This is a genomic window from Leucobacter sp. G161, assembly GCF_001482305.1.
Taxonomy (GTDB): domain Bacteria; phylum Actinomycetota; class Actinomycetes; order Actinomycetales; family Microbacteriaceae; genus Leucobacter.
On the sequence record NZ_LOHP01000051.1, the window covers coordinates 1 to 51,064 of the forward strand.

Annotated in this window: 46 protein-coding genes and 1 pseudogene; 32 read left to right on the plus strand and 15 right to left on the minus strand. The window is 64.9% G+C overall.

Annotated elements, in window-relative coordinates:
- Together AUL38_RS05225 and uvrB are read left to right on the plus strand one after the other, a co-directional pair.
- Positions 1 to 1,105: alcohol dehydrogenase catalytic domain-containing protein (locus tag AUL38_RS05225; RefSeq protein ID WP_369795295.1), on the plus strand; the 1,105-nt coding region annotated here is incomplete at its 5' end.
- A 537-nt stretch (positions 1,106 to 1,642) separates the two neighbouring features.
- Positions 1,643 to 3,730, plus strand: a complete 2,088-nt coding sequence (uvrB, locus tag AUL38_RS05230) for an excinuclease ABC subunit UvrB (RefSeq protein ID WP_059059777.1) — start codon at positions 1,643 to 1,645, stop codon at positions 3,728 to 3,730.
- 32 nt (positions 3,731 to 3,762) lie between these two features.
- Here the strand turns inward: uvrB and AUL38_RS05235 are convergent, their stop codons facing one another.
- Complete coding sequence (locus AUL38_RS05235) at positions 3,763 to 4,599, minus strand: siderophore-interacting protein (RefSeq protein WP_059059779.1); 837 nt, start codon at positions 4,597 to 4,599, stop codon at positions 3,763 to 3,765.
- A gap of 146 nt (positions 4,600 to 4,745) precedes the next feature.
- Between AUL38_RS05235 and uvrA the strand changes: the two genes are divergently transcribed.
- The 9 genes from uvrA to AUL38_RS05280 all read left to right on the plus strand — a co-directional run bounded on the left by uvrA (position 4,746) and on the right by AUL38_RS05280 (position 15,301).
- Entirely contained in the window at positions 4,746 to 7,805 is a 3,060-nt protein-coding gene (gene uvrA, locus AUL38_RS05240) for an excinuclease ABC subunit UvrA (RefSeq protein WP_083506619.1), read from the plus strand.
- 133 nt (positions 7,806 to 7,938) lie between these two features.
- On the plus strand, positions 7,939 to 9,828 hold the full coding sequence (uvrC, locus tag AUL38_RS05245) for an excinuclease ABC subunit UvrC (protein WP_235590620.1): 1,890 nt from the start codon (positions 7,939 to 7,941) through the stop codon (positions 9,826 to 9,828).
- Positions 9,821 to 10,699, plus strand: a complete 879-nt coding sequence (gene rapZ / locus AUL38_RS05250; protein ID WP_059059781.1) for an RNase adapter RapZ — start codon at positions 9,821 to 9,823, stop codon at positions 10,697 to 10,699. Before uvrC ends, rapZ begins: the two co-directional genes overlap by 8 nt.
- Before the next feature lie 57 nt (positions 10,700 to 10,756).
- Positions 10,757 to 11,731, plus strand: coding sequence for a DNA-binding protein WhiA (gene whiA / locus AUL38_RS05255; RefSeq protein WP_153006480.1), 975 nt, complete (start codon positions 10,757 to 10,759; stop codon positions 11,729 to 11,731).
- Positions 11,732 to 11,863: 132 nt separating this feature from the next.
- Positions 11,864 to 12,481, plus strand: a complete 618-nt coding sequence (locus AUL38_RS05260; RefSeq protein WP_059059783.1) for a superoxide dismutase — start codon at positions 11,864 to 11,866, stop codon at positions 12,479 to 12,481.
- 39 nt (positions 12,482 to 12,520) lie between these two features.
- Entirely contained in the window at positions 12,521 to 13,738 is a 1,218-nt protein-coding gene (gene pgk, locus AUL38_RS05265) for a phosphoglycerate kinase (RefSeq protein WP_059059785.1), read from the plus strand.
- Positions 13,735 to 14,562, plus strand: a complete 828-nt coding sequence (tpiA, locus tag AUL38_RS05270; RefSeq protein WP_059059787.1) for a triose-phosphate isomerase — start codon at positions 13,735 to 13,737, stop codon at positions 14,560 to 14,562. Before pgk ends, tpiA begins: the two co-directional genes overlap by 4 nt.
- Before the next feature lie 101 nt (positions 14,563 to 14,663).
- On the plus strand, positions 14,664 to 14,912 hold the full coding sequence (gene secG, locus AUL38_RS05275; RefSeq protein WP_059059789.1) for a preprotein translocase subunit SecG: 249 nt from the start codon (positions 14,664 to 14,666) through the stop codon (positions 14,910 to 14,912).
- A 23-nt stretch (positions 14,913 to 14,935) separates the two neighbouring features.
- Complete coding sequence (locus AUL38_RS05280) at positions 14,936 to 15,301, plus strand: RNA polymerase-binding protein RbpA (RefSeq protein ID WP_083506620.1); 366 nt, start codon at positions 14,936 to 14,938, stop codon at positions 15,299 to 15,301.
- 58 nt (positions 15,302 to 15,359) lie between these two features.
- Here AUL38_RS05280 and AUL38_RS05285 read toward each other — a convergent pair whose 3' ends face one another.
- The gene (locus AUL38_RS05285) at positions 15,360 to 15,836 is read right to left on the minus strand and encodes a PaaI family thioesterase (protein WP_059059791.1); all 477 of its coding nucleotides are present in this window, start codon (positions 15,834 to 15,836) and stop codon (positions 15,360 to 15,362) included.
- Positions 15,837 to 16,053: 217 nt separating this feature from the next.
- Here AUL38_RS05285 and AUL38_RS05290 point away from each other — a divergent pair, with 217 nt between their 5' ends.
- Positions 16,054 to 18,012, plus strand: a complete 1,959-nt coding sequence (locus AUL38_RS05290) for an acetoacetate--CoA ligase (protein ID WP_059059793.1) — start codon at positions 16,054 to 16,056, stop codon at positions 18,010 to 18,012.
- 101 nt (positions 18,013 to 18,113) lie between these two features.
- Here the strand turns inward: AUL38_RS05290 and AUL38_RS05295 are convergent, their stop codons facing one another.
- The 4 genes from AUL38_RS05295 to AUL38_RS05310 form a co-directional block, all read right to left on the minus strand.
- The gene (locus AUL38_RS05295; protein ID WP_059059795.1) at positions 18,114 to 19,688 is read right to left on the minus strand and encodes a hypothetical protein; all 1,575 of its coding nucleotides are present in this window, start codon (positions 19,686 to 19,688) and stop codon (positions 18,114 to 18,116) included.
- Positions 19,685 to 20,794 (minus strand): transaldolase, encoded by a 1,110-nt coding sequence (tal, locus tag AUL38_RS05300; RefSeq protein WP_059059796.1) that lies wholly within the window; start codon positions 20,792 to 20,794, stop codon positions 19,685 to 19,687. Before tal ends, AUL38_RS05295 begins: the two co-directional genes overlap by 4 nt.
- 39 nt (positions 20,795 to 20,833) lie before the next feature.
- Positions 20,834 to 22,921 (minus strand): transketolase, encoded by a 2,088-nt coding sequence (gene tkt, locus AUL38_RS05305; RefSeq protein WP_059059798.1) that lies wholly within the window; start codon positions 22,919 to 22,921, stop codon positions 20,834 to 20,836.
- Between the two features lie 218 nt (positions 22,922 to 23,139).
- A complete protein-coding gene (locus tag AUL38_RS05310; RefSeq protein WP_059059800.1) occupies positions 23,140 to 24,060 on the minus strand; it encodes a heme A synthase in 921 nt (306 codons plus the stop codon).
- A gap of 230 nt (positions 24,061 to 24,290) precedes the next feature.
- On the opposite strand from AUL38_RS05310, the gene sufB reads away from it, so the two are divergent.
- The 6 genes from sufB to AUL38_RS05340 all read left to right on the plus strand — a co-directional run bounded on the left by sufB (position 24,291) and on the right by AUL38_RS05340 (position 30,157).
- Entirely contained in the window at positions 24,291 to 25,709 is a 1,419-nt protein-coding gene (gene sufB / locus AUL38_RS05315; protein WP_059059872.1) for a Fe-S cluster assembly protein SufB, read from the plus strand.
- Positions 25,710 to 25,711: 2 nt separating this feature from the next.
- Positions 25,712 to 26,890, plus strand: coding sequence for a Fe-S cluster assembly protein SufD (gene sufD, locus AUL38_RS05320; RefSeq protein WP_059059802.1), 1,179 nt, complete (start codon positions 25,712 to 25,714; stop codon positions 26,888 to 26,890).
- A complete protein-coding gene (locus AUL38_RS05325; protein ID WP_059059804.1) occupies positions 26,890 to 27,222 on the plus strand; it encodes a non-heme iron oxygenase ferredoxin subunit in 333 nt (110 codons plus the stop codon). The genes sufD and AUL38_RS05325 overlap by 1 nt, the downstream gene beginning before the upstream one ends.
- The gene (gene sufC, locus AUL38_RS05330; protein WP_059059810.1) at positions 27,219 to 27,977 is read left to right on the plus strand and encodes a Fe-S cluster assembly ATPase SufC; all 759 of its coding nucleotides are present in this window, start codon (positions 27,219 to 27,221) and stop codon (positions 27,975 to 27,977) included. The genes AUL38_RS05325 and sufC overlap by 4 nt, the downstream gene beginning before the upstream one ends.
- Positions 27,978 to 28,000: 23 nt before the next feature.
- Positions 28,001 to 28,372: a metal-sulfur cluster assembly factor gene (locus AUL38_RS05335; RefSeq protein ID WP_059059812.1), complete on the plus strand. Its 372-nt coding sequence runs from the start codon at positions 28,001 to 28,003 to the stop codon at positions 28,370 to 28,372.
- A gap of 186 nt (positions 28,373 to 28,558) precedes the next feature.
- The gene (locus AUL38_RS05340) at positions 28,559 to 30,157 is read left to right on the plus strand and encodes an ABC-F family ATP-binding cassette domain-containing protein (RefSeq protein WP_059059813.1); all 1,599 of its coding nucleotides are present in this window, start codon (positions 28,559 to 28,561) and stop codon (positions 30,155 to 30,157) included.
- A gap of 66 nt (positions 30,158 to 30,223) precedes the next feature.
- Here AUL38_RS05340 and AUL38_RS05345 read toward each other — a convergent pair whose 3' ends face one another.
- From AUL38_RS05345 to AUL38_RS05360, 4 genes are read right to left on the minus strand one after another with little or no spacing between them, the layout of a single operon-like run.
- The gene (locus AUL38_RS05345) at positions 30,224 to 31,117 is read right to left on the minus strand and encodes a cutinase family protein (RefSeq protein WP_059059815.1); all 894 of its coding nucleotides are present in this window, start codon (positions 31,115 to 31,117) and stop codon (positions 30,224 to 30,226) included.
- Positions 31,110 to 31,967, minus strand: coding sequence for an SURF1 family protein (locus AUL38_RS05350; RefSeq protein WP_059059817.1), 858 nt, complete (start codon positions 31,965 to 31,967; stop codon positions 31,110 to 31,112). Before AUL38_RS05350 ends, AUL38_RS05345 begins: the two co-directional genes overlap by 8 nt.
- Complete coding sequence (locus AUL38_RS05355) at positions 31,960 to 32,196, minus strand: hypothetical protein (protein ID WP_059059819.1); 237 nt, start codon at positions 32,194 to 32,196, stop codon at positions 31,960 to 31,962. Before AUL38_RS05355 ends, AUL38_RS05350 begins: the two co-directional genes overlap by 8 nt.
- Positions 32,193 to 32,615, minus strand: coding sequence for a DUF3099 domain-containing protein (locus AUL38_RS05360; protein ID WP_059059821.1), 423 nt, complete (start codon positions 32,613 to 32,615; stop codon positions 32,193 to 32,195). Before AUL38_RS05360 ends, AUL38_RS05355 begins: the two co-directional genes overlap by 4 nt.
- A 108-nt stretch (positions 32,616 to 32,723) precedes the next feature.
- Here AUL38_RS05360 and fabG point away from each other — a divergent pair, with 108 nt between their 5' ends.
- On the plus strand, positions 32,724 to 33,443 hold the full coding sequence (gene fabG / locus AUL38_RS05365; RefSeq protein WP_059059824.1) for a 3-oxoacyl-ACP reductase FabG: 720 nt from the start codon (positions 32,724 to 32,726) through the stop codon (positions 33,441 to 33,443).
- A gap of 218 nt (positions 33,444 to 33,661) precedes the next feature.
- Here the strand turns inward: fabG and serB are convergent, their stop codons facing one another.
- Positions 33,662 to 34,300 (minus strand): phosphoserine phosphatase SerB, encoded by a 639-nt coding sequence (serB, locus tag AUL38_RS05370; RefSeq protein WP_059059825.1) that lies wholly within the window; start codon positions 34,298 to 34,300, stop codon positions 33,662 to 33,664.
- A gap of 29 nt (positions 34,301 to 34,329) precedes the next feature.
- On the opposite strand from serB, the gene AUL38_RS05375 reads away from it, so the two are divergent.
- The gene (locus AUL38_RS05375; protein WP_059059827.1) at positions 34,330 to 35,124 is read left to right on the plus strand and encodes an ABC transporter ATP-binding protein; all 795 of its coding nucleotides are present in this window, start codon (positions 34,330 to 34,332) and stop codon (positions 35,122 to 35,124) included.
- Between the two features lie 159 nt (positions 35,125 to 35,283).
- Positions 35,284 to 35,532 (plus strand): type B 50S ribosomal protein L31, encoded by a 249-nt coding sequence (locus AUL38_RS05380; RefSeq protein ID WP_059059830.1) that lies wholly within the window; start codon positions 35,284 to 35,286, stop codon positions 35,530 to 35,532.
- A gap of 104 nt (positions 35,533 to 35,636) precedes the next feature.
- Here AUL38_RS05380 and AUL38_RS05385 read toward each other — a convergent pair whose 3' ends face one another.
- Positions 35,637 to 36,335 (minus strand): exonuclease domain-containing protein, encoded by a 699-nt coding sequence (locus AUL38_RS05385; RefSeq protein ID WP_059059834.1) that lies wholly within the window; start codon positions 36,333 to 36,335, stop codon positions 35,637 to 35,639.
- Between the two features lie 103 nt (positions 36,336 to 36,438).
- Here AUL38_RS05385 and AUL38_RS05390 point away from each other — a divergent pair, with 103 nt between their 5' ends.
- From AUL38_RS05390 to AUL38_RS05415, 6 genes are all read left to right on the plus strand, one after another.
- Complete coding sequence (locus AUL38_RS05390) at positions 36,439 to 37,338, plus strand: alpha/beta fold hydrolase (protein WP_059059835.1); 900 nt, start codon at positions 36,439 to 36,441, stop codon at positions 37,336 to 37,338.
- Positions 37,335 to 38,189 (plus strand): RNA methyltransferase, encoded by an 855-nt coding sequence (locus AUL38_RS05395; RefSeq protein WP_059059840.1) that lies wholly within the window; start codon positions 37,335 to 37,337, stop codon positions 38,187 to 38,189. Before AUL38_RS05390 ends, AUL38_RS05395 begins: the two co-directional genes overlap by 4 nt.
- Positions 38,186 to 39,004, plus strand: coding sequence for a phosphatase PAP2 family protein (locus AUL38_RS05400; protein WP_235590618.1), 819 nt, complete (start codon positions 38,186 to 38,188; stop codon positions 39,002 to 39,004). The genes AUL38_RS05395 and AUL38_RS05400 overlap by 4 nt, the downstream gene beginning before the upstream one ends.
- A 96-nt stretch (positions 39,005 to 39,100) precedes the next feature.
- On the plus strand, positions 39,101 to 39,655 hold the full coding sequence (locus AUL38_RS05405; protein WP_059059845.1) for a GNAT family N-acetyltransferase: 555 nt from the start codon (positions 39,101 to 39,103) through the stop codon (positions 39,653 to 39,655).
- Positions 39,656 to 39,865: 210 nt separating this feature from the next.
- Positions 39,866 to 40,267, plus strand: coding sequence for a hypothetical protein (locus AUL38_RS05410; protein ID WP_059059847.1), 402 nt, complete (start codon positions 39,866 to 39,868; stop codon positions 40,265 to 40,267).
- Between the two features lie 205 nt (positions 40,268 to 40,472).
- Positions 40,473 to 42,566, plus strand: a complete 2,094-nt coding sequence (locus tag AUL38_RS05415; protein ID WP_083506623.1) for a BCCT family transporter — start codon at positions 40,473 to 40,475, stop codon at positions 42,564 to 42,566.
- Positions 42,567 to 42,583: 17 nt separating this feature from the next.
- Here the strand turns inward: AUL38_RS05415 and AUL38_RS05420 are convergent, their stop codons facing one another.
- A complete protein-coding gene (locus AUL38_RS05420; RefSeq protein WP_059059849.1) occupies positions 42,584 to 44,125 on the minus strand; it encodes a hypothetical protein in 1,542 nt (513 codons plus the stop codon).
- Positions 44,122 to 44,778 (minus strand): ATP-binding cassette domain-containing protein, encoded by a 657-nt coding sequence (locus tag AUL38_RS05425; protein ID WP_059059851.1) that lies wholly within the window; start codon positions 44,776 to 44,778, stop codon positions 44,122 to 44,124. Before AUL38_RS05425 ends, AUL38_RS05420 begins: the two co-directional genes overlap by 4 nt.
- Positions 44,779 to 44,823: 45 nt before the next feature.
- Here AUL38_RS05425 and AUL38_RS05430 point away from each other — a divergent pair, with 45 nt between their 5' ends.
- Positions 44,824 to 45,435: a phosphoribosylanthranilate isomerase gene (locus tag AUL38_RS05430; protein WP_059059852.1), complete on the plus strand. Its 612-nt coding sequence runs from the start codon at positions 44,824 to 44,826 to the stop codon at positions 45,433 to 45,435.
- Between the two features lie 22 nt (positions 45,436 to 45,457).
- Here AUL38_RS05430 and trpD read toward each other — a convergent pair whose 3' ends face one another.
- Positions 45,458 to 46,525, minus strand: coding sequence for an anthranilate phosphoribosyltransferase (gene trpD / locus AUL38_RS05435; RefSeq protein WP_059059854.1), 1,068 nt, complete (start codon positions 46,523 to 46,525; stop codon positions 45,458 to 45,460).
- Positions 46,526 to 46,692: 167 nt separating this feature from the next.
- Between trpD and AUL38_RS05440 the strand changes: the two genes are divergently transcribed.
- The 4 genes and pseudogenes from AUL38_RS05440 (at position 46,693) to AUL38_RS05455 (ending at position 50,887) form a co-directional block, all read left to right on the plus strand.
- Complete coding sequence (locus AUL38_RS05440) at positions 46,693 to 47,307, plus strand: heme-copper oxidase subunit III (protein WP_059059857.1); 615 nt, start codon at positions 46,693 to 46,695, stop codon at positions 47,305 to 47,307.
- Positions 47,308 to 47,327: 20 nt separating this feature from the next.
- Positions 47,328 to 48,131, plus strand: coding sequence for a c-type cytochrome (locus tag AUL38_RS05445; protein WP_059059862.1), 804 nt, complete (start codon positions 47,328 to 47,330; stop codon positions 48,129 to 48,131).
- Positions 48,132 to 48,188: 57 nt separating this feature from the next.
- Positions 48,189 to 49,277 (plus strand): annotated as a pseudogene (locus tag AUL38_RS05450) (Rieske 2Fe-2S domain-containing protein).
- Positions 49,274 to 50,887, plus strand: a complete 1,614-nt coding sequence (locus AUL38_RS05455; RefSeq protein ID WP_059059864.1) for a ubiquinol-cytochrome c reductase cytochrome b subunit — start codon at positions 49,274 to 49,276, stop codon at positions 50,885 to 50,887. Before AUL38_RS05450 ends, AUL38_RS05455 begins: the two are co-directional and overlap by 4 nt.
- The last annotated feature ends 177 nt before the right edge of the window (positions 50,888 to 51,064 follow it).

A 51,064-nucleotide genomic window follows, 5' to 3' on the forward strand; every position in this document is an offset into this window, starting at 1 on the left:
TCGAATACGAGACCATCATGAACGAACAGGTCGCACTCGCGGCCTGACCAAACTGTCACCTAAACGTGCATCAGACCCCTATGTCAAGAACAACACCGTTGAGGTGCAGGACAAGCCCGTGCCCGAAATCGGCGCAGACGAGATTCTGGTGAAGGTTGGCGGGGCCGGGGTGTGCCACTCGGACATCTCAATCATCGCCATGGGTGATGAGACTCCACTCATCGGCTCGACGCTCGGACACGAGGTCGCCGGCACAGTAGCCGAGATCGGCGCGGGCGTCATCGGATGGAACGAGGGCGACCGCGCCATCGTCTCATTGATCCTGTCGTGCGGGCAGTGCCGCGAGTGCCTCTCCGGCCGCGATAACCAGTGCGAGGTCGTGGCGCCACGCGATGCCCTCGCACCGCTGTCTCCGGGCATCGGCAGCCCGGGCGGTATGGCCGACTACATCGCGGTCAAGGCGAGGCACCTCGATCCAATCGGGGATCTCGACCCCGTCGCTGCGGCACCCCTCGCGGACGCAGCGCTCACGCCGATGCACGCCATCAATTCGGTTCGCGACCGAATGACCGGCGATGCGACCGTGGTGACCATCGGGCTCGGCGGGCTCGGTCACATGGCGCTGCAGATTCTCGCGGCAACGACCGGGGCGCGGATCATCGCGCTCGACACGGACCCCGCGAAGCTCGCCTTCGCAGAAACCCACGGCGCGGATCTCGCGATCCCGAGCGACGGCGACGCGGCAGCACGGATTCTCGCGGAGACCCACGGGCGCGGTGCCGACGTCGTCTTCGACTTCGTCGGCGTGCAGCCGACCGTGGAGCTCGCGGTCGCCGTGGTGCGCGGTGGCGGCGCGATCCGCTTCGTCGGGCTGGGTGGCGGCAGGTTCCCCTACATCGCTGGCGGCGGGGCCGGGCTACCGTGGGGCGTGAACATCGAGCGGGCATACGGCGGCACGCGTGCAGACATGCGCCAGGTCATTGCGCTCGCACGGGCCGGCAAAATCTCGGTCGAGGTCGTTCGGTACGCGCTCGACGACGCACCGCAGGCCTTTGAGGACCTGCACAACGGCAAGATCGCCGGGCGGGCGGTGCTGGTACCGTAGGCCGTTCCCGGCCAGCGGGGAGCGGCACGGCGGGGTGGCAGCGGTGTCGTCACCCCGTCGCGGCGAGCACAGCGACCACCGGGCGGTGAGCACCGCAACCTGCCCCACCGCCACGGCGGCGAACAGCACAAGGAGCACGATGACGGCCGGGCACCCCCGGCCTCGGTCACGGCGTGCGATCGCAAGCAACGCGGCAGTCGAAGCACAGCCCGCAAACCCGATGCCGAGCACGGGGCGGAACGCGAGCAGTTGCGCGACACCAAATGCTCGCTGCGAGCCAAAGGCCTGCGGCCAGGTGAGGAACAGCGCGCACGCCGCGACGATCGCGCCCACGAGCAGCTTCCCGGCCAGGTGCACGCTCCTGCCCGTGGCAAGCAGCGGCTGACCTGGTGAACCCGAATCATGTGTTGGCACGTACCCAGCTTTCTCGAGAGTACAACGACGGTGCGGCACCGCCTATAGCGGTCCGGCTGGGGCATCCACGCCATAGGCGAACAAAGTTTCGAATACGAGGGCGAAAGGATTATCCTAGAAACCATGGAAGCAACCCGCAGCGTTCGACCATTCGAGGTCATCAGCGACTACGAGCCGAGCGGTGACCAACCGCAGGCGATTGAGGAGCTCTCGCGCCGCATCAACTCGGGCGACACCGACGTGGTGCTGCTCGGCGCGACAGGAACGGGTAAGTCGGCGACGACCGCCTGGCTCATCGAGGCCGTGCAGCGGCCGACGCTCGTGCTCGCGCACAACAAGACGCTCGCCGCGCAGCTCGCGACAGAGTTTCGTCAGCTGTTCCCGAACAACGCAGTCGAGTACTTCGTTAGTTACTACGACTACTACCAGCCAGAGGCCTACGTTCCGCAAACGGACACCTTCATTGAGAAGGACTCGTCGGTCAACGCTGAGGTCGAGCGGCTCAGGCACTCGACGACGAACTCGCTGCTGAGCCGGCGCGACGTCATCGTCGTATCGACGGTCTCCTGCATCTACGGCCTCGGCAAGCCCGAAGAGTACCACGAGGCCAAGGTGCCGCTCGTCGTGGGGGACCGGCTGGACCGCGACGTGCTGCTACGTCGCTTCGTCGAGATGCAGTACCAGCGCAACGACATCGAGTTCGTCCGCGGCAACTTCCGCGTGCGCGGAGACACCGTCGAGATCATCCCCATGTACGAGGAACTCGCGATCCGCATCGAGTTCTTCGGCGACGAAATCGAGGCCCTGTACTACCTGCACCCGGTCACGGGTGACGTCGTCAAGCAGGTCGACTCGGTGTCCGTGTTCCCGGGCTCCCACTACGTCGCGAGCCGCGAGGTCATGAACCGCGCGATGGGGCAAATCACCGACGAGCTCGATCAGCGCACGAGGGAGCTCAAGGAGCAGAACAAGCTCGTTGAGGAGCAGCGGCTGCGCATGCGCACGACCTTCGATCTCGAAATGATGGAGCAGATTGGCTTCTGCTCGGGCATCGAGAACTATTCGATGCACATGGACGGCCGCGTGCCGGGCGAGGCGCCCCATTGCCTGCTCGATTACTTCCCAGATGACTTCCTCGTCGTCATCGACGAGTCCCACGTGACGGTGCCACAGATTGGCGCGATGTACGAGGGGGACTCCTCGCGCAAGCGCACGCTGGTGGATCACGGCTTCAGACTCCCGAGCGCGCTCGATAACCGCCCGCTGAAGTTTGGGGAGTTCAAGGAGCGGGTCGGCCAGACCGTCTACCTCTCGGCCACCCCGGGTAAGTATGAGATGGGCATCGCTGACGGTGTCGTCGAGCAGATCATTCGCCCGACCGGCCTCATCGACCCCGAGATCGTCGTGAAGCCGTCCGAGGGGCAGATCGATGACCTGCTCGAGGAGGTGCGGCTGCGCGTCGAGCGCGACGAGCGCGTGCTCGTCACGACACTCACGAAGAAGATGGCGGAGCAGCTCACCACCTTCATGGAGGAGGCCGGGGTGCGCGTGCGCTACCTGCACTCCGACGTCGATACGCTCCGCCGCGTCGAGCTGCTCACCGAGCTGCGCGCCGGAATCTTCGACGTGCTCGTCGGCATCAACCTGCTGCGAGAGGGCCTCGACCTACCCGAGGTGTCACTCGTCGCGATCCTCGACGCCGACAAGGAGGGGTTCCTGCGATCCTCGACCTCGCTCATCCAGACGATCGGCCGTGCCGCGCGTAACGTCTCGGGCGAAGTCCACATGTACGCGGATCGCATCACCCCCTCGATGAAGCTCGCCATTGACGAGACCACGCGTCGCCGGGAGATGCAGGTCGAGTACAACACGAAGCACGGCATCGATCCGACACCGCTGCGCAAGCAGATCGGCGATATCACCGAGATGCTCAACCGCGAGGCCGCGGACACCGAAGACGTACTCGCTGGCCGCGTCGCTCGCCACGCCCAAAAGGGTTCGCCGCAGCGTTCAAAGGGCAAGGCCGCATCACGGGCCGGTGCAATCGGTGCCGAGGGTGCGGACAAGCTTGAGGAACTCATTGCGGATCTGACCTCTCAGATGCTGCTCGCTGCCGAGGAGCTCAAGTTCGAGCTCGCCGCGCGACTGCGCGACGAGGTCTCGGAACTGAAACGTGAGCTACGCAGCATGGATGCCGCAGGGCATATTTGAGCGCTCGGGGATCGCGGCGAAGCGCCGTTGGCCTAGATCTGCCCGATGGCCTCGCGCTTCTCGGCCTGGAAGGTGTCTTCGCGCCGACCGTACGCCCAGTAGGGCGACAGCGAGAGCTGTGCGCGTTCGATGCCGCGCTCGTCAGTGAAGTAGGGACGAAGCGCCTTCATTGCGCCGCGCTCGCCGTGCACGAACACCTGCACCCGACCAGGCTGCCACTCGGTGGCGCGGACCGCGTCAACCAACACGGTTGACGTACCGGCCTCGGCTTCGCCGCGGAAGAGCCAGGTGACGTCGACCCCTGCGGGGGCAGCGAGCTCGAGCACATCCGCCTCGCCAGCAACCTCAATGAGGGCCACGCCACGCGCGTCAGCAGGCATCGCCTCAAGGGCCGAGGCAATCGCGGGAATCGCTGACTCATCGCCAGCGAGGAAGTGCCAGTCCGCCGTGGGGTCGGGCGCGTAGCCTCCGCCAATTCCGCGGAGCACGACGGGGTCGCCTGGCTTCGCCCGATCCGCCCAGGGCCCGGCGTAGCCGTCGTCGCCGTGCGTGACGAAGTCGATCCAGACCTCGCCGGCCTCCTGGTCGATGCGGCGCACCGTGTAAGTCCGCGTCGAGGGCAGCTGCTCCGCGGGAAGCTGCTCGCGCAGTGCATCGAGGTCGTACGGGGGAGTGAGGTTGGTCTCGGGGTGCTGGAACAGCATCTTGCTGTAGGCATCGGTGAATCCGCTGGCCTCAATATCGGCCATACCGGGGCCGCCGGCAATGATGCGCACGAGGTGTGGGCTGAGCTGCACGCGTTCCTTCACCTCGAGCACAATCTGCGGCCGAGCTGGGCGCTGGGTGCGTGCGGAAGGCTGTGCAGTCATGGGGGTACCTCATTCATCTGATGATTTGTCGCAGCATCCAGCTTCCCACACCGGGCCGCGCAAAGCCAGGAGTCAGCGCGGGGCGAACACCCAGATTTCTAGTACACACGTTCGAATTTGGTTCCTGGAGACGCTAAGCTAGGGGAGTGACTTCACAGAGCAAAACACCGATCCGCTCCTCTGCAGCCCACGCCCACATCAGCGTGCAAGGCGCCAGAGTGCACAACCTCAAGAATGTCGACCTGTCGATTCCGCGCGACTCGCTCGTCGTATTCACGGGACTCTCTGGCAGCGGGAAGTCGAGCCTGGCCTTCGACACAATCTTCGCCGAGGGCCAGCGCCGCTACGTCGAGTCGCTGAGCGCGTACGCCCGCCAGTTCCTCGGCCAGGTGGACCGACCAGATGTCGAGTTCATCGAGGGCCTGAGCCCCGCTGTCTCGATCGACCAGAAGTCGACGAACCGCAACCCGCGCTCGACCGTGGGCACGATCACGGAGATCTACGACTACATGCGTCTGCTCTGGGCGCGCATCGGCATTCCACACTGCGCTGTCTGCGGCGAGCGGATCGAGTCGCAGACCGTGCAGCAGATCGCCGACCGCCTCATGCAGCTCGAGGAGCGCACCCGCTTCCAGGTGCTTGCGCCCGTCGTGAGCAAGAAGAAGGGCGAGTTCGTCGACCTCTTCCAGGAGCTCGCGGCCACCGGCTACTCGCGCGCCATCGTCGACGGTGAGCTCGTGCAGCTCAGCGATCCGCCCAAGCTGAAGAAGCAGATCAAGCACGACATCTCTGTGGTCATCGACCGGCTCGTCGCCTCACCCGAGGGCCTTGGCCGCCTCACCGACTCGTTGGAGACCGCGCTGCGCCTCGCTGACGGCACCGTCGAGATCGACTACGTCGACCGCGACGAGCAGGCCGACGACCGCACCCAGCTCTTCTCAGAACACCTCTCGTGCCCGAACCAGCACCCGGTGCAGCTCACCGAGATCGAGCCGCGCACATTCTCCTTCAACGCGCCCTTCGGTGCCTGCCCGACGTGTTCGGGCCTCGGCACGAGCATGTCGGTGGATGAGGATCTGGTGCTCGGCGACCCCGAACTCTCCATCAGCGAGGGCGTCATCATTCCCTGGACCAGCCAGGGCAAGAGCCTCTACCAGTACTACGAGAAGCTGCTTGTCGGCCTCTCGAATGACCTCGACTTCTCGCTGAAGACCCCGTGGGGCGAGCTCAGCGAAGACGTGCAGGAGGCGGTGCTCCGCGGCAACGACTTCAAGGTCAACGTGCGCTGGAAGAACCGCTTCGGCCGCGAGGTGAAGTACACGAGCGGCTTCGAGGGCGTCATACCGTTCATCGAGCGGCAGTACGAAGAAGCCGAGAGCGACAACCGGCGTGAGCGGTGGAGCGAGTTCCTTCGCGAGGTGCCCTGCCACGTTTGCCAGGGACAGCGGCTCAAGCCCGAGGTGCTCGCCGTCACCGTCGACAACGAGTCCATCGCGAGCGTCGGCGAGTTCAGCCTGCTCGATGCGAAGGGCTTCTTCGACGGCGTCGAACTCAGCGAGCGCGACGCGAAGATCGCGGCGCAGGTGCTCCGCGAGATCCGCCTCCGCTTCGACTTCCTCATCGAGGTCGGGCTCGGCTACCTCACGCTCGCGCGTGCCGCCGGGACACTCTCGGGCGGCGAGGCACAGCGTATCCGTCTCGCCACGCAGATCGGATCGGGCCTCACGGGCGTGCTCTATGTGCTCGACGAGCCGTCAATCGGGCTCCACCAGCGAGACAACCGCAGGCTCATTGAGACGCTCATCAAACTCCGCGACCTCGGCAACACCCTCATTGTGGTTGAGCATGACGAGGAGACGATCGAGGCGGCCGACTGGCTCGTCGATATTGGGCCGGGCGCAGGCATCGAGGGCGGTACAGTCGTGCACTCCGGGGTGCTGCCCGAGCTGCGCGAGAACACGAACTCGGTTACGGGGGACTATCTCGCTGGCCGCCGCGCCATCGAGACCCCCAAGGAGCGCCGCAAGCTCGACAAGAACCGTGAGCTGAAGGTCGTTGGTGCGCGCTCCAACAACCTCAAGAGCGTTGACGCGACCTTCCCGCTCGGCGTCATGACGGCGGTCACCGGTGTGTCGGGATCGGGTAAGTCCACGCTCGTCAATGATGTGCTGTACCGGGTGCTCGCAAACCAGCTCAACGGCGCCCGCATGGTGCCGGGCAAACACACCCGTGTCACTGGCCTCGAGCACCTCGATAAGGTCGTGCACGTCGACCAGGCGCCGATCGGGCGCACGCCGCGCTCGAACCCTGCGACCTACACGGGCGTGTTCGACAAGATCCGTAACCTGTTCGCTGACACGCAGGAGTCGAAGACTCGCGGCTACCTCGCGGGGCGCTTCAGCTTCAACGTCAAGGGTGGCCGGTGCGAGGCGTGCTCGGGCGATGGCACGCTGAAGATCGAGATGAACTTCCTGCCCGACGTGTACGTCGCGTGCGAGGTCTGCGACGGCAAGCGCTATAATCGCGAGACCCTGCAGGTCCGGTACAAGGGCAAGAACATCGCCGAGGTGCTCGAGATGCCGATCGCCGAGGCTGAGAAGTTCTTCGAGCCGATCTCCTCGATCCCCCGCTTCATGAAGACCCTCGTCGACGTCGGCCTCGGCTACGTCCGCCTCGGGCAGAGCGCGACGACGCTCTCCGGCGGCGAAGCGCAGCGCGTGAAGCTTGCGACCGAACTGCAGAAGCGCTCGAATGGCCGTAGCATCTACGTGCTCGACGAGCCGACCACCGGTCTCCACTTCGAGGATGTGCGCAAGCTCCTGCTCGTACTCAACGGCCTCGTCGACAAGGGCAACACGGTCATTACGATCGAGCACAACCTCGACGTCATCCGCAGCGCCGACTGGGTCATCGATCTCGGCCCGGAGGGCGGATCGGGCGGCGGCATGATCCTCACCACCGGCACACCCGAGCAGGTGGCGAAGCACGCTGAGAGCCACACCGGGCAGTTCCTCGCCGAGGCGCTCGCCAAGGCGCCGGTAGCGAAGACCGTGACCAGGATTACGGCGGCACCCGCCGTTGTCCAGCCCGCGACCGCGAAGAAGACAGCGGCAAAGAAGGCAGCCGCAAAGAAGCCCGCGACGAAGAAGGCGACCGCGAAGACACCCGCGGCCAAGAAGCCAGCGTCTGCGAAGAAGTCGGCCTAGTGGCAGCCAGGACTGCGAGAATGCGCTCGTGACAGACGACCCGCTTCGAGGAAGCCAAGGCGCCGGGGGCATCCCCGGCGCCTCCGGCGTTCCCGCTGACCCTCGTGACGCCTTCAAGCCTGCGCCCGGTGAAATCCCGACGAGCCCGGGCGTCTACCGGTTCTCCGATCGTCACGGCCGAGTGCTGTACATCGGGAAGGCCAAGAACCTCAGGGCGCGACTCTCGAACTACTTCCAGCCGATGCACTCCCTCATGCCCCGCACGAGACGCATGCTCTCGCTCGCGGCAAACGTTGACTGGACCGTGGTCGCGAGCGACACCGAATCGCTCGTCCTCGAGCACACCTGGATCACCGAGTACAAGCCGCCGTTCAACGTCCAGTTCAAGGACGATAAGACCTATCCCTATCTCGCGGTGACGCTCGCCGAGGAAGCACCCCGGCTCATCATCACCCGCAACGAGCGAATCAGGGGAGCGAAGTACTTCGGTCCCTACCCGAAGGTCTGGGCAATCCGCGAGACCGCGGAACTGTTGCAGCAGGCGTTTCCGATCCGCACCTGCAATGACGCCGACTACAAGCGAGCCATGACGAGTGGCAAGCCGTGCCTCGCGGGCCAGATCGGACGCTGTTCCGGCCCCTGCTCGCACAGGGTCACGGTCGAGGAGCACCGGGAACGCGTGAGCGAGCTCGTCGCCTTCTTGGGTGGGAACTACCAGGCGCAGTTCCGCCGGCTGCAGCGCGAAATGAAGGATGCGGCTGGGGAGCAGCGCTACGAAGATGCGGCACGACTCCGCGACCAGGTCGCAGCGGTAGATCACGTCATGGAGAAGAACGCGATCGTGCTCGGCCACGAGGTCGATGTCGACGCCTTCGGGCTGCGCGTTGACGAGCTCTCGGCAGCGCTGCACCAGTTCATCATTCGCGGCGGCCGCGTGCGAGGCGAGCGGAGCTGGATCGTCGACGTCGAGCTCGACGACTCGCCCGGCAGGCTGCTCGAGCAAGTGCTGCAAACCGCGTACGAGGATGGCCGGGAGCCCCCGCCCGAGGTGCTCGTCCCGCAACTTCCCGACGGTCTCGAATCGCTCGAAGAGACGCTCTCGAAGCTGCGTCCCCGCAAAGGCAAGGTGCGGATCCGCACCCCAGAACGCGGCGACAAGGCCCAGCTCATGGACCGCGCTACGCTCAATGCCGGCGAGAACCTCATGCGGTACAAGCTGAAGCGCGCCGCCGATATCACCTCCCGCACCGACGCACTCGCTGAGTTGCAGGGGGCAATCGGCATGGACGAGGCCCCCCTGCGCATTGAGTGCATTGACGTCTCGCATCTGCAGGGCACCGGGGTGGTCGCGTCGCTCGTCGTGTTCGAGGACGGGCTACCTGCCAAGAGCGAGTATCGCAAGTACCGCATCGAGGAGACCACCGACGACACCGACTCGATCTATCAGGTCGTCTCTCGTCGGGCCGCGCAGCTCAACCACGCCCGAGAATCGGGGGAGCGGCCGACCGGTGCGTATCGCGCCAGGCCGCAACTGCTGATCGTTGACGGTGGCGAACCACAGGTGAAGGCCGCCCACCGGGCCCTCACCGAAGCCGGCGTCACCGATATTGCACTGTGCGGTATCGCGAAGCGCCTCGAGGAGCTCTGGCTGCCAGAGGACCCGTTCCCAGTTGTGCTCCCACGCACCAGCGAGGCGCTGTTTCTCGTGCAGCGGGCCCGCGACGAGGCGCACCGCTTCGCGATCACCTTCCAGCGGAAGCGTCGGAGCGAGGCGATTGCGTCGCAGCTCGCCGACGTCCCCGGGCTTGGCCCGAAGCGGGTGCAGCAGCTGCTGCGGCACTTTGGATCGGCGGCCAGGCTCCGTGCCGCTTCGGTCGCGGAACTCGCCGCTGTGCCGGGAATCGGCGACCGGACGGCGGAACAGATTCTCGGCCACCTTACCCGACTCCGCAAACCCGCGGCTGACGCTAAGATTGTCGATGCGCAGACAGATACGGAACTAGAGGGGGTAGACGATGAATGAGGTCGTAAACGGTCAAGAGATCTTGATCGTCACCGGTATGTCCGGGGCAGGCCGAAGCACCGTCGCCAATACCCTCGAGGATCCCGGCTGGTATGTCGTCGACAACCTGCCGCTGTCTATGGTGAAGACGCTCGCTGACATGGCCGACAAGTCGGGTGGGGCACTGCCTCGCATCGCCGCCGTCGTCGATGTTCGCGGGCGCGATCTCTTCGCCGATATCCAGGAAACGGTCAACGAGCTTCGACACACCGCCACCGTGCGCGTCGTGTTCCTCGATGCTGCTGACGACATCCTGGTGCGCCGATATGAGAGCGTTCGCCGCCCGCACCCGTTGCAGGTCGAGGCCGGAGGCCTTCTTGAAGGCATCCGACTTGAGCGGGAACGTTCGCAGGAGCTCCGGGCTACGAGCGATGTTGTCGTCGATACGTCGAGCTACAACGTCCACCAGCTCACCACAGCCACACGAGAGATGTTCTCGTCAGATGACGTTGCTGGTCTCCAGCTCACCGTCATGAGCTTCGGCTTTAAGTACGGCGCCCCCACTGATGTAGACCTCATGGCGGATATGCGGTTCATTCCGAACCCCTTCTGGGAGCCCGAGCTCCGTCCGCTCACCGGCGTCGATCCTTCGGTCAAGGAGTACGTCCTTGGCCGCGAGGGAGCAAGCGAGTTTATCGACGCCTATGTTGCCGCCCTCACCCCGGTCTTTGCCGGTTTCCAGCGTGAGAACAAGCGGCACGCATCGCTTGCCGTCGGTTGCACCGGCGGGAAGCACCGCTCCGTGGCTGTTGCCCGTGAGCTCGCAGACCGGTTGGCCGGTCTGCCCGGCGTGAGCGTTCAGCTCCGCCACCGCGACCTCGGTCGCGAGTAATCCGGGCGCAGACCGCCCCGATTATTTAGCTGTTCATCTGTTTCGAAAGGAATATCTGTGCCGAGTACCGCCGATGTCATGAGCGAGCTGGTGAAGCTCCCCGTGCAACGGACCGGGGAGAGAATGGCGGAACTCGCCACGATCCTGCGCTTGTCTGGCGGCCTACACACCATCAATGGGCGCATTGCCCTTGAAGCTGAGCTGCATACCCCGCAGACAGTACAGCGTGTGCGTAAAGATCTTGCGGAGCTCTACGGCGTACGCGCCGAGGCCCGCCAGTTGCCCCCAACCACGGTGCGCCCGGGCGCACCCCAGTTCCTCGTCCGCGTGATCGACGGCGAGACCCTCGCCCGCCAGCTGGGGCTTCTTGACCAGCGCCGGCGCCCGATCCGCGGCTTGCCCAACCGCGTCACCACCGGTGACGCCAAGGAACTCGCGGCTGCCCTCCGCGGCGCCTTCCTTGCTCGCGGCAAGATCACCCCTCCGGGTCGCACCGTGAGCCTCGAAGTCGTCTGCCCGAGCAGCGAGACCTCGATGGCGCTCGTTGGTGCCGCAAGCCGGATCGGCGTTGACGCGAAGAGCCGCGATATTCGCGGTGTCTCCAAGCTGCTTGTGCGTGATGGCGAGGCCATCGGCACGCTCCTCGGGCTCATGGGAGCCGAGCAGTCGCGCGCCGCGTGGGACAGCCTCCGCAAGGCTCGCGAGACCCGCGCAACCGCGAACCGCCTGGTGAACTTCGATGACGCGAATCTGCGCCGGTCGGCCGAGGCTTCGGTCGCCGCGTGTGCCCGCGTGGAGCGCGCGCTCGAGATCCTCGGCGACGAGGTTCCCGACCACCTGAATTACGCGGGCAAGCTGCGCCTGACACACCGCGAGGCAAGCCTCGACGAGCTGGGCGCGCGCGCCGATCCGCCGCTCACGAAGGACGCGATTGCGGGGCGGATCCGCCGTCTACTCGCAATGGCCGACAAGTCAGCTGAGGATCAGGGCATCCCGGGGACCGAAGCAAGCGTTCCCGAAGAACTCGTGTGATCTAGCCAGCAGCGAACACTCGGCACCCCGAGGGTTCCCGCAATAGACTGAGAAATGAAACTCTGTGGGGGAGCCGGGCTGGCCTCAGCACGACTTCCCCACAGAGACACACTGAAGAGAAATGGAGCTGCAATGACCGCATACTCACTCCCCGAACTCCCGTACGATTTCGCTGCCCTTGAGCCGCACATCAGCGGCAAGATCATGGAGCTGCACCACGGAAAGCACCACCAGGCATACGTCACGGGCGCGAACACCGCGCTCGAGCAGCTCGCTGAGGCGCGCGACTCGGGCAACCTTGGCCCCGTGAACAAGCTTGAGAAGGATCTTGCGTTCAACGTCGGCGGTCACGTGAACCACACGATCTTCTGGAACAACATGTCGCCCGACGGCGGCGGCAAGCCCGAGGGCGAGCTCGCGTCGGCCATCGACGAGTTCTTTGGTGACTTCGAGAAGTTCCAGGCGCACTTCGCTGCGACCGCTATGGGCGTGCAGGGCTCCGGCTGGGCCGTTCTCGCGTGGGACACTCTCGGACAGCGCGCAAACATTGTGCAGATGTTCGATCAGCAGGGCAACCTCCCCGCCGGCACTGTTCCGCTGCTCATGCTCGATTGCTGGGAGCACGCGTATTACCTCGATTACCTCAACGTTCGCGCCGACTACGTGAAGGCGTTCTGGAACGTCGCGAACTGGCAGGATGTTGCGAAGCGCCTCGACACCGCTCGCAGCCAGACGCCCGGCCTGATCTAAGCCTCCGGCACGATCAAGCACAGCTCACTCTAAGGAACCATGCGCACACTCGATTCGCTCGGCCCACTCGGGTCGAAAACAGTTATTGTCCGATGTGATCTCAACGTGCCGCTCGCAACTGATGCGAACGGCGTGAAGACCATCACCGACGACGGGCGGATCCGCGCCTCGCTCACCACTATTCGTGAGTTGCGCGAGGCCGGAGCGCGAATCGTGCTCATCAGCCACCTGGGCCGTCCCAAGGGCGAACCAGACGAGCAGTATTCACTGCGTCCAGTGGCTGCGCGCATGGCCGATTTGCTGGGCACGGCGGTGGGCTTCGTCGACGAGACCGTCGGCGAAGCCGCCTCCGCCGCCGTTGCTGAGCTCGCAGACGGCGACGTAGTCCTCCTCGAGAACCTTCGGTTCAACCCGGGGGAGACGAGCAAGGACGAGGCTGAACGCCAGGCGTTTGCCGCGCAGCTCGCAGCGTTCGGTGACGCCTTCGTCTCCGACGGGTTCGGCGTCGTCCACCGCAAGCAGGCGAGCGTCTACGACCTCGCCAAGCTCCTGCCAAGCGCGGCCGGTCGCCTCGTTACCGCCGAACTCGAGGTGCTCGAGCGCCTGACCGAGAAGGCAGAGCGGCCCTACTCGGTTGTCCTCGGCGGGTCGAAGGTCTCCGACAAGCTCGGAGTCATCGCCCACCTCATCGAACGTGTCGACACGCTCCTGATTGGCGGCGGAATGGTCTTCACGTTCCTCGCAGCGCAGGGCCATGCTGTCGGCGCGAGCCTCCTCGAGGAAGACCAGCTCGACACCGTCCGCGGCTACCTCAAGACCGCAACCGAGCGCGGTGTACGCATCGTGCTCCCCACAGACATTGTCGTTGCCGAGGCCTTCGCAGCCGACGCAGCGCACGAGATCGTGCGGGCCGACGCGATCGAGGCGAGCACCTTCGGCGCAGCCGGGCTCGGTCTCGACATCGGCCCAGAGTCCGCCGCGGCCTTCGCCGAGGTCATCGGCTCGTCAGCCACCGTCTTCTGGAACGGCCCGATGGGTGTGTTCGAAATGGCCGCCTTCGCGGACGGCACCCGCACCGTCGCTCGCGCGCTCACAGAGACCGCAGGCTTCACCGTCGTCGGCGGCGGAGACTCAGCGGCCGCGGTGCGCGCCCTCGGGTTCGCTGACGAAGACTTTGGTCACATCTCGACCGGCGGAGGCGCGAGCCTCGAATTCCTTGAAGGCAAGTCATTGCCAGGACTGGAGGTCCTCGTATGAACGACGCAGCTACGCAGCCAGCACCACCCCAGGCACCACCCGTGAAGCGCACCCCGCTCATTGCAGGTAACTGGAAGATGAACTTCGACCACCTGCAGGCGATTGCGTTCGTGCAGAAGCTCGCCTGGAGCCTGAAGGACGCCCAGCACAACTACGGCGAGGTTGAGGTCGCGGTGTTCCCGCCGTTCACCGACCTCCGGTCAGTGCAGACGTTGCTCTCCGCAGACAAGCTCCCGGTCGCCCTCGGCGCGCAGGACGTCTCGCCACACGAATCGGGCGCCTACACCGGAGATGTGTCTGCGTCGATGCTCAAGAAGCTCGACACCCGGTACATCATCGTTGGGCACTCCGAGCGCCGTGGCGGTCACGGGGAGAATGACGAGACCGTCGGCCTGAAGGCCCGCGCCGCGGCCAACGCCGGAATGGTTCCGGTGATCTGTGTCGGCGAAACCGCTGCCGACCTCGAAGAGCATGGCGCAGCCGCGATCCCCGTGCAGCAGCTCACCGCAGCGCTCACCCACCTCGCAGCCGATGCCGAGATCGTCATTGCCTACGAGCCCGTTTGGGCCATCGGCAGCGGCGACCCCGCCACCCCCGAGCAGGCCGAAGAGGTCGGACGGGCGCTGCGCGAGGTACTCCGAGCTGAGCGCGGTGACGCGGTCGCCGACCGCACCCGCATCCTCTACGGCGGATCGGGCGCAAGCCAAAACGTCGCCTCGTATATGAAGCAGCCGAACCTCGATGGCGCACTTGTTGGGGGAGCAAGCCTGAAGGTTGACGAGTTCAGCCGGATCGCTCAGTTCACCAAGCACGTCACCGTCTAACCGCAAGCCCGCTCACACGCGACAAGGCTTGGCAGCCAAATCCGGTTTAGCGGGTATACTAGAGGCTGACTTACTGCGCCTCGCTCCGAAAGGCACCTATCTTGCTCGTACTGAAGATCGCTCTGATCTCGCTCCTCGTGCTCACGAGTTTGCTGCTCATCCTGTTCGTGCTCCTGCACAAGGGCCGCGGCGGTGGACTCTCTGACATGTTCGGTGGCGGTGTTACGTCGAGCCTCGGGTCGTCCGGTGTCGCAGAGCGCAACCTTAACCGCCTCACAGTGATCGTGTCACTCGTGTGGTTTTTCTCGATCGTGGGCATCGGCCTCATCGATCGTTTCACGCTTATCTAGCATTTCTCGAAAGCAGGTCACCCGTGGCAGGCAGTAACGCCATTCGCGGTGCACGCGTCGGATCCGGCCCCATGGGCGAAATGGATCACGGCGTGCGCGCAGAACGCAAGAAGATTTCCTACTGGGACGCGCTCGGTAACGAGACCGTCCGCTACTTTGCGGCTGAGGTCGCAGACGAGGACATTCCCGAGCAGATCGATTCGCCCACGACCGGTCTTCCGGCCGGGCAGGATCAGAAGAATCCGCCGGAGCTCGCGAAGAACGAGCCGTACAAGACGCACCTCGCCTATGTGAAGGAGCGTCGCACGCCGGAGGAGGCTGAGGAGCTACTCGAGGCAGCACTGCTCAAGCTTCGCCAGCGTCGCGGAACCGCAAAGCTCTCGGCTTAGCGCCTCGCACACACATGGCTGTGCCCCGGGTTTCCCCGGGGCACAGCCATTTTGCGTGCTAGGACAGTGGTGTCGGGAAGACGAGGAGCCGACTCGTGGCGGTCGCCAAGAGCGTTCCGGCAGAGTCCGTGAGACTGCCCTCGGTGAAGATGACGCGCTTTCCAGGTTTGGTCACGGTGCCCACGGCAAAGAGCGTGCCCATGCTGATGGTGATCGGGCGCAGAAAGCTGACGTCGATGTCAATCGATGTGTAGCTGAGCCCAGCCTCAAGCACGGATCCAGCTGCACATCCCGTCGCCGAGTCAAGCACCGTGCAGATGGCGCCGCCGTGTACAACCCCGAACGGGTTGTATAGCGTCTCGTCGGGGTCGCAGGTAAACACGCTCTTTCCGAACTCCACCTCCTTGAGCGCCATCCGCATGGGCCCCGCGATTGGCGGGCCAGGCAGGGTACCGTCGCGCATCGCGCGCAGCATGTCGAGGCCGGTGAGCGCCCGGTGGTCTCGAAGGGTGAGGGAGAGGTCGCGTTGCGTCACTGCATCGTTCCGATCGGGTGTGTGGCGGTAGCTCCGCGTCCCGACGCTAACACGACCCCACCGGGTCGCGCCGACTTGCAGCCCGAGTTCGTTGGACCCCCGCAATAGGCAGCCCCGTTTTGTACCGTCTCTTGGACACTTCGGTAGGGCGACCCGTCAGCCAGGTGCGCTAGTTTAGAATAGCCAGAAATTCCCTACAAAGAAGTGGCAGGTAGCAATGTCGCAGCCCCAGTGGACACCGGACCCGCAGGTCCTTGAGCAGTCGCAAATCACCGCGCTCGCCAGATGGTTTGTCGAACACAAGGGGCTCGACCCCGACGCGGTCAACGACTACGGTCTCTTCCAGCAGTGGTCAGTTGCCGAACCCGAGCATTTCTGGGGCGGTGTCGCCGAGTTCCTCGAGGCCGGTTTCGTGACACCGCCGCGATCGGTGCTCAGCGGTTCCGGGGTCAGAGACGCCGTCTGGTTTGAGGGCGCGACCCTGAACTTTGCTGATCGGCTGCGGATCGGTGCAGACGATCGCCCGGCTGTCATCGTTGAATACGAAGACGAGCGCAGCGAAACTCACACGTACCAGCAGCTCCGCGCCGACGTTGCCGCTCTGGCGAGGTACCTCCGCGAGCTCGGGGTCGAGGCTGAGGACAGGGTCATCGGATACCTTCCGAACTGCTACGAAGGTATCGTGGCGTTCTACGCGACCGCGAGCATCGGTGCCATCTGGTCGCAGACAGGCATCGACTACAACGCTCCCGCAGCCGCTGATCGTCTCGGCCAGCTCGATGCGAAAGTACTGGTCACCGGCACCGGCTATGTCTTCCGGGGCAACACGTTTGATCGCACCAGCGAAGCCGAGGCGCTTCGTTCGCTGCTGGGCTCCGTGGAGCACACCGTTGTGGTGCCGACGCTCCCCTCAACCCCAGCACTATCGTCGAGTGTCTCATGGGACGATGCGATCGCCGCTGGCGGTGACGGCCCATTCGAGACCGTTCCGGTCCCGTTCGATCATCCCCTCTGGGTACTCTTCACGTCGGGCACCACGGGGAAGCCGAAGGGCATCGTGCACGGGCATGGCGGAGTGCTCCTCGAACAGTTGAAGTCGCTCGGCCTCCACTCCGATTTCCGACCGGGGGAGACGTTCTTCTGGTACACGACGCCGAACTGGATGATGTGGAACATTCAGGTGAGCAGCCTGCTGTTTGGCGCCACTGCGGTGCTCTACGTCGGTGACCCCCTGTACCCGTCAGCCGCTCGTCTCTGGGAGCTGGTTGACCGTCACCGGGTCAACGTCTTCGGCACGAGTCCCGGCCAGATCCTCGCCACCGCGGCGTCGCAGGTCGAGATTCCCGCCTGCGAAAGCCTGCGGCTCATCTCGAGCACCGGTTCGCCGCTCCCAGCAGCCGCAAACCAGTGGATCCGCTCCGTGTTTGGCGATCGCGTGCCGATCAGCTCGGTGAGCGGCGGCACCGATGTCGTCGGCGGTTTCGTTGGCGGCTCGCCCATTTCCCCGGTGTGGGACGGGGAGATTAGCGCCCGCACGCTCGGCGTCGCCCTCGAGGTCTGGGACGACGACGGAAACCCCGTTGTCGACCAAGAGGGTGAAATGGTCATCACGCAGCCGATGCCTTCGATGCCGGTCAAGTTCTGGGACGACGCCGACGGAAGCCGGTATCACGACGCCTACTTCTCAACGTACGATGGCGTGTGGCGCCAGGGCGACTGGATCACCCTCACCTCACGCGGCACCGTGATTATGCACGGCCGCTCCGATGCCACGCTGAACCGCCGCGGTATTCGGCTCGGCAGCGCCGAGATCTACGATGCGGTCGAGGCCCTGCCCGACGTGCTCGATTCGCTGGTCGTAGGCATTGACCGGCCCAACGGTGACTATTGGATGCCGATCTTCGTTGTTCCCTCTGAGCAGTGGGACGAGGGCGCCTCAGCGGACCGCATCACACAGGCCATCGCGTCGCGCGCATCCAAGCATCATGTCCCCGATGAGATCATCCTTACCCCGGCAGTACCACGCACTCGCACCGGGAAAAAGATGGAGGTGCCGATCAAGCGCATCCTGCTCGGCGCGGATCCGGCAGCTATCGGCTCGATCGATTCGACGGATCAGCCAGAGGCGCTCCGCTGGTTCGAGGACTACGGAAAGACACGGACTGACCTTGTGTAACCCCGCGTGAGTTCACGGGGTCATCTCCGACTCGAGCGAGGGCCCTGGGCCGGTGCTGGGCACCGCTCCAGGGCCCTCGCTCGTGTGGTGCGCCCTCGTACTCAGATGGCGGTGAGCAATTCACGCACAAACGCGGTGACGTCAGCCGTTTCGACGGTCACAACCGCCCTGCCGCGGTCACGGAGCACGCTCGCATCGCCGCGAGCCTGCGACAGCAGGAGCTCACCAAAGGTCTGGCTGCCTGCGTTGTCCTGCTCGCTCGCCGGGATCGCGACGTCACGCGGCGCCAGGCCAATGAGTTGCAGGAAGGCTGCCTGTGCCGGACCGCCCTTGTGCAGCTGTCCGGTCGAGTGCAGGTAGCGCGGACCGTAGCCGAAGGCGATGGGAGTCTCGAGTCGCGCACTCAACGTTGCGCGTAGCTCCTCGAGCAGTGCGTCCATTCCTGGTTCGTTCGGATCCACATACGCCTGAATGGAGAGATATTCGGCGCCGGGGGCAGCGCGGCGCAGTTCGGCAGCGACGTCAGCGGCGCGCGGGGCAGAAGAGGAGTCGGCCTCGTCATCGCCCTGTGAGGCGCGGCTGGCGATCTTCGCAGCCTCGACGTCAGGCTGGTTGAACGGGTCGACCCCCATCAGGAATCCGAGGGCTGCGGTCGCGACCTGCCAGAGCAGCATCTGCTCGCCAAGCGAGCCGGCCACTGCGAGACCCGAGCGGGGCGAAGTGCCTGAGGCGTCACCGTGCAGCCCCGGCACGGCAGGATCTCCCTGCGCCCGATAGCGCAGCGTCTCCACTGACGCGGCGGCAGTGGCCGCGACGTTCTCTGGCAATGCAATCGGCAGCACCCCACGGCCGTCTTTGCCGGTGGACTCTGCAACGAGCTGTTCGATCCACAGTCCGAGTTCGGCAGGCAATCCGCCGTCGGGGTGGAGTTCCAGCAGGAAACGCTCGGGGAGCCCGGCAGCCAGGGCGGCAGCGAGGCGTAACGACGGGTTCTCGGCGGCGTCCGAGACGAACGCGGGGCGGGCGGCTGCGGCATCCGCCACGACCTGGGAGACGTTCGCGCCGGCCAGAACCGAGGGAACGATCCCGAACGCTGTCAACGCTGAGAAGCGTCCTCCCACACACGGGTCGGCGAGGAACACACGGTTACCCTGAGCGTGGCCGGCCTCCGCAAGCTGTGACTCGGGGTCAGTGACGAAGACGATCCGCGTATCGGGTGCAATCCCGGCACCGATGAAGGCCGATTCGAATGCGGCCAGGTGGCTGAGGGTCTCGACGGTGCCACCGGACTTAGAACTCACGATGACTACCGTGCGTGAGAGGTCGCCAGTGAGCGCGGCGCGCACCGTCGCCGGGTGGGTGGAGTCGAGCACCGTGAGATCCGGTGCGATGACCAGGGGAGCGAGGCTCGACCCGCCCATGCCGCACAGCACAAAGCGGTCGATGCCCGCGGCGCGGAACTCATCGGCGAGTCGCCCGGCCGCTCCGAGGACTTCGCGGGCGTTCTCAGCGAAATCAGTCCAGCCGAGGCGGACGGCGGCCTCAGCGGCCGCCGCCTCACCCCACAGCGTGGCGTCCTGCGCGAACAGGCGCGACGCGAACCGGGCGTCGAGGAGCGAAGCGAGGGCATTCGCGAACGCTTCGTCCTGACGTTCTCCGGTGACCGTGATCGTCATTCCGATGCCTTCAGAGCGCCCGCCACTGTCTCGACGAGGTCGTTCCAGGAGGCGTCAAACTTCGCCAGACCCTCGACCTCGAGTTGGGTGGTGACCTCGACGTAGTCGACGCCCTGTCCGTCGATGGCATTGAGCACCTGGTTTGCCTCGACGTAGCTGCCGCTCACCGTATCGCCGTGCACCTCGCCATGGTCTGCGAGTGCGTTCAGCGTCGCTTCTGGCATGGTGTTCACGGTGTTCGGGGCCGCGAGCTCGGTCACGTACAGTGTGTCGGGCAGCGAGGGGTCTTTCACGCCCGTCGACGCCCAGAGCGGACGCTGCGCGTTGGCACCGAGCCCAAGAAGCATCTTGGCGCGCTCGCTCGAGAACGACTGCTCATAGACCTCGTACGCGAGGCGCGCGTTGGCAACGCCCGCCTGGCTCTTCAGCGCGAGCGCTTCGGGGGTGCCGATGGCGGTGAGGCGCGCATCGATCTCGGTGTCGACGCGCGACACAAAGAACGAGGCGACCGAGTGGATCTTGCTGATGTCGATACCCGCGGCACGCGCACGCTCGAGGCCGGTGAGATACGCATTGATGACCTGCCGGTAGCGCTCGAGGCTGAAGATCAGCGTGACGTTCACGCTGATTCCCGCCGCGATCGTCTCCGAGATAGCTTCCAACCCCTCGACAGTGGCTGGGATCTTGATCATCGCGTTCTCGCGATCAACCTTCGCCCACAGCTCCCGAGCCTGGGCGATGGTACCTGCCGTGTCGCGGGCGAGGCCGGGCTCGACCTCAATCGAGACCCGGCCATCGCGCCCGTTTGAGGCGGCGTAGACGCCTGCGAAGATGTCGCAGGCGTCGGCAACGTCAGCGGTCGTGAGTTCGGTGATCGTGGCTGACGCGTCAAGACCGCGCTTCGCACAGTCGGAGATCCGGTCGCCGTAGCCGACGCCCGATCCGATCGCGTTCTGGAAGATCGTCGGGTTCGTGGTGACCCCGACGACGTTCACTGCGTCGATGAGCTCTGCAAGCTGGCCGCTTTCGATGCGGGTGCGCGAGAGATCGTCGAGCCAGATGCTCACGCCGGTCGCGGACAGCGCCGCGGTACGTTCGTTACTCATGATTGCCTTTCGTAGCCAACCTCGTGTGCGCGCGAGGCGCTAGTTGGCGAGGGATTCGCGTGCCGCGGCAACGACAGCGTCGGTGGTGATCCCGAACTTCTCGAAGAGCACCTCGTAGCTCGCCGACGCACCGAAGTGTTCGATCGACACCGAGCGTCCGCGGTCGCCAACGTAGCGTTCCCACCCGAGCGAGAGGCCGGCCTCAACGCTCACGCGCGCGGTGACCTCAGCGGGCAGCACGCTCGCGCGGTACTCGGGGGTCTGCTCCTGGAACCACTCAAGCGACGGGGCGGACACGACGCGAGCGCCGACGCCCTCAGCCGCGAGCCGCTCGCGCGCCTCAACGGCAAGCTGCACCTCAGAACCGGTCGCAATGAGGATCACGTCGAGCGCGTCCGTCGGCGTGTCCGCCAGCACGTATGCACCGCGGCGCACGCCCTCAGCTGCCTGCTCGTGGGTGGCGAAGTCGCCACCGCGGGGGAGCACCGGTACATTCTGGCGGGTGAGCGCGATGCCGGTTGGCCCCTCGTGACGCGTGAGGATCTCGTGCCACGCAATCGATACCTCGTTGGCGTCAGCCGGACGAACCATCGTGAGGTTCGGGATCGCACGCAGGGTTGCGAGCTGCTCGATCGGCTGGTGCGTCGGGCCGTCCTCGCCGAGGGCGATTGAGTCGTGCGTCCAAACGAAGATGCTCGGCACGTTCATGAGCGCAGCGAGGCGCACTGCCGGGCGCATGTAGTCGCTGAAGATGAGGAAGGTGCCACCGAAGCTGCGAGTCTTGCCGTGCAGTTGGATGCCGTTGAGGATCGAGCCCATCGCGTGCTCGCGGATGCCGAAGTGCAGCACGCGGCCGTACTGGTCGCCCGTCCAGGTAGAGGTCGAGTGGTTTGCGGGCACGAACGATGCCGAGTTCGGGATCGTGGTGTTGTTCGAGCCGGCGAGGTCGGCTGAGCCGCCCCACAGCTCGGGCATGATCGGGCCAAGCGCCGCGAGCACCTTGCCGCTCGCTGCGCGGGTCGCAACCGATTCGCCCGGCTCGAATACCGGGAGTGCCTCGAGCGCGCCCTCGGGAAGCTCCTGCGCTTCAACGCGGTCGAACAGTGCCTTGCGCTCCGGGTTCGCTGCCGCCCAGGCGTCGAAGGACGCCTGCCACGCCTTGCGGGTCTCGGCACCGCGCGCGACGGCTTTGCGCGAGTGTTCGATGACCTCGGGGGCGACTGCGAAGTGCTCCTCCGGGTCGAAGCCGAGCACGGTCTTCAAGCCCGCAAGCTCGTCGGCGCCGAGCTTCGAGCCGTGGATGCCGCCCGTGTTCTGCTTGCCGGGGGAGGACCAGCCGATGATCGTGTTGAGGATGATCATCGAGGGCTTCGTCGTCTCAGCCTTCGCTGCTTCAATCGCGGCGTTGAGCTCTGCGACGTCCTCAACGTAGTTGCCGGTCTTCTTCCAGTCGACCTCGAGCACCTGCCAGCCATAGGACTCGTAGCGCATCGCCACGTCCTCGGAGAAGGAGATATCGGTGTCGTCTTCGATGGAGATCTGGTTGGAGTCGTAGATCGCAATGAGGTTGCCGAGCTCCTGGTGGCCGGCGAGTGAGGCAGCCTCGCTGGTGACCCCCTCTTGGAGGTCGCCATCGCCCGCGATCACGTAGATGTTGTGATCGAAGGGGCTGGTGCCGGGGGCAGCCTCGGGGTCGAACAGGCCGCGCTCGTAGCGTGCCGCGTATGCGAAGCCGACTGCAGAGGCGAGGCCCTGACCGAGTGGACCCGTGGTGATCTCAACGCCATCGGTGTGGCCGTACTCGGGGTGACCGGGGGTCTTCGATCCCCAGGTACGCAGCGCCTTGATGTCGTCAAGCTCAAGGCCGTAGCCACCGAGGTAGAGCTGCACGTACTGTGTCAGCGAGGAGTGCCCCACCGAGAGGATAAAGCGGTCGCGGCCGAGCCACTTCGCATCGGCTGGATCGTGGCGCATCACCTTCTGGTGCAGCAGGTACGCGACCGGTGCGAGACTGATCGCAGTTCCCGGGTGGCCGTTGCCAACCTTCTCAACCGCATCCGCCGCGAGTACACGTGCGGTGTCAACCGCGCGATCGTCGAGCTCGCTCCACTCCAGTCCGTTAGCCACTGGGCCTGCCTTCCTCGCAGTAAAAAGTTCGCGCCACAATGGCGCCCGCGTGCACTGTTTGCGCACCGCAGTCAATCCTACAGACACCCTGGGATGGCAAAAGCGATTCCTACCGATTGGCCGATTCCGGCAGCATGTTGGCGTGTTCGTTGGCTGGCTACGGGTGGCGGATCCACACCTGGCCGCCGCCACCGCCGCACGAAGGGGCGCTGGGCGCGTTAGCCCTCGACTTCCGCGACCGGCCGCTTCATGCGCAGCACGCTCACGGGCATCGTCGCGGCAGTGAGTGCGGCGAGCACCATGTGCACGCCGACGACCAGCGGGGGCAGCCCTGTGTTGGCCTGGTAGAGACCAACCAGGATCTGCACGATGAGGACGATCATGAGCGTCGTGACCCAGCGCAGCGGGCGCAGTCTCCGCATCGCTGCCCAGACGAGGAGGGCGGCGACGAGGCCAAACGCGATGTACCCGGGCCAGGCGTGCAGGTGGCTGAGCAGCGTCGCGTCGACGCCGTTACGAACGACGTTCTCGTCGCCGGAGTGCGGGCCGTTCGCGGTCGTGATCACGCCCATGACGATCACGATTGCCATCGCAAGGGTCGTGATGTGTGTGAGGATCAGGTAGCCCCGAGGCACTGCCTTCTCACGCGGCCCGCCGACCTCGTACATCCGCACCAGGTAGGCCGCGGCGATACACACGATGATGAGCGAGACGGTGTAGTGGAACCCGACGAGGACAGCCGCGAGCTCCTCCCACACAATGACGCCGCCGACGAACGCCTGCAGCAGCACCAGGCCGAGCACAACCCATGAGAGCACGAACAGGTCGCGGCGCTGTGTGCGCAGCTTCCAGCCGATGATGAGGACCGCGAGAGCCGCGAGCAGGAGGGGGCCACTGATTGTTCGGTTCCCGAACTCGATGAGTGCGTGATACGACTGTTCCTGCGTCGGAACCAGCGATCCCGGGGTGCACAGCGGCCAGTCCGTACAGCCGAGCCCTGACCCGGTGAGTCGCACCGCACCGCCCGTCGCGATGATGAGCACGTTCAATACAAACGACGCCCACGCAGCAAAAGGCAGGAAGCGTGGCAGCTGGGTTCGAGCGGGCCGGGTAGCGGTCACGCTGGTTACGCCGGGCACGGGATCTCCTTCACGTTTAAGCTCCCAGTGAAACACGCCAGTCTCGCCCGATTTCAGGGGAAAACCTGTAGACTCGGAAGCTGTGGTTTAGTGCGGCAACCCTAACGTCTGATGATTCTTCAGACTGCCGGGTTTGTCCGACGCCCAGACTACTGCACCATCGCAGGGAACCGTCCGAGAGCACTTGGGGATTTGGTTCTCGGTTGCGCGAAAAGAGAGAGGGAATGATCATGCCTGAGGTACTGATCGACCGCCCCGAACTCGAAGGCCTCGGCCAATACGAGTTCGGCTGGCACGACAGCGACAAAGCCGGAGAGACCGCGAAACGCGGGCTGAGCGAAGAAGTCGTTCGCAACATCTCGGCGCTGAAAGACGAGCCTGAATGGATGCTTGAACGCCGCTTGAAGGCGCTCCAGATTTTTGGTCGCAAACCGATGCCGACCTGGGGTGCAGACCTCACCGAGATCGACTTCGACAACATCAAGTACTTTGTCCGCTCGACGGAGAAGCAGGCCACCACGTGGGAAGAGCTTCCTGACGAGATCAAGGAGACCTACGAGCGTCTCGGCATCCCCGAGGCTGAGCGCCAGCGTCTCGTCGCGGGCGTTGCTGCGCAGTACGAGTCCGAGGTCGTCTACCACCAGATCCGCGAGGATCTCGAGGAGCAGGGCGTCCTCTTCCTGGACACCGACACTGCGCTCAAGGAGCACCCTGAGATCTTCAAGCAGTACTTCGGGACGGTCATCCCGTCGGGCGACAACAAGTTCGCGGCACTGAACACGGCCACGTGGTCGGGCGGCTCCTTCGTCTACGTCCCCAAGGGCGTCCACGTGGAGATCCCGCTGCAGGCCTACTTCCGTATCAACACGGAGAACATGGGCCAGTTTGAGCGCACGCTCATCATCGCCGACGAGGACAGCTACGTCCACTACATCGAGGGCTGCACCGCTCCGATCTACAAGTCGGACTCGCTGCACTCGGCCGTCGTTGAGATCATCGTGAAGAAGAACGCACGCGTGCGCTACACGACGATCCAGAACTGGTCCAACAACGTGTACAACCTCGTCACCAAGCGTGCGATCGCTGAAGAGGGCGCAACCATGGAGTGGGTCGATGGCAACATCGGCTCGAAGTACACCATGAAGTACCCGTCGATCTTCCTCACCGGCGAGCACGCTCGCGGCGAGACGCTGTCGGTCGCGTTCGCAGGCCCCGGCCAGCACCAGGACACCGGTGCGAAAATGATCCACCTGGCGCCGCACACGAAGTCGTCGATCCTCGCGAAGTCGATCGCGCGTGGCGGGGGCCGTTCCGGCTACCGCGGCGAAGTGCGGATCGAGCCGAACGCACACCACTCCGGCAACTCTGTTGTCTGTGATGCGCTCCTCGTCGACACGATCTCACGTTCCGACACCTACCCGGCCATCGACATTCGCACCGATGACGCGACTCTCGCTCACGAGGCGACCGTCACCCGCGTGAGCGAAGAGCAGCTCTTCTACCTGATGAGCCGCGGCATGACCGAAGAGGAATCGATGGCGATGATCGTGCGTGGCTTCGTCGAGCCCATCGCTCGCGAACTGCCCATGGAGTACGCCCTCGAGCTCAACAAGCTCATTGAGATGAGCATGGAAGGATCCGTCGGTTAACGATGACTACGCTTCAAACTGAACAGCATGGCGCGAAGGCGCACAGCGACGGCGACTGGGAGAACCGCGCTCCGGTCCAGACGCGCTCCGATCGCTTCAAGTCGACGAACGTCGCTGATTTCCCGGCGATCACGGGCCGTGAGGTGAACTGGAAGTACACTCCGGTTGCGGAACTCACCGCGCTTACGGGCGGCGAGCTTGAGGCGGGAGCCTCGGAGTCCGTGGTCTCCGACGTCCCCGGCGTCGAGATCACCTCTGTCCCGATGGATTCAGAGTTCGTCGGTCGCGCTGGCCTCCCCGAGGACCAGGCTGCGGCCAACGCCTGGGGCCAGGTTGGCACGGCACAGCGGATCCTGCTCACCAGCCAGGATCACCAGACCGTGACCATCAAGCGCAACGCACTCACGAAGTCGCCGACCGCGGCACACACAATCATCGAGGCTGCCCCGCAGTCCGACACCGTTGTGATTCTTGAGAACACCGGTGATGCGAACCTCACCGAGACCGTCGAGATCGTCGTCGGCGAGGGCGCGCAGCTCAAGGTGGTGTCGATCCAGGAGTGGAACGACGACGCAATCCACGTTGCGAGCCACAACGCGACCGTGGGTCGCGACGGCAATCTGCAGCACATCGTGGTCTCGCTCGGCGGGAAGATCGTGCGGGTCAACCCGTCGATCCACCTCGACGCCCAGGGCGCGAATGGTGAGGCGTACGGCGCGTACTTCGCAGACGCAGGCCAGCACCTCGAGCACCAGGTCTACATGGATCACAACGCTCCCCACACCCGCAGCCGTGTTGCCTACAAGGGTGCACTGCAGGGCGAGGGCGCACGCGCTGTGTGGATCGGGGATGTCCTCATCCGTCGCGTTGCAAGCGGCACCGACAGCTACGAAGAGAACCGCAACCTCACCCTCACAGAGGGCACGCGCGCTGACTCGATCCCGAACCTGGAGATCGAGACCGGCGACATCGAGGGTGCAGGCCACGCTTCGACCACCGGCCGCTTCGACGAAGAGCACATCTTCTACCTGCAGAGCCGCGGCATCTCCGAGGACGAGGCACGCAAGCTCGTTGTTCGTGGATTCCTCTTCGACGTGATTCAGCGCATCGGCAACGAGCAGATCGAGGAGAGGTTGCAGACCGCAATCGAGTCCGAGCTCGAGCAGAGCGTGCTTGCGTAATGGCACGACAGAAAGCGATTGCGCTGTCGGACCTCGTGCAAGACCAGGCCACCAGGGTCGTGCTTGACGGGGTTCCGATGGCGGTCGTGCTCGACAGCGAGGGCAAGGTGCACGCCATCGGCGACACCTGCACCCACGGCGAGATCAGCCTCTCCGAGGGCTTCGTTGACGGTGACACGCTCGAGTGCTGGGCCCACGGCTCCGCGTTCTCGCTGTGCACCGGTATGCCGCTCAACCTCCCGGCCTACGAGCCGGTCCCCGTTTACGTCGTCGAGATTGAAGACGGCGACATCTTCATTGACCCCACTGTTACGAAAGAGATTGAACTATGAGCTCCGTTCTCGAGATCAAGGACCTGCACGTCAGCGTTGAGACTGACCAGGGCGCCAAGGAAATTCTCAAGGGCGTGAACCTCACCATCAAGCAGGGTGAGACCCACGCAATCATGGGCCCGAACGGCTCGGGCAAGTCGACGCTGGCGTACGCCATCGCTGGCCACCCCCGTTACGAGGTCACGAGCGGATCGATTCTGCTCGACGGCGAAGAGGTCACCGAGATGGGCGTCGACGAGCGCGCACAGGCTGGCGTATTCCTCGCCATGCAGTACCCCGTCGAAATCCCCGGTGTCACCAACGCCAACTTCCTCCGCACCGCCAAGACCGCGATCGACGGCGAAGCGCCGGCGATCCGCACTTGGATGGGCGAGGTTCGCGAAGCCATGAAGAACCTCCGCATGGATGAGTCCTTCGCTGCGCGTAACGTCAACGAGGGCTTCTCGGGTGGCGAGAAGAAGCGCAACGAGATCCTCCAGCTTGAGCTCCTCAAGCCGAAGTTCGCTGTGCTCGACGAGACCGACTCCGGCCTCGACGTTGACGCACTGAAGATCGTCTCTGAGGGCGTCAACCGCGCCAAGGAGAACTCGGATCTCGGCGTCATGCTCATCACCGACTACACCCGCATCCTCCGCTACATCAAGCCGGACTTCGTGCACGTCTTCGTTGACGGCAAGATCGCCGAGCAGGGTGGACCGGAGCTCGCTGACCGGCTCGAGGCAGAGGGTTACGACCGCTTCCTCGTTGACGCCTAAGCATTAGGGCGTAGGCTACTCATATGAGCGAAGAGACCACTACGGAGACCGGCGCTGTTGCGACCGCCCCGGTCTCGATTGATCCTGATTTCCGTGAGCAGGCCATCGAGGCGTTGAAGAACGTCTCGGACCCTGAGCTCGGTGTCAACATTGTCGACCTCGGCCTCATCTACGATCTTGCGTACGATGAAGAGCACGACGCGCTGGTTATCTCGATGACACTCACAAGTGCGGGGTGCCCCCTCACCGATGTGATTGAGAACGACATCGCCGAGTCGCTCGACGGCCTCGTTGCAGCATTCCGCATCAACTGGGTGTGGATGCCGCCGTGGACGCCAGCGCGGATCACCGACGACGGTCGCGAGATGATGCGGGCCTTAGGCTTTAACATCTAGCAACCACCTGACCGGGCGGTATGGCTTTCGAGCCGTGCCGCCCGGTTCTGTTGTGTCGGGGGCCGCGCTGGGGACCTTGCCGGAGCCCGCCGAGCGCGCCCGGGCAGATCTCCTCAGGGTTTCACCCTAGAATAGGTAGGTTGCCCTGATCTGAGGGGCCCAAAAGCTACGAAAGAGTGTGAAGCCGTGATTGTTGTCGAAGATCTCGCGATCGACGTGGGCGCAAGGCGCCTCATGGGCGAGGTCTCGTTCCGCGTGCACCCGGGAGACAAGATTGGTCTCGTCGGGCGTAACGGTGCGGGCAAGACAACGCTCACGCGCACCCTGTCGGGGGAGTTGCAGCCCGCCGAGGGATCCGTGTCGATCACCGGCGAGCTTGGCTTCCTCCCGCAGGATCCTCGCACCGGCGACCCCGAACAGATCGCCAGGCACCGTATCCTCGATGCCCGCGGTCTCGGCACGATCACGAAGAACATGACCAAGGCGTCTGAGGAGATGGGATCCGACGATCCCAAGGGCGCCGAGAAGGCGATGAAGCGCTTCGGCAACCTCACCGACCGCTTCCAGGCGCTCGGCGGGTACGCCGCCGAGGCAGAGGCAGCATCGATCTCGCACAACCTCGGCCTGCCAGACCGAATCCTCGACCAGCCGCTGAAGACCCTCTCGGGTGGTCAGCGCCGTCGCATCGAGCTCGCGCGCATCCTGTTCTCCGACGCTGACACGATGATCCTCGATGAGCCCACCAACCACCTCGACGCCGACTCGATCGTCTGGCTGCGCGAGTTCCTGAAGACGTACAAGGGCGGCGTCATCATCATCTCCCACGATATTGATCTCGTGGGAGAGACGGTGAACCGGGTGTTCTATCTCGACGCGAACCGTCAGGTCATCGACGTCTACAACATGGGCTGGAAACTGTACCAGCGCCAGCGTGCCGCCGACGAGGAGCGCCGCCGTAAGGAGCGCACGAACGTCGAGAAGAAGGCGAGCGCCCTGAAGGATCAGGCTGCCCGCTTCGGCGCGAAGGCTTCGAAGGCCGCGGCCGCGCACCAGATGGTGGCCCGCGCAGAGCGCATGCTCTCAGGCCTCGACGAGGTACGCCAGGTGGATCGCGTTGCGAAGCTGCGCTTCCCGGACCCGGCGCCGTGCGGCAAGACGCCGATCATGGCCGAGGGGCTGTCGAAGTCGTACGGATCCCTCGAGATCTTCGCGGGCGTCGACCTCGCGATCGACCGCGGCTCAAAGGTCGTCATCCTCGGGCTCAACGGTGCGGGCAAGACGACGCTGCTGCGGATCCTCGCGGGCGTCGACAAGCCGGACACCGGCGACATCGTCGAGGGGCACGGCCTGAAGGTCGGCTACTACGCGCAGGAGCACGAGACACTCGACGTGAAGGCAAGCGTGCTGCAGAACATGGTGTCGGTATCGCAGCACCTCACCGAGACCGAGGCACGCAAGGTGCTCGGCTCGTTCCTCTTCACCGGCGACGACGTGTTGAAGCCGGCCGGGGTGCTCTCCGGTGGCGAGAAGACCCGCCTCGCGCTCGCCCGCCTCGTGGTGTCAAGCGCGAACGTGCTGCTCCTCGATGAGCCCACGAACAACCTCGACCCTGCCAGCCGCCTCGAGATTCTCGATGCGCTCGCGCACTTCACCGGCGCCGTCGTTCTCGTCTCGCACGATCCGGGCGCCGTGGAGGCGCTCAACCCCGAGCGCGTGCTCATCATGCCCGAGGGCACCGAAGACCACTGGTCCAAGGAGTACCTCGAGCTCATCGAGCTCGCGTAAGCGGCCCGTCGTGGGAGATCCGTTTCGTCGGATCTCTCAGTGAGCTGGTGACGGGCGCGAGTCGCTCTAGGGCGACGCAGTGGATCGGGGTGTCGACGTTGCGTCTCCGGGGGAGGGCGACGCAGCATCTTCCGCGGCAACCTCGCTCGCCGGGGTGAGGTGTGCAATGACGAAGGCGGCGCCATCGTTTTGCATGCCGTTGTCGTAGTAGGCGACGTGGCCAGACTCTTCCATGGCGAGCGTCGACTGGCAGATGAAGTCATCGGCCACGCAGAAGTCCCGCAGCCTGTCCTCGTATTCCTCGAAGCCGCCCGGCGGGCGGGGGAGTAGACCGTTGAGATCGGGATCGAAGGTCCCGTAACCGGTTGGGTCGCTCCCGACGAAGCGCGGGTTTCCGTACAGCACCACCGCGAGGAGTTGCTCTGTCGCGGCTTCGCTCAGCACACCGACGTTCGCTCCGACGAGTCTCGTCTCGGGTTCGGAGAGCGCATCTCCGATAACCAGCGCGCCCTGTGAGTAGCCGAGCAACACGGTTGCCTGTTCGGGGCAGGCCTCCGCCTGGACATTGAGCGTATCGATAAGTGTGCGCGCACCAAGCGTCCCGCCCGCATTGATTTCGGTGTCCGCCGGGTAGTCAAGATCCAGTCGCTCGACTTCGCCGGGGCGTGCCTCGGAGATCGCACGAGCCACGGGGGCGAGCAGCTGCTTCCGCTTCGGCTCGCCGGTGCCCCGGGCGGTGATGACGAGGTACGGCGAGCAATCCAGCGCATCCACGATAGGTTCCGGGAACGCCTCAGCGTCGTACGGATCGATGTCCTCGGGCGGAGCCGGCTCCGCCGTCACCTCCTGCAGTGCCTCCCGGGAAGTCGCGGCGTCCACTTCGGGTGCGCACCCGACAAGCAGTGCGGCTGCGATACACACGACCCCAACCGCGAGCACGCTCCGGCGACGGTCACGCATCAAGCAGCGCGTCCTCAACGTCAGAGTCGCTCGGCCCCTTACGGGTCTTGCGGGCCTTGGACTTCTTCTCCATCGCCAGCACTTCCTTGCTGCCAGCATTGAGGTTCTTGAACTCCTGCCGGGCGGCGTACCCGACGCCGATCCCAGCGATCAGGATGAAGACGTACCACTGCAGCGCGTACGACAGGTGCGGCCCCTCATCGCGCTCGGGCTTCGGGGGAAGCACCCCGTGCTCGGCTGCGGGGGACTCCGATACGAGCATCCCGTACGTGTTCGAGTAGATTTCACCGGTCATGCCTGTGACCTCGGCGATCTCCGGCACGTTGATGCTCGCGACGGTACGGCCAGCAGAACTGCGGCCGTCGACCTCGGGCTCGCTCGCACGCAGTCGCACGACGACATCGACGGTGCCCGTTGCGGGCCGGGGGAGCGTGTCGAGCACATCCTCCATGTCGGTACCGCTCGCGAGAACCCAGCCGCGGTCGACGAAGAACACTCGGCCGTCGGTGGTTCGGAACGGAACGATAATGTCTGCTCCCACTCCCTCGGGGCCGGGACGATTTCGCGACAGCACGGCATCGTCCTCGTAGCTGCCCTCGAGCGTGACGGTGAGCCACTTGTGCTGATCCACATCGAAATCTGAGGTGTTCGGCAGCGCTTCCGCGAGCGGGACAGGAGCCGCGTCGTAGTTGCGGTCGATCCGAGAGATCTCCGCGCGCGCCTGAGAGCGGCGATCGAATTGCCAGTTGCCCAGATACACACAGGCAATGGCGAACACGATGAACAGCGCAAAGTAGCCGAGCCACCGCCGCGAATACAGGAAGGACCAGCCCACACGTGTTTCACTCATCGAGCTCTCCTACTGTCACAATCTCGAGCGGAAAACTCCGGTCGCTAAGAAACGAGGCTAGTACGTCGCGGTGTTCGCCGCAGGCCAGCCACGTCTTCTTTCGGTCGGCGGTGTGGATCTTCGGGTTGCGCCAGAGCAGCGCCCAGACGGCCTCGTCCCTGCACCCCGCTCGCGAGCAGGTGTGCCGATGCTCGATGGGCGCACCCAGGTTGATCCCCGTGAACGTCATGATTGCTCCTCGCTCGGCTCGCCCCACTGCTCGGCATCTCCACTGCTCGTTGCCCCCTGGGCAGAGCGGCGCACCGGGTCAACGTCAACCACGAGGAGCGTATCGGCCACGCCGGGCTCCTCAGTTTCCCCGGTGGGTTCACCAGCAACCAGCTCGAGCGGGTCTGGGCTCGAGACGTCTTGCTCGCCACCATACGCGACGGCGTTGCCCACCATCACCGCGAACCAGGGAAGCGCAATCGCCCCCACGACCGGAAATACGATCCACCATCCGTTCACCCAGAAGAGTGAGAGCACGCAGGCGAGGCGCAGCGTCATGGCAATGAAGTACATGCGCATACGGTGAGCTCGATCCTCGGTCGGGTTCACGCCCGCCGAGGTGACCCTGTAGCTCGGCGTCTCGCCGCTCTTTCTTGGCATCGGCTCCCTCTTCAACATCCCTAGTTTACGGCTTCGACCGTGACAACGCCTGAGGATCGCGGTGCACCGTCACTACAGCGGAATCCAGGCTTCGCTAGGCTGATGTGCATGAACGCAACCATCACCCCGCGCACCGTGCTCATCACCGGCGGCAACCGCGGCATTGGCTTCGCCATTGCAGAACGCATGATCGCCGACGGCCACCGCGTCGCCGTCACCTCTCGCTCAGGTGAGGGCCCCGCTGGCGCCCTCACCGTGCGCGCCGAGATGACCGACACCGAGTCCATCGATCGCGCCTTCACCGAGGTTGAAGCACAGCTCGGTCCGGTCGAGGTGCTCGTCGCGAACGCCGGCATCACGCGCGACACGCTGCTGCTGCGCATGTCCGAGGAAGACTTCACCGATGTCATCGACACGAACCTCACCGGCGCGTTCCGCGTCGTGAAGCGCGCCTCGAAGGGGCTCCTCAAGCAGCGCTTTGGTCGTGTGATCTTCATTTCCTCCGTCGTCGGCCTGTACGGCTCGGCCGGCCAGGTGAACTACTCGTCGTCGAAGGCTGCGCTCGTGGGCTTCGCCCGCTCGCTCACGCGCGAGCTCGGTGGTCGCGGCATCACGGCGAACGTCATCGCACCCGGATTCATCGATACCGACATGACGGCAGTGCTGCCCGAGGCACAGCAGCAGCAGTACCTCGCGTCGATTCCCGCCGCTCGCTTCGGGCAGGTCGCCGAGATCGCCGGTGCTGTGTCGTTCCTCGCAGGCGACGACGCCGCATACATCTCCGGCGCGGTCATTCCCGTCGATGGCGGCCTCGGCATGGGGCACTAGCAGCCCTGCTGCGCCCACGGCGCCCACTAGCGTCTGCTGGGCCGCTGCCGCTGCCGCTGCCGCTGGCCCCACATCCATTCCGACCCGTGTTTTCTATTCCGGTCCCTGTGCGTGCTGCACAAGGGTCGGAATAGAAAACACGGGTCGTTTGGGGTGTTCGGGCGCAGCCAGGCAGCCAGGCAGCCAGGCAGCCAGGCAGCCAGGCAGCCCAGCGCGAGCTAGCTGAGCCGGTCGAGCAGCGGGATCGCGAGAGCAAGGTCATCCGCAATCGATACGTCCGCCTGCTCGGTGACGATGGGTTTGGCGTTGTAGCCCACACCGATCGCGGCGACCTCCATCATGCGCAGATCGTTTGCGCCGTCTCCGATCGCCATTGTCGCGCTCATCGGGATATCGCTCTCCGCGGCCCATTCGGCGAGCGCAACGGCCTTTGCCTCAGCGTCGATCACGGGCCCGAAAGTGCGCCCGGTGAGCTTGCCGTCGGCGATTTCGAGACGGTTCGCACGCCAGAAGTCGAGCCCGAGATCCTTCGCGATCGGGTCGAGGACCTCATGGAAACCGCCCGAGACCACCCCAACCTTGCCGCCCCGTGCGTGCACTGCGGCAACGAGTTCCCGGATCCCTGGGGAGAGCCGTACGCGCGCGTACGCCTCGGCGAACACCGTGTCCGGCGTGTCGCGGAGGGTCGCAACGCGCTCCGTGAGGCTCTCGGCAAAATCGAGCTCACCACGCATCGCGCGTTCAGTCACCTCTGCCACTCGCTCGCGGGTTCCCGCGGCGTCGGCGAGGAGCTCAATGACCTCGTCTTGGATGGTTGTGGAATCGCAGTCGAGAACGACGAGTGGGGTAACGCTCATAGCCCCAGTCTAGAGATAGGCTTGACGGTATGACGACCGTGCTGAGCCTCACTGACGCGAGCTACATTCGCAATCGCCGCCCGATTCTCGACAACGTGACGTGGCAGGTTGACGACAGCGAACGGTGGGTCATTCTCGGCCCGAACGGAGCCGGGAAGAAGACGATCCGCAAGCTCGTCACCGCCAATGATTTCCCCACAACGGGAACCGTCGACGTGCTCGGCAACCGCCTGGGGAAGATCGACATCTTCGAGTTGCGTTCGCGTCTGGGTTTCGTGTCGAGCGCTACCGCCCGTCGCATCCCACCCAACGAGCTTGTGCGCGATGTCGTACTCACGGCCGCGTACTCCGTTGAGGGCCGCTGGAATGAGCAGTACGACGAGATCGATGTGCGCCAGGCTGATCGAGTCCTCGCCGAGTGGGATCTTCTCAGCCTCGCGGACCAGGCCTTCGGCACGCTGAGTGACGGGGAGCGGAAGCGCACCCTTATTGCTCGCGCGGTGATGACGGATCCCGAACTGCTGCTGCTCGACGAGCCGAGCGCGAGCCTGGATCTCGGTGCGCGCGAGCGACTCCTGCAGATGCTCTCAGGGTTCGCCCAGTCACCGTACTCACCCGCGATGGTGATGGTGACCCACCACGTTGAGGAGATCCCTCCCGGCTTCACGCACGTGCTGCTCGTCAACGACGGGAAGGTGCAGGCTGCCGGCCCGATCGCGGAAACGCTCACGGCCGAGAACCTTGAGGCCACGTTCGGCATGCCGTTCGAGCTCACGATCAGCAACGGCCGCTACGCTGCAACATCCCGCCCAGCCACCGCCTAATCGCCCGGTTTCCCGACACGCTGCACGAAACACGCAGCAAACGGGCACACGAGCGGTTTGGATCTGTTAATATTGATCCTTGGTGCGGTGACGCCGCAAGACTTCTGCGCTCGGCATTTCCGCCGATTCAGCGAGACGCAACAATATCGAAGGACAGTCATGAAGACCGAGATTCACCCCGAGTACAACGCCATCGTGTTCCGCGACCTTGCGTCGGGGGAGACCTTCCTCACGCGCTCGACCCTCACGAGCGACAAGACCATCGAGCTCGACGGAGCAACCTACCCGGTTCTCGACGTCGAGATCTCGAGCGCTTCGCACCCGTTCTACACGGGTAAGCAGCGCATCCTCGACTCCGCAGGTCGCGTCGAGAAGTTCAACCAGCGCTTCAAGGCCTTCGGCGCCTAAGCAGCTGCGCAGCCGAACGGCTGACGCGAAAGGGCGGGCGATCCATTTGGATCGCCCGCCCTTTCGTTATATCTACAGGGTCTCGAGCGGCGACGGCTCCGCTGCTACGGGCGCACCGGCCAGTCACCGTCAGCGACGAAGTTCGGATCGCGCACGCGCCGCATGTACTCCTGGAAGTTCTCGGCTTGAGCCTTGGCCCATCCGACCTGTGCGGCGTGGATCTGCTCGAGCTCATCTGGCAGCGTGCCAGCGTACTTGCGCGCGAGCTGCTGCATGACCTTTCCCGAGGCGATCGCGTCTTCGCCCGCATCGTGGGCGTTGCCCAACTCGACGCCATAATGCTCGGCGACAGCGACAAGGGTGCGCTTGCCCTTCCGGAAGCGGTCGAGCTGCTTGTCAATGACGAGTGGATCGAGGACGGGCGCAACATCGCCCTCGGCGACGCCGTACCGGCGCTGCTCGGAACGCAACAGCGAGAGGTCGTAGGGCGCGCTGTAGACGACGAGGGGGAGACCTCGGTCGATCATCTGCGCGATGCGCTCGGTGATCTGCTTGACACCGACGGCGGCGTCAATGCCGCTTGAGCGCGCAACCTCGGTCGTGATGCCGTGGACGCGGACAGCGGCGTCCGGGATTTCAACGCCCGGATTGAGGAGCCAGTCGTAGCGTTCGGTCACCTCGCCGTGCTCGCTCAAGATCGCGAGCGTCGCGCTCACAATCCGTGAGGTGTCGGTCTCGACCCCCGTGGTTTCGGTGTCGAACACGGCCAGCTGTGCAGCCCAGAGGGGGAGTACGTCATTCACGATGATCCTTTCGCCTGCTTCGATAGTAGCGATAGCCACGGACATCACATTGCCCCGCGCGTGTGCAGATGAGTGCCAGGGTGCTGGCGGTAGCATCGTCTCTGTGCCAGAACACCCTCCCACACTCGTCCCCACGCTCGGTATCGACACCCGCGACTGGGTGTACGGTGACCCCGCAGGAACCCCCATCGTGCTTGTGCACGGCTTCCGGGGCGACCATCACGGCCTGCAGGGGATCGCGCAGGCCCTCGCCGCAGTTGAGCCCACTCTGGCCATTCACGTCCCCGATCTTCCTGGCTTCGGCCAGACCCCCGCGATTCCCGGGCGCGCCCACGAGCTCGCCCTCTTCGGTGAGTGGCTTGTCGCCTTCACCGAGGCAGTCGCGCCCGACGGCGGAATGATCCTCGGCCACTCCTTCGGGTCACTCGTGGTGAGCTCCGCGCTCAGCCAGGGCGCGCGCTCGGCGCGCACGATCCTCATCAACCCAATCTCCGCTCCGGCGCTCGAGGGCCCGCAGGCATTCCTCACGCAGCTCGCCATCCTGTACTACCGCGCCGCAGATGCGCTTCCCGAACGCGCCGCGAAGTCACTGCTCGGAAACAAGCTCATTGTCCGGGGGATGAGCGAGGTCATGGCGAAGACGCGCGACCGTGAGCTGCGGGCGTGGATTCACGATCAGCATCATCAGTACTTCTCGGAGTTCGCCGATTCGCGGTCGCTCCTCGACGCCTTCAAGGCATCGGTATCGCACACGGTTGCCGAGCACGCAGCAGCGTATGACATGCCGACCCTGCTCATCACCGGTGAGCGGGACGACATCACGCCCCTCGCCAAGCAGCTGGACCTGCAGCGCCTGCTCGATGACGCCGAGCTCCTCATCCTGCCCGGCACGGGGCATCTGGTGCACTACGAGGCCGTCGCAGACACCGTCGCCCGGATCTCACAGTTTGTTCGCCCGAACACCCACGCAGCCGACACCGCCGCGTCGGAGCGCAGCGCGTGAGGCTCACGCGGATCGACGACCTCAGCCTCCCCGAACTCGCCGATTTCACCCAGCTCACTGATGTTGCGCTCAGGCGCGTTCGCGAACCTGCTGAGGGGCTCTACCTCGCAGAATCCCCGAAGGTGATCGAACGGGCACTGCGAACGGGGCACCGCCCGCGTTCGCTCCTGATCGTGGAGGAGTGGCTGCCGAGTGTCGAACGGATGCTCGCAGACTACCCGGATGTTCCAGTGTACGTTGGTGCGCCTGCGCAGCTCGAACAGCTCACCGGGTTCAACATGCACCGCGGTGCACTCGCGTCAATGCACCGCCCCGAGCCGCTCGATCCCGAGGAGTTGCTGCGCACCTCCAAGCGGGTCGTTGTGCTCGAGGATCTTGCCGACCACACCAACGTGGGGGCCGTCTTCCGCTCGGCGGCGGCACTCGGTGTCGACGCGGTACTACTCACTCCGGGCTGCGCTGATCCGCTCTATCGGCGCGCGGTGCGCGTGAGCATGGGAGCCGTGCTGCAGGTACCGTGGGCCAGGCTGCCCGATTGGCGCGAGGCTGGACCACTGTTTCGCGAGACCGGTTACGAGCTCACCGCCTTCGCACTGCGGGACGACGCGCAGGATCTCGCGGAGTTCGTGGACGACCTCCCGGAGAAGCTCGCGCTGATGTTCGGCACCGAGGGCCCCGGCCTGAGCAAGCGCGCGCTCGCGTCGGCGAGCCGCTCGGTGGTAATCCCGATGGAGCACGGCGTTGACTCGCTCAACGTCGCAACCGCCGCTGCACTGGCCCTATGGGCGGTGCGGACCGGAGATTCTCGGGTGGGACGTGAGAGGATCAGCGCGAAGGGGGGAGACGTATGAGTATGCCTGTCGCATCTAATGCGCATCGTCGCCTCCGGGTGCTCTGGATTCTGCTGTTCTGGGTGATTATCGGCGCCGGCGCCTACATTCTTGGCGTACTGAGCTCGACCGGCCAGGCCGTGGAGGACAACCTCCTCACCGCGTCCGAATTCAACCCGCATCCGCCGGCCCCGCTGAGCCTCGTTTCACCGTTCGCAATCGCCGTCGCGCTCATCGCACTCGGACTCATCGCCCTGTGGGTGCACGGCATCGGGAGAGCACTCACAGTGACCCTCGTTCCTGCCGTGGCGATCGTTGCCTCGCAGCTCTTGAAGTCTGAGGTGCTCGGCCGACCCGAACTGCTGACGCTCGCCGCCGAGAACTCATTCCCGAGCGGGCATATGACTGTCTTCGCGACCGTGGTTGGCGCAGCGATCTTTGCCGTACCCAGCCGAATCCGTGCGATCATCGCCGCCGGCGGCGCAGTGCTGCTCGGCGTCGTGAGCTGGCAGCTGCTGGGCTACGGGTGGCACCGCCCGAGCGATGTCTTGGGGGCGCTTGCACTCGCAGTGGCCGGGTTCGCAGGCATCACGATGTTCACGAGGCTTGATCGCCCCCCGCGCGCCTGGTTTCTGCGCACGGTCTCCGTCGGGCTCGTCATCGTCGGGTGGCTCGCTGCCGGCGGGGCCCTCATTCTCACGCTGATCGCCTGGCAGAGCGACAACGCGGATCGGATGCTCAGCGCTGGTCAAGCCGGCAGCATCGGGCTCTCACTGCTCGCAGCGCACTCACTCCTGCGGCTCGCTATTCTCGCGTACTCGCCGAAGGCAGGATGAGATTCCGCCTCTGGTGAAGTGCCGCCCGGCACGCAGCAGTGAAGAAATGCGGGGGAGTGCGTCTCCAGCAGCGCTGCGAGCAAGTAGCTTGGGAGCATGAAACCTTTCGCGCTGCAGACACGTGACCTGGTGCTAGACGAGATCACGGCGGCAGACGCCCCGCTCATTGCGCGCTACTGTAGCGAGCCCGTGTTCGAGCGCTTCATGTCGACGCCATGGCCGTACACGACGGCTGATGCCGATTCGTTTGCGGGGGAGTACGTCCCCGGCGCATGGCGGACCGGCAGCGAGTGGACCTGGGCCATTCGTGAACGCACTGGCAGTGAGCTTCTGGGGGTCATTGGGCTGCGGCTGCCCAGCGGCATGCTGGGATTCTGGCTGGGGTCTCCGCACCGCGGGCGACAGATTATGTCAGCTGCCACAGAAGCCGTCGTTGCGGCCGCTTTCGCACGCACCGATCTCGAGGCCGTGAAGTGGGAGGCGCACGTCGGCAACGTGGCGTCGCTGGGCACCGCAGAACGCGCTGGCTTCACCTACACCGGAGAACGGCCCGGAAGCATTCCCAGTCGAACTGGCGATCCCGTCCAGTCTTGGACGGCCGAGATTCGTCGCGGTGAGGGCCAAGAGCCAAAACCGGGCTGGCCCGCGTAGTTTCACGCAGCCTCACACAGTCTCACGTGGCCTCACGCATTCGCTGATAATCTATATTATGTCAGGTCACCGGTCAGCGCTGCCCCTCGACGTGCACAGACCGCCCGCAGCCCCACCCGGCCCCTTGCCCGCGGTACACAACGAACCTAGAGTGAATGGAGACAGCCCGCGGGCCTCAAGCCTCGCCCCGCGGTCTACATTGGAGGTTCCATGCCCACCGAAGCCGCCACCACGCACGGCAGCGACCACCCAGTCCACGAGACCCCGGTCCGTGGCGTCAGGGTGAAGAGCCGACGGCGGGTTCGCCGATTGCTGGGTTGGCTCTGGGTCACCCTGGTGCTGACGTCACTCATCGCGGGCAGCCTATTTGCCATCACCGGCTATCGCGACTGGAGCGATCTCCCCGGCATCGTACTCATCCCCATACTTGGCGGAGCCATCGGCATCCTGCCGTACTGGTTCATGGCGGGCCGGTTCATCCTCACCAAGGACGAGGGCTGGGAGCTACCCGACTCCCCCAGCGCAGCAAACTCGGACGCACCGGACGCCGCAGCCGCAGGTCCCGGAACGAGCACCGTGGCAGACGCGACCGCAGGCCCGCACTCGCAGTGACGCGCGAGCACCCTCTCCCCCTGCGACACGCCAGACTTGCCCCACGATCAAGCAGTGGGCAAACTCCATCGTCGCAGCAATGGCACATCTGCACAACTCCTGTCGCCTAAACGATTCGGCCTATCCATGAGCGCTTCCTAACAGTAGCTTGGACCTGTAACCCCATTGCCGTCGTTTTGACGGAGCAAAGGAGACACAGGGCACCATGCCAGATTCTGAACATCAGTTTCCCCGCACGCGCAAGATCACCGCGCCTGCCCCGCCACCCGTCCCCCACCCGGGGCTCCTTCCCGGAATCGGCGTCGAGCAAACCGGACTCCGCTTCCCCACCAACTGGATGGTCCTCAGCGTCACGTTCACTCTCACCATCGGGGTCATAGCCTGGGCGTTCATCGCACCAGACAACCTCGCCGCAGTCGGCGCGGCATCACTCGCCTGGGTGACCGAACACTTCAGCTGGATGTTCGGCGCACTCGCGGTTGCGGTTGCGCTGTTCATGCTCGTTGTCGGCTACGGCCGCACGGGCGGTATCCGCCTCGGCGCGGACGACGAGGAGCCGGAGTTCTCGACCGCTTCCTGGGTCTCGATGCTCTTCGCAGCCGGCCTGGGTATCGGCCTGCTGTTCTACGGGCCGCTCGAACCACTCACCTACTTCCTGAACCCCGCGCCAGGGCTCGACGTCGATCCCGGCAGTGCCGAGGCCGCTCTCCCCGCGCTCGCGCAGACGGTGCTGCATTGGGGACCCATCGCCTGGGCCTTCTACGCCCTCGTCGGCGGCGCGATCGCCTACAGCGCCTACCGTCGCGGCCGCGCCCCGCTCATCTCGGCGCTCTTTGAACCGGTCTTCCCGGGCAGCAGCCACAAGGTGCTTGGCCGCATCATCGATGTGTTCGCGATCATCGTGACCCTGTTCGGCACCGCCGTTTCGCTCGGCATCGGCGCTCTCCAGATCGAGAGTGGCTTCCGCATGGTCACGGGCCTCGGCCCGATGGGCAACACGTTCCTCGTCGGGGCGATCGCGATCCTCACCTCGCTGTTCATCGCGTCTGCGGTGTCCGGCGTGAAGCGCGGCATCCGTCGCCTGTCGAACCTGAACATGATCCTCACCGGTGCGCTCGGCCTGTTCGTGCTCATCGCCGGCCCCACCGTCTTCATCCTCAACTTCCTGCCAGCCTCGCTCGTCGAGTTCATCGGCCAGCTCCCCACGATGCTCGCCCGCAATCCGAACCAGGGCGCGGAGACCGCAGAGTTCCTCGCGAGCTGGACGACGTACTACTGGGCCTGGTGGGTCTCGTGGACGCCATTCGTCGGCATGTTCATCGCGAAGATCTCGCGCGGCCGCACGCTGCGCGAGTTCGTCACCACGGTCGTGCTCGTGCCGTCGGCGATCGTGGTCGCCTGGTTCGTCATCTACGGCGGCACTGCGATCTCGATGACACTGGGCGGCGAGGATCTGCAGACCGGCGGATCCGGCGAGGCTGTGCTCTTCGAAATGCTCGAGCGGCTCCCCCTCGCCATGATCACCGCGGTGATCGCAATGGTCGCGGTTGTCGTGTTCTTCGTGACGGCCGCGGACTCAGCCTCGATCGTGATGGCCTCGATGTCGCAGGCGGGCAGGCCGGAGCCCTCGCGGTGGGTGACGATCCTCTGGGGGCTGCTCCTCAGCCTCATCGCAATCTCGCTGCTGCTCGCGGGCGGCCGCGACGCGCTCTCCGGGTTGCAGTCGCTCATGGTCGTCTCGGCGCTGCCGTTCGCGTTCATCGTAATGGGCATCATGGTGGCGTGGGCGAAAGATCTGCAAACCGATCCCTACATCATCCGCCGCACGTACCCTCGCGCCGCCATCGCACAGGGCGTGCGGCGCGGGATCGACGAGTACGGTGATGACTTTGTCTTCGGCACGAGCGAAGTGCCCGCCGACGAGGGCGCGGGTGCGGGCTTCGACAGCACGGATCCAGCGCTCACCGACTGGTACGTCGATGCGACCACTGGGCCGATCGAGCGCGTCACCGCTGAGGACGTGCAGCGCACGCTCGAGCCCGGTCGCATCCAGCCTCCCGGCCCACCGCGCCCCGGAAACATCGCCTCGGGTGATGCCGCACTCGTCGTTGGCGAGCAGCAACCGGAGCCAGGGCCGGTCACAGCGGCAGCTGCAGGCGACGCCGGCGAGGCTGAATTCACCGAGTCCGAGCGGGCCAGAGAGGACCGCGCCGAGCATGGAGTGCCCGAAGATCCGCCGAAGGGCCGTCACGGTGACATTGCCGATGCCGAGGGCCCAGACGACTCGGAGGGCCGCTAGACCTCGGACGCGCACGGCTAGCTCCGTGCGATCCGCCGCCGCGTTCCGCCGACCAGGAGGAGCGCGGCGGCGGCCGCTACGCATGTCGCCGCTAACGGCTGACTACGCGCAAGCAAGTGAACCGCGGCCGCCGCGACGCTCGCGTAGAGCAGCGCAACGGCGCGCCACAGCAGCTGGAAGATGATGCCCGGGTCGCCGGCCGGGCTCGAGATTGGCGTGGTTGCGACCAGCACGGGAAGCGGCCCCTTCAGCGAGTTGAACGCGCGCGCTGCGACGGCGACGAGTCCGACGAGGCACGCACCGAGGATGGATCCTCCCCCGATCGCGCCGCCGATACTCACGAGCAGCAGCGCAGTGACGGTCGGAAAGGCGGCGTGCAGCGCGAAGAGTCGCGGTGTGGCGACGCCGTAGAGCGCGGGCGCCCCAGCCGCAACAGCGGCGTGCCGGAAGCCGTCAGTGAGCGCCGACAGCGCCAGATAGCCGCCGAAGCCGGCGAGGAAGGCACACACCGCAACCGAGACACCGCTCGAGAGGGTCGCGCTGCCCCAGCTCCCCAGCGCACCACACGTCGCGAGCGCAGCGCACGCGACGGCGAACCGCACCGGGGTTCGCGCCGCACCGACCAGGTCGCGAACGAAGAACAGCGGCACCAGCGGCAGTCGACGGATCGCCCGTGCGGATCGCAGCCGAGAAGGATCCGCTCTGACGGAGCCAAGCGCGGTCGCGAAGTCACCGAGTCCCGCCGAGTTCCCCGCACGGTCCCACGCAGCGGCCTGCGTGCCGAGTGCGGCCGGAAGCAGCCTGTCGAGCATCCGGGGTACCGTGCAGGTCGCTGCGATGGCGGTCAGTCCGAGCAGTGTGACCGCGAGCGTCGAACCGGGAGCGATCGATTGAGTTGCCCCTCCGCCGATGTCCCCGTTCTGCGCAGCCACTGTCCCCGCGAGACCCCACGGAGTGAACGGCACAGCGAGGAGGTGACTCACCGCGACTGCCAGCGCGACTCCTGCGGCAAGCATCCAGGAACGACGGTCGAGCACCTGGCCCCACAACCATGCACACGCACCAAGCAGGGCGACCGCTCCCCCGGCCAGGCCGGCGCGGAGGATCACGCCGGTGCCGCCGCCACTTGCGACTCCCACGAGCACGCCGATCCAAACACATGCGAACGCGAGAACGAGCGCCGACCAGACGAAGTACCGCCTGAGCGCGTCACGAGCCCACAGCGGGCCGGCTGCCAGCAGCGTCACCCAAAAGGGACCTGGCGCAACGGGGCCGCGCACCGCACCGATGCCGGAAAGCACGACAAAGGCACCCCCGACAGCAACCGCGGCGATCTGCCAGTCGTGGCCACGTGCAATATTCTCCCGGAACCAATCGGTCGCGGAGGGCGAAGCTGCGGCGACGACGAGCGACCGGGCGATGGGAAACACCGCTGTGACGGTCGCGAGGGCCAGCGCATACAACAGGTATCCCCTGTCGCTGCCGCTCCGTCGCGCTCCGCGGGCACGGAACCGCTTGCGCACCCTGCGGAGCAGTGCACCTGCTGCGATCGTGTTCACGCTCCCATGGCCCCGAGCTGCACCGTGCGGGCGCCCGAATCGCGCACAAGCTCGCTGCTGTGCGTTGCCATGAGCACCGCGGTTCCCGCTGCGGCGCGATCCCGGAGGATCGCGGCCAACACAGCCCGCCGGTCGGCGTCAAGCCGCTGCTCAGGCTCGTCAAGCACGAGCACCGTACTCGGGCGAATCAGTGTGAGGCACAGCGCAAACAACTGCTGCTGCCCGGAGGAGAGCTCGTGTGGAAACCGGTTCACGAGTGCCCCGAGCCCCATCTGGTCGAGAATGTCCACGGCACGGGCAGCTGCCTTGGCCGCGGAGTCGTTCCACGAGAGCGCAACGAGTTCCAGGTGTTCTCCGAGCGTGAGATCCCTGGCAAGCGGCGGGGAACCGATCAGCACGGCAAGCGCGCTCCGAAAGCTCGCGTCCAGGGGCTGCGGGGCTTGGCCGTGCACGGCCAATGCGCCGTCAGAGAGAGGAACGAGTCCGGCACAGGCGCGCAGCAGGGTCGTTTTCCCCGAGCCGTTTGGTCCTCGCACCGCGACAATCTCTCCCGCGAAGACGCTGCAGGTCGTCGGGGGCAGCAACACCTCGTTGTCGATCGCAACGGTAGCGGCGCGAGCGCGCAGTGACGGCGGCGGCGCGGCATTACCCATGCCCCCAGGCTAACGGACAGGTCCCTTCCCACTAAGCTTGCCGCCATGTACGTCAAGATCTGTGGCCTCCGTGAGCCCGCACACGCAACCCGTGCCGCCGCGAACCAGGCGGATGCGGTCGGGGTCGTCATGAGCGAATCAAGTCCACGCCACGCCACCGAGGAGCAGGCCGTCGCAGTGATCGACGCCGCGAAGCGTGAGCGGCCAGACATCGACACCGTGCTCGTGGTACGCGAAATGCCAGCGGCGATTGCTGCAGCAACGGCCGCCCGCCTCGGGTTCGACGTGCTGCAACTCCACGGCCGCTACAGGCGCGAAGACTTTGCCGCAGCGGCGGCGATCCACCCGAGGGTATGGCGAGCGGCCAGCCTCGCGGACGTCCCCGATCTCCGTGCCGGCGCCTACGGCGAGGACCGGCTACTCGTTGACAGCGCCGTCGCGGGATCGGGCGAGCCGTGGGACCTCGAGCTCATTGAACAGGCGGAGCTCGGCGCAGACTGGCTCCTGGCCGGCGGCCTCTCCCCCGACAACGTCGCGGACGCCATCGCTACCGCCCGTCCAGGCGGGGTCGACGTGTCCAGTGGCATCGAGTCTGCGCCCGGCGAGAAGAGCTTGGATCTCATCTCACGGTTTATCGCAGCGGCGCGCGGCGCGTAAGCACACCGCGCCCGCAGGCGCGTCAGGCGTGTGAGCCGGCTGCCTGGGTGGCATCCACCCAGGACTGCAGTTTCGCTTCAGCCGCGCCGGAATCTATGACGGATTCGGCAAGCTCGAGCTTGTCTCGCAGCCGCGAAAGCAGCGGTGTCTCGACCGAGTCGGGCTGCGCGGCAATATCGTACGCAACCAAGCCTGCTGCGGCGTTGAGCAGCACGATGTCACGCACAGGCCCCTTTTCGCCGCCAAGGACACGCCGAACGACATCTGCATTTTCTTCGGGAGTTCCACCGATAAGCGAAGAAATATCGGCCCGTGGAATTCCGAGGTCGCGCGGTTCAAGGTCGTGTTCGGTGAGCCCGCCCCGACTGACTTCCCAAATTCGCGAGTGACCCGTCGTCGTCAGCTCGTCGAGACCATCGTCCCCGCGGAAGACGAGGGCTGACGCCCCACGCAGGCGGAACACGCCGACGAAAATTGGGACTCGGTCGAGATCCGCCACGCCGACAGCCGACGCTTCTGGACGCACCGGGTTGCACAGCGGCCCGAGGAAATTAAAGACCGTGGGGATGCCCAACTCCGCGCGTGGCGCGGCGACGTGCTTGAACCCCTGGAGGAAGCGTGAGGCGTGTACGAAGGCGATTCCGGCGCGCTCAAACGACCGAGCAAGCTGGTCAGCATCGAGCTGCAGGTTGATCCCGAGCGAGGTAAACACGTCAGAGGAGCCCGACAAACTACTGGCGGCCTTGTTGCCATGCTTCACCACGGGTGTCCCCGCAGCCGCGGCAACAATTGAGGCCATCGAGGAAATATTGACGGTTCCAAAGCGGTCTCCCCCTGTTCCCACAATATCGAGGGACATAATGGGCAGTTTGATTGGCGCGGCCTCGTCGAGAATCGCGTCACGGAAACCGATGACTTCCTCAACGGAAACCCCCTTGGACTGCAGCGCGACGAGGAATCCGCCAATCTGAGCGTCTGTCGCCTCGCCGGTCATGAAACGGGCCATGGCCCACTCCGCCTGGGAAACACTGAGATCCTCCCCCGCGAGGAGGGTCGAAAGAATTGCTGGCCAAGTCCGGTCTTCAGTCATGAGACAATCCTAGTGACGACACGCCGCGCCCCGGGCGAAGTGGTCCACGAATGCGAGCAAGCGGGGTAGGCTGTAACGGTATTTTGCACAGATTATTCGGCGCGCCGAGCATCAGTGAAAATCCACACCAAACTTTCAGCCATAATGGAAGGGTGACAACGACCACTATGAATACCAAGTCAGCCGTGCCCGCGGTGAAGCGACCGAACGGCGTCGCCGTAGGCACGATCGTGTGGCTCGGCAGCGAGGTCATGTTCTTCGCTGGCCTGTTCGCGATTTACTTCACGCTTAGGGCCATGAACCCAGAGTTGTGGGCCGAACAGACCTCGAAGCACAACTTCACCTTTGCGCTTATCAACACGTCCATCCTGGTGCTCTCCTCGTTCACCGCACAGGCGGGCGTTTTCGCCGCTGAGCGGATGCAGCCGCGGCGCACCGGATGGAGCCCAGCTAAGTGGGGAACCGTTGAGTGGTTCTTCCTCACGTTCTTCATGGGCGCCATCTTCGTCGCGGGCCAGTCCTACGAGTACGCGGTCTTCGTCTCCGAGGGTGTCACCCTTGCGAGCGATCCATACGGCTCGGCGTTCTACCTCACGACCGGCTTCCACGGAATCCACGTGACCCTCGGCCTCTTTGCCTTCCTCCTCGTGATCGGCCGCATCTACGCGGTGAAGAACTTCACGCATAAGGAGGAAACGACAGCCATCGTCGTGTCCTACTACTGGCACTTCGTTGACATCGTTTGGATCATCCTCTTCTACATCATCTACGTCATTAAGTAGAGTCAGGAGCAATAGACACCATGGCTCGCGCCAAGAAGAACTCCGCAAAGACCGGGCGTCGCCACCCGCTTGCCACCGCAGCACTGCTCGCGGTTGGACTCGTCGTGACCGGTGCTGCCTACGCAGGCATCAGCACGACTTCCGCTACCGCTGAGGTGGATCTCACCTCACCCGCTGTCATCAAGGACGGCGAGAAGCTGTTCGCTGCAAACTGCGCAACCTGCCACGGCATGGGCGCAGAGGGAAGTGGCGAGGACGGCCCCTCGCTCATTGGCGTGGGCGCAGCATCCGTGCACTTCCAGGTTGGCACCGGCCGTATGCCGCTCGCCTTCCAGGGCCCCCAGGGCATGGTGAAGCCTGCACAGTTCACCGAAGAGCAGACACTCCAGATGGCCGCGTACGTTGCTTCGCTCGCCCCCGGCCCCGCACTCCCCGACGCACAGCACCTCGCTGGCGAAGGTGACGCGGCACGCGGTGGAGAGCTGTTCCGCATCAACTGCGCAATGTGCCACAACGTTGCTGGCGCAGGTGGCGCGCTGACTCAGGGCAAGTGGGCTCCCCCGCTGACCGGTCTCGAGCCGACGCACATCTACAACGCAATGGTTACCGGCCCGCAGAACATGCCTGTCTTCAGTGATTCAAACATCACGCCGGAGCAGAAGGCCGACATCATCACGTACCTCAAGTACATCGAGAGCAAGCCTTCGATCGGTGGATTCTCGCTCGGGTCGATTGGCCCCGTCGCGGAGGGTCTGTTCATCTGGATCATCGGCCTCGGCTCGATCGTCGCACTCACTGTTTGGGTCACCGCGAAGTCCAACTAGTCTCACGACTGGTTGACCACGCACAGTATCTACACTTTTCAGGAATCAAGGAGCAAAATGGCAGAGGAAGCGAAGAGCAGCGGCGGCGATAGCGCCGTTGTTGCCGCCCAGAGCCACGGCGCTGATATGTCTTCGGCTGGCGCCGCAGTCATCTCGAGTGACGCCGTGCAGAACCCGGGCCTTCCCCCGCACCGCAAGCGTGTGACGGAGCTGGATCCGAAGAAGGAAAAGAGCGCCGAACGGGCGGTCTACTCACTCTTCTATCTCTCAATCGTTGGCAGCCTGGGGTCGGTGCTTGCCTACATGTTCTTCCCGATCGAGACCGGTGAGGAAATGGCGATTCGCCTCCACACCGTCTTCGTCGGGTCGGGCATGGCACTTGCGCTCCTCGCGCTCGGCATCGGCGCCGTCCACTGGGGCAAGGCACTCATGTCGGACGTCTAGGCGATCGACGAGCGTCACCCCGCGCCGAGCGACGAGGAAACTCGCGTCGCCGCGGCAGAGGTGTTCAAGGTCGCTGACGAGGAGTCGGGCTTCTCGCGCCGCACCCTCGTTCGCAACAGCCTCTTCGGCGCGCTGATCGCATTCCCGCTGCCCGGCATCACGCTCCTGCGTAGCCTTGCACCGCAGGACATCGATCCGGTCGAGGTACTCAAGCACACCATGTGGGAGAAGGGCATCCGCCTCGCACGCGACAACGGCGGCCACAAGATCGGCGAGCCGATCCGTGCAGCTGACGTCACCATTGGCTCCGTCTTCCACGTTGTCCCCGAGAACCTCGGCACTGCCAAGGACCTCATCAACGAGAAGGCTAAGGCGATCGTCTTGCTCATCCGTCTCGATGAGAAGGACCTCAAGGAGCGCCCCGAGCGCAAGGACTGGTCGTACAACGGCATCGTCGCGTACTCCAAGGTGTGCACGCACGTTGGTTGCCCGGTTGCTCTGAACGAGCAGCACACGCACCACCTGCTCTGCCCCTGCCACCAGTCGCAGTTCGACGTCGCAGACGAGGCGAAGGTCATCTTCGGCCCGGCTAAGCGTCCGCTGCCGCAGCTTCCGATCACTGTCGATGCTGATGGCTACCTCATCGCACGCAGCGACTTCACTGAACCTGTTGGTCCGAGCTACTGGGAGCGCCTCAAGTGAGCACCGTAACTGAAAAGCCGACTCAGCAGAGCGGTTCAAGCACATTCACCGCTAAGGCGGCGAACTACATCGACGAGCGCACCAAGGCCGGCGTCGCGGTCAAGGAGTTTGGCCGCAAGGTCTTCCCCGACCACTGGTCGTTCCTCCTCGGTGAGGTCGCGCTCTACAGCTTCGTTGTGATCCTGCTCTCGGGCACGTTCCTGACGCTGTTCTTCCAGGCCACCATGGCCGAGGTTGTTTACGACGGCCCCTTCGTTCCGATGAAGGGCATCGAGATGTCGGCCGCTATGGCTTCGACTGTCGACCTGTCGTTCTCGGTACGCGGCGGACTCCTCATGCGCCAGGTGCACCACTGGGCCGCGCTGCTCTTCGTAGCGTCCATCGGTCTGCACATGCTCCGCATCTTCTTCACCGGTGCGTTCCGCAAGCCGCGTGAGCTGAACTGGGTTATCGGTTTCGTGCTCTTCATCCTCGCGATGGCAGAGGGCTTCACCGGCTACTCGCTCCCCGATGACGTCCTGTCGGGTAACGGCCTCCGCATCATCGACGGCCTGCTGAAGTCCTTCCCGGTCGTTGGCACCTGGCTCTCGTTCCTCTTCTTCGGTGGCGAGTTCCCGGGTGTTGACATTGTCGGCCGCCTGTACATGCTCCACATCATGGTGCTTCCCGCACTCGTGATCCTGTTCGTCGCACTGCACCTCATGTTCGTGGTCATCCACAAGCACACGCAGTACCCCGGCGCAGGCAAGACTCAGGGCAACGTTGTTGGCTACCCCGTCCTGCCCGCGTACGCGGCGAAGGCTGGCGGCTTCTTCTTCATCGTCTTCGGTGTGATCGTGCTGATCGCGACATTCTTCGGAATCAACGCGGTCTGGATGTATGGCCCGTATGACCCCTCCCCTGTTTCCGCTGGTACTCAGCCTGACTGGTACATCGGCTTTGCTGATGGCATGCTCCGACTGATTCCGCCGGGGTGGGAGACTGAGTGGTTCGGCTACACCTGGTCCTGGAACATGCTCGTTCCCGTGATCATCATGGGTGGCTTCATCGTTCTCGTTGCGATCTACCCCTTCATCGAAGCGTGGGTTACCGGCGACAAGCGTGAGCACCACATCCTTGACCGCCCGCGCAACGCGCCGACCCGTACCGCTATCGGTGCAGCCGGTGTCACGTTCTACGCCGTCATGTGGGCCGCAGCGAGCTCCGACCTCATGGCAACGCACTTCCAGCTGTCGATTGAAGGCGTGATCCACACGCTCCAGGCGCTGCTGATTGTTGGCCCGATCGTCGCGTACTTCATGGCGAAGCGCATCTGTCTCGCGCTCCAGAAGAAGGATCGCTCGATCGCGCTGCACGGCTACGAGTCGGGACGCATCGTCCGCATGCCAGGCGGCGAGTTCGTCGAGGTTCACAAGCCGGTCAGCGACTACGAGCGCTGGGAGCTTGTCAGCTACCACGACTACGCACCCGTCATGCTTCGTCCGAACGACGACGGCCGAATCCCCTTCGGGAAGCGTCTCCGTGCAGGCTTCACGCGCTGGTTCTTCGAGGACCGCATCGTGCCGCCGACACAGGGCGAAATCGAGCAGAGCAAGGAGGAGGGCCACTAAGCCTCTCCGACTCTGACAGAACCCCCACTGAGCCTTTGCTCAGTGGGGGTTCTTCGTTTCTCCATCGCTCGGAGGCCGGTCGCCCCGGCGCGGCAACTACGTTACGAGTGCCGCGGTGAGTGGTACAGGCAAGGGGCGCAACGAGCCTTCCATGCCTGAGACGAAGCGGGGTGGCGC

Coding starts and splice junctions, on each gene's coding strand:
- tal (WP_059059796.1), bottom strand. CDS start 20,794: ATGAGTAACGAACGTACCGCGGCGCTGTCCGCGACCGGCGTGAGCATC.
- AUL38_RS05295 (WP_059059795.1), bottom strand. CDS start 19,688: ATGACGATCACGGTCACCGGAGAACGTCAGGACGAAGCGTTCGCGAAT.
- sufC (WP_059059810.1), top strand. CDS start 27,219: ATGAGCTCCGTTCTCGAGATCAAGGACCTGCACGTCAGCGTTGAGACT.
- AUL38_RS05350 (WP_059059817.1), bottom strand. CDS start 31,967: ATGAGTGAAACACGTGTGGGCTGGTCCTTCCTGTATTCGCGGCGGTGG.
- AUL38_RS05360 (WP_059059821.1), bottom strand. CDS start 32,615: ATGCCAAGAAAGAGCGGCGAGACGCCGAGCTACAGGGTCACCTCGGCG.
- fabG (WP_059059824.1), top strand. CDS start 32,724: ATGAACGCAACCATCACCCCGCGCACCGTGCTCATCACCGGCGGCAAC.
- AUL38_RS05355 (WP_059059819.1), bottom strand. CDS start 32,196: ATGACGTTCACGGGGATCAACCTGGGTGCGCCCATCGAGCATCGGCAC.
- pgk (WP_059059785.1), top strand. CDS start 12,521: ATGCGCACACTCGATTCGCTCGGCCCACTCGGGTCGAAAACAGTTATT.
- AUL38_RS05415 (WP_083506623.1), top strand. CDS start 40,473: ATGCCAGATTCTGAACATCAGTTTCCCCGCACGCGCAAGATCACCGCG.
- trpD (WP_059059854.1), bottom strand. CDS start 46,525: ATGACTGAAGACCGGACTTGGCCAGCAATTCTTTCGACCCTCCTCGCG.
- AUL38_RS05290 (WP_059059793.1), top strand. CDS start 16,054: ATGTCGCAGCCCCAGTGGACACCGGACCCGCAGGTCCTTGAGCAGTCG.
- AUL38_RS05345 (WP_059059815.1), bottom strand. CDS start 31,117: ATGCGTGACCGTCGCCGGAGCGTGCTCGCGGTTGGGGTCGTGTGTATC.
- sufD (WP_059059802.1), top strand. CDS start 25,712: ATGACTACGCTTCAAACTGAACAGCATGGCGCGAAGGCGCACAGCGAC.
- AUL38_RS05335 (WP_059059812.1), top strand. CDS start 28,001: ATGAGCGAAGAGACCACTACGGAGACCGGCGCTGTTGCGACCGCCCCG.
- AUL38_RS05325 (WP_059059804.1), top strand. CDS start 26,890: ATGGCACGACAGAAAGCGATTGCGCTGTCGGACCTCGTGCAAGACCAG.
- AUL38_RS05400 (WP_235590618.1), top strand. CDS start 38,186: ATGAGTATGCCTGTCGCATCTAATGCGCATCGTCGCCTCCGGGTGCTC.
- uvrB (WP_059059777.1), top strand. CDS start 1,643: ATGGAAGCAACCCGCAGCGTTCGACCATTCGAGGTCATCAGCGACTAC.
- AUL38_RS05405 (WP_059059845.1), top strand. CDS start 39,101: ATGAAACCTTTCGCGCTGCAGACACGTGACCTGGTGCTAGACGAGATC.
- tpiA (WP_059059787.1), top strand. CDS start 13,735: ATGAACGACGCAGCTACGCAGCCAGCACCACCCCAGGCACCACCCGTG.
- AUL38_RS05375 (WP_059059827.1), top strand. CDS start 34,330: ATGACGACCGTGCTGAGCCTCACTGACGCGAGCTACATTCGCAATCGC.
- serB (WP_059059825.1), bottom strand. CDS start 34,300: ATGAGCGTTACCCCACTCGTCGTTCTCGACTGCGATTCCACAACCATC.
- AUL38_RS05425 (WP_059059851.1), bottom strand. CDS start 44,778: ATGGGTAATGCCGCGCCGCCGCCGTCACTGCGCGCTCGCGCCGCTACC.
- AUL38_RS05445 (WP_059059862.1), top strand. CDS start 47,328: ATGGCTCGCGCCAAGAAGAACTCCGCAAAGACCGGGCGTCGCCACCCG.
- AUL38_RS05410 (WP_059059847.1), top strand. CDS start 39,866: ATGCCCACCGAAGCCGCCACCACGCACGGCAGCGACCACCCAGTCCAC.
- AUL38_RS05235 (WP_059059779.1), bottom strand. CDS start 4,599: ATGACTGCACAGCCTTCCGCACGCACCCAGCGCCCAGCTCGGCCGCAG.
- AUL38_RS05260 (WP_059059783.1), top strand. CDS start 11,864: ATGACCGCATACTCACTCCCCGAACTCCCGTACGATTTCGCTGCCCTT.
- rapZ (WP_059059781.1), top strand. CDS start 9,821: ATGAATGAGGTCGTAAACGGTCAAGAGATCTTGATCGTCACCGGTATG.
- AUL38_RS05430 (WP_059059852.1), top strand. CDS start 44,824: ATGTACGTCAAGATCTGTGGCCTCCGTGAGCCCGCACACGCAACCCGT.
- AUL38_RS05440 (WP_059059857.1), top strand. CDS start 46,693: ATGAATACCAAGTCAGCCGTGCCCGCGGTGAAGCGACCGAACGGCGTC.
- sufB (WP_059059872.1), top strand. CDS start 24,291: ATGCCTGAGGTACTGATCGACCGCCCCGAACTCGAAGGCCTCGGCCAA.
- AUL38_RS05380 (WP_059059830.1), top strand. CDS start 35,284: ATGAAGACCGAGATTCACCCCGAGTACAACGCCATCGTGTTCCGCGAC.